Below are 57,671 nucleotides of genomic sequence, written 5' to 3' on the forward strand. Positions count from 1 at the left end.
ACTTTTACGGCAACTAAATTAAGGAAGTATCATAACATTTACATCACTTTTCTTTCTTTTTAATTTAGATTTTTAGGGTATAATTAAATGGGTGAAGGAATGTATGGCTGTATGGTCATAGTCATTGTCTATTGTCTATTGTCTATTGTCTATTGTCTATTGTCTATTGTCTATTGTCTATTGTCTATTGTCTATTGCGGCTAAAGACTGACCACTGCAAAATCAACTCCTCGGATGAAAATCCCTGATCACCTGCCTTAGGTAATCCCTGTCCATGTGGGTATATATTTCAGTAGTAGTAATGGACTCGTGACCAAGCATCTGCTGCACGGCACGCAGGTCAGCTCCGCCTTCTATCAAATGCGTTGCAAAGGAATGACGAAAGGTATGCGGGCTAATATTTTTCCTTACACCTATCCTGTTTGCCAGGTCTTTTATGACAATAAAAACCATCACCCTGGTGAGCTTTGCACCGCGGTTGTTTAAGAATACATGATCTTCAAATCCCTTTTTGATCTCAATATGACATCGTATATCGTTCACGTACATATTTATAAATTTTGTTGCTTCCCTGCCGATTGGCACCAGCCTTTCTTTCTCGCCTTTGCCCAGTATCTTAAGAAATCCAATATCAGAATAAATGTTGCTTAGCCGCAGCTCAATCAATTCGGTTACCCGCAGACCGGAGCTGTAGAGTGTTTCCAGCATAGCCCGGTTACGCGTCCCGGTGGGTGCAGACAGGTCAATGGCGTTGAGTAGTTTTTCAATTTCAGGATAACTTAACGTGTCAGGCAGTTTTCTGCCTAATTTTGGCGCTTCCACCAATGCAGTAGGGTCATCTTTGATAATATCTTCAATGAGCAGGAATTTATAAAATGCCTTTATACCTGATAATATCCTCGCCTGTGTATGTGGTGTAATTCCCAATTTGTTTACCGAAACAAGAAAATTCCTGATGTGTTCAGCAGTGACCCTGACCGGAGAAATATTTATCTTTCCTTTGCCGGTAGAAGGGTTGGATATCTCCAGATAATGCTGTAATTTTACAACGTCCCGGATATAGGCGTCAATCGTATTAAGCGACAGGGAGCGTTCTAATTGGAGGTAAGTTTTAAATTGCTTGATAAGTATGTCCCAGTCCATTTGTAATGCCTAAAATTTAAAATGCCTAAAATACACTAAATTCAAAATGTATCTTCTTAATTTCAAATAAAATTGAAATGAAAATACTAATTATAAATGGACCAAATCTGAATCTTTTAGGAAAAAGAGAAAAAGACATATATGGAACCGAATCTTTTGAGCATTATTTTCAAAAATTAAAAAAAGAATTTCCTGATATTGAACTCCAACATTTCCAGTCAAACGTTGAAGGTGAGCTTATTAACAAAATACAGGAATCCGGTTTTACATACGATGGTATTATTCTTAACGCAGGCGGTTATACCCATACCTCTGTTGCCCTAACAGACGCAGTAGCAGCCCTCAGCACACCGGTTATAGAATTGCATATTTCAAATATATTTACCCGCGAAGAATTCCGCCATAAAAGCCTGCTGAGTAAAAATTGTAAAGGAGTTATTTGCGGTTTAGGCTTGGTGGGGTATAGATTTGCTGTGGAATACTTTTTAATAGAACACCTTATAAGAAAAAATAAATGAGTATCCGTTTTTTTATCAAATTGTTCCAAGTACCAGTGCTTGATTGCATGGATGGATGCATGGATGCATGGATGCATGGATGCATGGATGCATGATTGCATGGATGCATGATTGTAAGGTAGAATAAACTATGGATGAAAAATTATTAAATAGAAACCGTAATATAAATGGAAATCAAATTATCAATAACACGTCATGCAACCATGCATCCATGCAATCATGGTCAAGTAATGTTTTTGGTACCCGCCTGCCATGTTAAAGCCGAGTGGGTGGCGGGCAGGTAAGAAAGCGGACAGTCATTTTAAAATATCACAATAAAGAAAGAAAGAAAGAAAGTATGATCACAATATATACAGATGGCGCTTCAAAAGGCAATCCGGGCCCGGGGGGATATGGCGTTGTGTTAAAACATAAAGAACACAGGAAAGAATTAACAGCCGGTTACAGGAAAACCACCAATAATCGGATGGAATTGCTTGCTGTGATCGCAGGGCTTGAGGCAATTAAAAAAGAACATCAGGATGTCACTATTTATACCGATTCAAAATATGTAGCGGATGCAGTTGAAAAAAAATGGGTCTGGAACTGGCTAAAAAAAGGATTTAAAAAGAAAAAAAATGAAGACCTTTGGAGACAATTTCTTGATGTTTATCAGAAACACAACGTAAAATTTCACTGGATAAAAGGGCATGCGGGATATGCTGAAAACGAGCGTTGTGACCGGTTGGCTGTTGAAAGTGCTGAAGGGAACAATTTATTGGTGGATGAGGGCTATGAAAATAGTTGAGAGCATAAATGCATGCTGTCAAACAATCATGCAATCATCCCGAGAGCTAAAACTCTTTAATTCTGAAACTACAGGAGAAAGCGCATTGTCTATTAGAAACTTCATCCAGCTTTCGTTAGTGGTAGTTCTTTTTCCCGTACTGTTTCAGCCGCAAAGTTTAATGCTTCTGCAATGTCCCCTTTTTCAAGGTCGGGATAGTACTCAGTATTTTTTCAGTGGTCATTCCTTGCGCAATCATAGTAATAATTGTCGCAACCGGTATCCTAAAGTTTCGAATACAGGGTTCCCCGTTCATTTGGTTCGGGTCTATTATTATTCTGTCAAACATTTTTGTATTTTTTTGGTCTGCAAGTTAAGAATTTTTCATCAATCTCTACACACGATAATTTTTGCTGGCTATTTCCCATAACGGTAAGTATAAAGTTAGTAGGGAGTTTTGAAAACGTATGTTTCTCCCCACTGCAAAGATAAGAAATGGGCACAACTGCCCCTGCGTACTCGTCTGCCCTATTAAATTTATACAATGTTGTAAGTAGTGGCGGGCTAACTCTACTGTCTGTTTTACCTGAATTTATTACTCTCTACGGAGCGGAATGTAGATTTAGTTTTTGCGGGAAGGGGAAGCGACCGGAATTTCTCTTTGCGGAAGGGCTTGCATTTGCTTTTGGCATTTTGGGCTGGGCGGTGGCATTGAGCGAATGCCAAATGTATATGCAAGCGAAGCATGGGCTGGTACTCTGATGACCCTTTTACTTAATCTATCGGGTCTCGTTGTGGTGCAATAGGGTCGCAATGCTCTGCAGTCGGGGTTATATGGCAATCTGCGGCAATGTGAATTTAATCTTTTTCCTATTCAGTTATATTTTGAACCAAGGGGTAATAATTTACGTATACATTTGCTGAAAATACCTCTAGGCAGTAGGCTTTATCAATCAAGAAGGGGATATAGTAATCCCTGTGGAATATGATGATGCCTTTTGGTTTCATAACGGAATAGCAAAGATAAGAAAGGGAGAAAAAGGGTTTTATATGGATAAAAATGGGAAATGGGTAAAAGACGAGAAAAAAAGAAAAAAAGATGAATACAGATAAGCATAAACGATTTGTTAAGCTGGCAATTTCAGTATTCCTAACTAGCATAATTGATCCTGTAGATTTCTGTAAAGCCCAACTAGGAGAATGGACTTGGATGCATGGAGACAGCACTCTTAACCAAGCCGGTGTATATGGCACCAAGGGTGTATCCAGCCCTTCTAATAAACCTGGTGCTCGTTACGGACCTTCTGCATGGACAGATCCCTCAGGCAATTTCTGGCTCTTTGGGGGTGTTATAAATGGACCAGATCCATTAAATGACCTTTGGAAATACGATATTACCACCAATGAATGGACCTGGATGGATGGGGATAACATTTCTGCACAACCCGGTATATATGGCACTCAAGGTATTCCTTCTTCAACTAATAAGCCGGGGGCAAGAGGGTGGGGATGTTTAACATGGGTGGATTTAATAGGTAATCTTTGGTTATTTGGGGGGTACGGTTATGATGCAGTAGGAACATTAGGTTCCCTAGGTGATCTTTGGAAATTCAATCCTTCAACTAATGAATGGACCTGGATGAAAGGACCCCAACTTGCTTCCCAGCCGGGCAACTACGGTACCCAGGGAATTCCCTCCACAACAAATACCCCCCCTGCACGAAGTGAAACTACAGCTTCGTGGGTAGATGATTTAGGTAACCTATGGCTTTTTGGGGGATATGTCTCTGGTACTGGTTATTTTAGCGATCTATGGAAATATAATCCATTAACTAATGAATGAGCTTGGATGAGCGGATATAGTATTGTTGATCAGCCGGGTGTTTATGGCATTCAAGGTGTTCCCTCTCCTGCTAATAAACCTGGTGCAAGAATGGTTTTTGCACATTGGAAAGATCTTTCCGGCAATTTTTGGCTTTTTGGAGGGGGTGGATATGATGAATTTGGAGCTATAGGTGGCCTCAACGATCTTTGGAAGTATGATCTTACTTCAAATGTATGGACATGGATAAATGGAAATAATTTTGTTAGCGGGTCGGGTATTTATGGTGCAAAATGCGTTGCATCAGTCTCCAATATTCCGAGAGTAAGAAATGAAACCCGAGCTTGTTGGACAGATGCCTGTGGGAATTTTTGGCTTTTTGGTGGATTTAGATTTGTTGGGATCAATTATAATGATCTATGGCATTATAATCATTTAACCAACGAATGGTTGTGGGTAAGTGGCGATAGCATATACAATCAACCTGGCGTTTATGGTACTCAAGGGGCTTCAAGTCCTTCCAATAAACCTGGAGCCAGAAGTGGAACAGTAAGCTGGATGGATAATTCTGGGAATCTATGGTTATTTGGTGGGTATGGTTCCCCTAATTTCTACAATGACTTATGGAAATACGTTCCCGATCCGAATTGTGCCGGTGCATCGCCGTTAGTTGCAGCAGCCAGCCCCGACACCAGTATTTGTTTAGGAGATAGTGTCCAGCTTAACGCAAGTGGAGGTATTAATTACAACTGGAACCCTTCAACAGGATTAAGTGATTCAACGGTTTCTAATCCTTTAGCAAGTCCAGACACTACTACTACTTATTTTGTTACAGTTTCAACTGATATCTGCTCCGCAATGGATTCTATTACTATTAATGTCTATTCGGATCCCATAATTAGCATTTCAGGAGATACCGGCATCTGTGAAGGAGACAACACGACCTTAACGGCAAGTGGAGGCACTGCTTATCTTTGGAATACCGGGGATACAACAGCTTCTATAACAGTTAATCCAACTGATACAACAAACTATAAGGTAACTGTTTTCAACGGGTCCTGTTTTGCAACAGATTCTATTATGGTGGCCGTTCAAACATCGTCGCTAAACATTGTAAATATTGAAATTTGCACCGGAGACAGTACATTTGCTGGTGGCAGCTACCAAACTACATCAGGAACCTATTTTGACACATTAAATGTTTCGGGTGAATGCGATAGTGTTTTGATCACTCAGCTAAACGTAAATTCACTGCCGCAAGTTGATGCGGGAACAAATATTACTATTAATGCTGATTCATGTGTTGCATTAAGTGCTTCTGCAGGTGTAATTTATATTTGGACTCCCCCAATAGGCCTTAGTTGTACAGATTGTCAGAATCCTCTTGGATGTCCGGGTCAAACCACTACCTATTATCTGACAATTATTGACGCTAACGGATGCATTGGTAATGATGATGTTACAATAACTGTTACTCCCAAGCAGGTTATTCCCTGCAGTGAGAAAATCTTTGTTCCTGATATTTTTTCACCAAACCATGATGGTCAAAACGATGTTTTACAAGTTATAGGAAAGGGCTTCAACGTAGTTATATTTATGATCTATAATCGATGGGGCGAACGAGTTTTTATAACAGAAAATAAAAGTTATGGATGGGATGGAACTTATAAAGGAGAAATGATGAGCCCTGCAGTATTTGTTTATTATTTGGAAGTAACCTGTACTGATACGGGTGAAAAATTTACTACGAAAGGAGATATTACATTGGTCCGATAATTCTAAAAAGTTGTTGAGAAAAAGTAAAATTGTTAATGATTGGCAAAGCAAGCTCTCGCAGCACATAAGAATTGAATCTCAAATGTTTCTGAGAAAACATTAATTGAATGATTTGAGGAATATTATTGCAGCAGTGTGCTTATGTGCGGCATGTGCTTGCGTGTGGAGGCTATTCCGTAAGGCGCGGGGGCAAAAAAACTAAATCGGGAAGTATCCACATCGTTGTCTACGAAGCGAAGAAGTCCTACCGTAGTCCTGTTCTGCCTTTCAGGGAGTTACGGTCTTGTCAATCGCTACTGAACTTTCAGGGTGCTGGTCAACCGTTTTATTAAAGTCCTTGTAACCTTACTTACTTTTCAGGCTGTTACCTACTTTTCCAGTCGTACTGAATTGTCCGTCTGGTTTTTATTTTACTACAAAACTTTCTGCCCGCCATTACTTACAACTACCATATAGGCACAGGTTTGTTGTCGTTATCTTGAAAAATTTGCAAGATTGAAACATTTTTTATGTTTTTATTTTCTACAGCCAAATATATTACATTTTTATAATGTTTGTTAATTAAATTAAATATTCATAACTTGTATTTTTTTGAATAAACTTTATTAATTTTGATACTTTTAATTACTCCCAAATCTACATGGAAGAAACTTTAACATACCAAAAAATTTATACCTTTGAGGATTTGAGTTGTTTACCAGACGAAAATTATGAGATCATTAATGGAAAAAGAGTAGATATTTCACCAACAGGATTTATACATGGAAAATTTGAATTTAACATTGCCCAGGTCTTAAAAGATCGTCTGGAGAATAAAGGATATGTTGCGGTTGGGGAAATTGGCATTGTTATTCGTAAAAAACCTTTTAGACTCAGAGCTGCTGATGTGGTATATATTAGTAAAAAAACTTCGCCACAGGAACCCGAAGGGATACTTCAAATAGCTCCTGATCTCATCATTGAGATCCTGTCTAAAGATGATACAACTGAGAAAATGAACAATAAAATCAAGGATTACCTTTCAATAGGCGTAGAAAGCATTGTAGTTGTTGACCCTGCTGCTGAATCGATATCAATATACCATCAAAAGAAAAAAGAAATAGAATCCTACAGTTTTGATGAAGAATTTGAACTTTACCAGGGAATAAAAATTATTATGAATCAAATTTTATAACTATGAAAACAAAAATTTTAACATCCGCAACTCTGTTCGTTACAGCGTTCCATGTTTATGGTTCATCCCTGATTTTTCAGGATAACGATAAATCATCAGAAGTAAGGTACATCAATGAAATCAAATGGCAGCCAGATGCTTCTTATCAAAAAACATTGAGAAATTCAGTAGCATGGCAGAACTTTCTGCAAAAAAATGGCCCGTGGCAGGTAATTTTCAACGAACAAAATGCAAAGCCGCACCGTGCTTTTGGGTCGCCAATCCAGGTTTCAGGCTCAGATGCTTCTGACAAAGCGCTGAATTTTATCAATAACGAACTTACTGATTTTAATATCCCTTTGAATGAACTGCAATTAGTAAATGCATTTGCCAGTGATCATTTCCAATATATCAATTTTACACAATATCACCAAGGACTACAGATATTAAACAGCCGCCTTACAATAAAGATGACCTTAGATAATAAGGTAATACTTTGGGGCGCTGATGTGTTTGACAATATCGCTATCAATATAAATCCTTCAATAACCGCTAGCGCTGCCAAAGCAAGCGCTGAACAGGATCTGCAAGCTACTGTCAAGAGCAGCCTGGTAAAACCAGACCTATTTATCTTACCTGTACCACAGGGTAAAAGTAATATTTTCAAATTGATTTATGAAGTAAATGTTGAAGCTGTAGATAATGACGGGCTGCCTGCCAAATTTTATACATTAGTTGATGCACACAATGGAGAAGTACTTTATAGAGAAAATCAAGTGAAGACGGAAAAGCCCCGCCAGTTGGCGGGGCAAAGCACAGAACATAAAGAGCAGAGTTTAAAGCAGAACGCTATGCCCCGCCAACTGGCGGGGCCATGCGCTATGCGCTATGCGCAAACTGCAAATACGGATGTTTATCTTACAAGTAATCTTTACGCAACAAACCCTAAGAATCCCGCTACTGTGGAACCGCTGACTTATCTTAAGATCGTTGCAGGTGCAACAAATTATTACACGGATACGGCAGGTTACGTTGGCATGCCTTTTACTTCTCCGACTTCTGCTGCGCTCAGCCTTGAAGGAAGCTGGTGTAAAGTTCAAACAAGCAATGTCGTCCCCTCCTTCACAACAACTTTAAACCCGGGGGTTAACAACCTTTCTTTTGATACCGATGCAAACATCACCGAAAGAACTGCCTATTATCATGTGAATATTATCCATGACCAAATGAAATCATATTTCCCGGCTTTTACCGGTTTAGACTGGCAAATGGAGACAAATGTTGATTTAACTTCGAGTAGTTGTAATGCTTTCTATAGCGGAACTTCTATAAATTTTTATGCTGCCGGAGGCGGCTGTAATTCCATAGGGCAGGTAGGTGATGTTGTTTATCACGAATATGGCCATGGCATAAACAGTTATTATTATTCATCCTTTGGCCAATCGTTTAATAATGGAGCAATGGGTGAAGGAAATGCCGATATCTGGGGTATGAGCATTACACTAAGTCCGATATTAGGGAGTGGTTTTTATACTGCTAATACTGATGGAATCAGGAGGTATGATATTAACCCGAAAGTTTATCCCCAGGATATTGTAGGTGAAGTGCATGCTGATGGTGAAATCATTGCAGGCGCGTGGTGGGACACCTACCTGAATTTAGGCGACATGAACCAGATGATGGCCCTTTTTTCGGAAACCTATAATGGGTTTGCTGCCACAGCCGCTAACGGCCAGGAAGGACAGGCATTTTATGATGTTTTGATCGATGCACTGCAGGCAGATGATGTGCCTGCCAATGGCGGAGACAATGATATTACCAACGGAACTCCAAACTGTACTGCAATAGGTGGTGCATTTGCCTTGCATGGAATTAGCTTATTAAGTAATGTCATACTAACTCATAATGAAGTACTAAGCTCCACTGCAGGCAATCCAGTCACTATTGATGCTGTAATAACCTTTGGTAATCCCTGGGCATTCAATGCGGCAAAAGTATTTTATAAAATTGACAATGATACTGCATGGAATTCATTATCTATGACAAATACTGGCGGCAATAATTATACGGTTGATATTCCTGCGCAGCCATGTGGAACGATCATAGCTTATTATTTGGCCATTGAAGGTATCTGTGGAAATGTCGCAACGATCATACCGGGTAAGGCAGCGAACCCTGATCCTAATATCCCGTTTTTTATCCTGGTTGGATATAACGTGGTTGCCACCGAAGATTTTGATTTTGCTACAATGGGCGTATGGACAACAGGAGTTGCGGGTGATAATGCAACAACAGGACTGTGGATCATTGATATACCTGTAGGATCAACATCGTCTTCCGGCAGCCTAGTCCAAACCGATGCGCAGCATACCCCTGGTGGTCAAAATTGTGCTGTAACCGGTAATGCCCCTTCCCCAACATCAGGCATAGGTACTAATGATATTGATGGCGGACATACCACATTAGAGACGCCTGTGCTGGATCTTTCTTCTTATAATGACCCTGTTGTGACCTATTACCGCTGGTACATCAACGACCCGCCAGGAGGTGCCAATCCGGCTAATGACTGGTGGGAAGTAAGGATATCAAACGATGGGGTTAATTGGTTTAACGTAGAGGGGACTAAAGTATCTGATGGAAGCTGGAGGCGGTTTGCTTTTAGGGTGAATGATTATATTACTCCTACATCAACTACACAAATCAGATTCATCGCTTCTGATAGCGCTAATAATACCAATTTGCCATTTAACGGTGGCAGCCTGGTAGAAGCTGCTTTAGATGATATTCAGATCTGGGAGGTAATGCCGATTAATCTGATCACTTTTTCTACAAATGCAACTTGTGGAAATTCGGATGGAACTGCTAATGTAGTTGTTAGCGGTGGTACTCCGGGTTATACTTATTCCTGGTCACCAACCGGTGGCACAAACGACACTGCTACGGGCTTAGCTGCGGGTATTTATACTGTAATAGTTACTGATGCAAACGGATGTGTTGACAGTATAAATGTGACCGTAAATAATGTAGGTGCGCCAAGTTTGATTACAACTAAAACAGATATAAGCTGCAACGGATTATGTGATGGTGATGCAACAGCTAATGTTTCAGGGGGTACTTCTCCTTATACTTATTCCTGGTCACCGGCAGGCGGCACAGATTCTACGGCATCTAATCTTTGTGCAGGTATCTTTACGGTAACAGTAACTGATGACAGCAATTGTATAGCCACCGTTAACGTTACGATTACCCAACCAGTAGCCATCAGCATTGGGCCGGAAGTTTCTACCGATCTTAGCTGTTTTGGCTCTAACGATGGAACCATTACAATAACAGCATCCGGTGGAACTGCTACATTAAATTATTCCATAGATAGCGGAGCTACCTTCACAAATACTACCGGTAATTTTACAAGCTTGACTACAGGAACATATAATGTAATGGTTCAGGATGCAAATAATTGTACACAACCCGGTAGTACCTTAACTATTACCGAACCAACAGCTATCACTGCACCCCCAATTTCATTCACAGACGATACCAATAGCAGTGGTGTTGGTACTGCAACAATTTTTGTAAGTGGCGGTACACCTTCTTATACTTACTCATGGGCACCTTTTGGAGGCACCGACTCTATTGCGACAGGATTAACAGCCGGGATTTATACTGTTACAGTGATTGATAATAATGGATGTATACTTCTGGATACTGTTATCGTTGACAACATTACGGGTATAAGTCAATCAACAACTACCGGGTATAATATCAGGCTTTATCCTAACCCCACTACCGGGAAGTTTATTTTACAATTTGGGAAGTATCCCAAAAATCTGGTTATTACTGTACTTAATCTATTAGGAGAGGTGATCACTAAGATAGAAAACGAAAACCCCACCTTCTATAATAAGTTTGAAATTGATCTTTCATCAGAAGCAAACGGGCTTTACTTTATAAAAATACAGACTGCTACCAGGATTATTACCAGGAAGATTATCCTTGATCGTTAACCCGTAACCAATGAATTAAAAAACTCCGCACATAAATTCCGGATAAAATTAAAAAATAAAAATAATATATCAAAAAATTTGGTCTAATAGACAAAAGTTGGTGCTTAAAAACTCCTGTAATTATTAACTATAAAAACATTACTAAACCTCCAAACTCTGCGCCATCTCCTCTTCAACAAAATTAATCCCCATACCTTCTAATTCATCTAACACCGGCTCATAAATTTCTTTTACGGTAGGAATCTGAACTCCTGTTAAGGCGATTTTTCCTGTTAAGATCAATTTGGCAGCAATACCAAGCGGCAAACCAACTGTTTTTGCCATTGCTGTTTGAACAGTATCGTCACCAATCGTTACCATGGAAGATATAAGTGTTTTTTTGTTTCCATTAAGCTCATATTCAAACTGGTGCTGCATTACGATCATATCTTTATCCTGTTGATCCATTTGCCATTTTTGTTCTAATAAATGTTGTAAAATCCTTGCCGGAGAAACATTGGATAACCCTATTTTCTTTTTGTCAAACAACCCTAACCATATTAGTTTCTTCATTTCTTCAGATCCCTCATCAATACGTAAATATTTGCACAACTTTTTTTCTACTGAAATATCGGTTGCATAGGCTAAAAAGGTATTAAGAAGGTCTCTGTAAGTCATTTGCTCAGAATTTTCCAACGTAATGCTGTCATCTGTCAGTCCAATCTGCACCAGTAATTTCCATGCATTACAAAAGCCAGGTCTCCGTAACGTACCCCTGAATATAGTTTGAATATCCTCTAAATCATACTTATCTCTGTATCTGAGAGAATCACGGTTTGGATAAGCTTCGAAATCTCCATAATTCAACACAGAGACCTTTTCAATGCGTGAAAATATCCTGTGGGTAGGAACATATTTATACATACCATTTTTTTTATATTTAACAGTTTGCTGACCTGCCAGCACAACATTTCTCGGGTTCCATGTAAATTTATAATGCCACGGATTATTATCAAATTCAGGGGCAATAAGTCCACCCGTAAAAGATTTAAAAAGTGTTAATACACCACCGTCTTCTTTGATCTTATCAATTACCTTTTTGGCAGACATATGATCAATTCCAGGGTCAACCCCCATTTCCATTAGTATGATATTACCATTTTTTTTAGCAACAGCATCAAGTTCCCTTATCTCTGTGGTTACATACGAAGCTGTAATCATATTTTTTCTAAATTCAACACAATCAGATGCTACAAGATGATGAAATCTTACAGGAAGCATGGAAATAACAATATCAGCATTTTGAATTTCATTTTTTCTTTGCACTTCATTTAATACATCAAAAGTGATAGCCGTGCCGCACTTCTGAAGTTTTCTCTTCGCTTTTTCTATTGTTCTGCTGGCTACAGTAATCCGCCAATCAAATTCCATTGATTTGTTTAGCAGGTATTGTATCAACGTAGAAGCAGATCGACCTGCTCCGAGTATAAGAATATTTTTCATTAGTAAATCCGAATTGTATTCGGATATTTTAATAGTTGAATTTATTAAGGGACAAAATTAAATAAATACATTAGCATTCATTCGTATATTAGCATTTTTTTATTAACATTATTAGCAACAAAATATTCGTATCCAATCAATGATAAACATGGCAACAAAATTAGAATTTAAAACAGAATTAAGAGTTTTTGAAAATGGATCTGACCTGGGAAAGCAGGAATATGACCTTTTACAGGAAGCCAGGAAAGCTACCGATAGAGCTTATGCGCCTTACTCAAAGTTGAATGTTGGTGCAGCAATCTTATTGGATGATGATACGATCGTAACAGGAACGAACCAGGAAAATGCTGCCTATCCCTCCGGGCTTTGTGCGGAAAGGGTTGCGATCTTTGCTGCCAGCGCTAATTATCCTGATAAAGTGATTAAGATGGTTGCTGTTGCTGCAAAGAAACACCCCTCTCCCGGGGGGAAATCAGAATCTGCTCAATTTTTACCTGCTGCTCCTTGCGGAGCCTGCAGGCAAGTGTTGTTAGAATATGAGATCAAACAAGGTACTTCGATCAAGATCATTATAGGTGGTGAGAAAGGCAAGATATACATTTCAGAATCTGTAAAAATGCTTTTGCCATTTCATTTCACCTTGTGAAAATGGGAGACAATTATATTTCCGTTAAAAAAACAGCAAGGTATTTTACCCTTGGAAAGCTTACTGACAAAACAGAAAACATCTGGTTTGTATGTCATGGCTACGGACAACTGGCAAATTATTTTATTCAAAACTTCCAGGTGTTGGATAACGAAAAGAATTATGTAATTGCTCCTGAAGGACTACACAGGTTTTATAAAAGTGGCATGTTGGGGAGAGTTGGAGCAACATGGATGACAAGCGAAGACCGGCTGAACGACATCAAAGATTATGTCAATTACCTCAATCAACTCTATTTTGAATTGCTTCAGGATATCAACACAGAAAAGATAACTATAAATATTCTGGGATTCTCTCAGGGAGCTGCCACCGTTTGCCGCTGGATTGCAGATAGAAAGATAAGGTTTGACAAGTTTATCCTCTGGGCAGGTATATTCCCTCCAGACCTTGATTTTAAAATAAACAGAGACATTTTACAAAAAGCAAAAATTCACCTTGTCTATGGTGACCAGGATGAGTTCTTTAAGAAAGAAACACTCGACATCTATCTCTCGGAATTAAAGAAAAACAATATTACTGCTGAAATCATCAGATTTAAAGGAGGGCATGAGATTACCGATCAAGCCCTGAAGAAGATTTTTTGAAAATAAAAAATTATAAGTCTTTATGACTACCGTCACAATAAGGCTTATTCCCTGAATGCTTGCAACCACACCAGGCAACTTTCTTAGCTTCTGTAATTTCTACCCTAATCGGCCTGATATCGGTCTCTGAATGGGAACCATCGCAAAAGGGTTGGTTATTGCTTCTGCCGCACTGGCACCAGGCATAACTTCCCGGTTCCATGTCCATAACATAGGGGCTTTGTTGAGCTATTTTGGGGTTTTCCATGATTGAAATATTTTATAAGTTAATCTGATTTACTATGATGTTTATTGTTTAATTATTTTTGTATATGTAATTGTATTACCATTATTTATTCGAAGATAATAAAATCCTTCATCTAAAAATGACAGATCAATTTTCTTATCAATATAAGAGTATTGATTTTTTAAAACCATCCTCCCTGATAAGTCAAATATTGCAAAAAATAGTTCCTCGTTATCTTTATTTATTATCAAATATTCTCTTACAGGATTAGGAAAAACAGAAATATCATAGAGGTTACTATTTTCACTTATACCTGATGGATTCCTGGTAAACTTATAGATCGTACCATTTGCCGGGCTACCATTTGTAGTTGAATTCGCAGAATTAACTATGACAGGATTATTGGGGTCACCACTCAAATAAATAAATTCCGGAGAAACATTATTTTTTAAACCCACAGCAGGCCCTGTTGCGCCGCCAAATGAAACAGAAGAAATTGAATTAGCTCCAATATGAATTTCAATATCATTGGTGCCTTCAAAGAGCCATAACTGTACATTGACAGAATCATCTGCGGTACAAACCGAATCGTATTCATTAAAAAATCCTGCATTTTTCCATTCTATTTTTAAAATTTGGCTGCCGGGAGTGCCTGATAATTGATAGGAGATGGGTGAAGCAGATAAAGTGTTTTGTATTTCAGTTACCGAATTTTGCCTTGTTGATTTCTGAACAATAATTTGATCAAAGGGATTATTTAAGCTTTTTAATGCTATATTATCAATAGAAGCTATATTTGACTTAGCTGAATTATAAGATAATACTTTAGAAAGGGCTGCTGTACAACCTGTTGGATTAGTAACTTCAATCTGGTAATATAAGCTATCACTCGGAGGAGGTGCAAGGTCTGTATAAGTACTAACGAAACTTGATATAGAGTCAATCAAAATCAAATTTGAAGGAGAAGCACCCCTCCAAATTCTAACATAATTATATGAAAATCCTTCGTAATTATCCCATATCAAATTTACACTTGGAGGAGGGATGCCATAATTTAATACTAAATGAATGGTTTTATGCGCAATGCTTTTTGCAGATACATTGCCGCATTGATAAATGGTAGAGATTTTGTACCTGTCAGATTTTATAAAAGGATTAGATGTAATATCAATAAATATACTCAAACTATCATTAAGTACATTTCCAACTGAGTCATAAATACCGGATACGCCCGATTCCTTATAAATAATGTATGATGCGGCACCGGTAATTGTTTTCTCCCAAACGATTAAATTTTTAACTGTAGCATTATCAAAAGTTACCAAACAAATTTCAGGTACATTTTGGCTAACAATAATATTTCTATCAGTAAGGTTGGCAGAAAAGACATCAATGATGAAGTTGTTTAAAGAATCAAACATTATCCATCCATCCCCCACATTCAATGAATTAAATAGCTGGTCAAAGTAATCAAAATTAAATCCAATCGGGATATTATATACTGGGTTATCCCAAATAACAGTATCATTCAGTGAAGTTGAACCGGTCAGGTCTGAATAAGCTCCGCTTGTTTTACTGAAGGTATAGGATTGAGCATTACAATAAATTGAAAAGCTCAAATAACTCAAAAAAATCAAAAATTGGATGATTGTCTTTTTCATTTTCAATAAATTTAAACTCTTTACAAGTGTAATTAGTGGTTTGTTCACTCATTAGCATATTTATCTACAAACGGAAATTCAAGGGGCAGCGTCATTTTAACCCTTTTTGGCTCCTCATTTTCTTTGCCTGGTATCCAGAGAGGCATCAATTTTATCACTCTTCTAACTTCTTCATCACAACCATAGCCTATACCCTGTAGGATTTGAATATTTGATAAACTCCCATTTTTTTCAATGATAAACGCAACAAAAACATTCCCTTTTACCTTATTCTCTAATGCCTTAGCCGGGTACTGAATATTATTTTTAATGAACTTATACATTTTTTTCATGCCCCCGGGAAAATCCGGGGGGTGCTCTACTTTGGTGTAAACAGTAGTATCCTTCCACGCCAAAACGCCAACGGGGTAAGCATGATCATTTGCACAAAATATTATTGCTATGAATAGAAACAGATTTTTAATCATGATCTTTGTATATAATTAATTTTGCCTATTCTCAATCTTGTTACTCGTGGATTATATAATATACAGTTTAACACGCTATTCTAAAATATAGCCTTCTTTAGCTATAACGCAATCTATAAAATTTTAATTACTTTAACAAACAAATTGAAATCTTACTTTAATCTTCAATTCCCCAACACTCCTTCTTCAATGCCAAAAACTTTTGACAGCACTTTTTGTGACTTGCCGTTTGTGATAATGATCAAATGGTCATACAATTCAACTTTCACATCCCCTTCAGGATTTTTTAGCAGCTTCCTTTTATCACCCGCTTCTTTACTCAAACCAATCAGTATGCAATTATACTTTTTCTTCAATTCTAAGAAAACATCTCTATAATTATGATCTATAAAAGGATTTTTAGAAATAACCTTATACTGCTTAATATCATAATCATCGTCATCTACAGGATAGCTCATAATATCTTCGCTATAGTTAGCAACGTCCGGTTCAAAAATAAAGCTGGCAACCAGCCTGGAGGAAATCTCATTTTTTGATACAATATAGGTTACACCTGCGCCATAAAAAGTATCCTTCAGGTCTGCATTATCCAGCATTACCACAAAATTGCTGACATAGAAATGCTTTTTAAGGTTCAGGACATAAACCAATTTTTCAGTATCATTATCCAGATTGATAAAAACAGAAGAGGCATGGTGAATATTTGCCTTTTTTAGCTGTTCTATACTACTAAAGTTTGCATACAGCACATAAACATACTTTTGCTCAAAATCTTTATGTATCAGGTCAATATCACTTTTGTTATTTGTAACGATTGCCACTTTATTACCAACAGCAACGAGCTGATCAGCTACCACCTTTCCAAACTCATTCCATCCAATAATGACGGCATGATTTGCAAATTTTGTGCCGTTGTATCCTAATTTTTGATTTTCCTGCATAGTCCTGAAAAAAATAGTTAACTGGCTGATAAGATAACCATATAACCCAACGCTAACGATCACAAAAACAGACCCAATCACCCTCCCTACATGTGAAACAGGCACCTTATCCCCGTAACCCACCGTTGTTAATGTTACGATAGCGTACCAGATCGCATCTGGAAAATTATTGATATTGGAATCTTCATACTTTATCTCAAAATGTATAAGAATTTTGCAAACAATGATGAAAAACAATAAAACAATGATTACAGAAAACGCTATTCTGATTCCTTTGTACTTTTTCACGATTGATAAACCATAAATGTTCAGTATATGATTTCATTATAACACAGATATATTAGTCATTGTCATTTTAGTCATTTCAAATTTCAGGCATTTGTCTGCTACCCACTATCTACTTCCTGTTTATTCTTCCCTCCTGCTGCTGCTGCAACTTTCTGAATCGTCAGCCCCTGCACCAATATAGCAAAAACAACCACAATGAAAGTCAATGAAACTATCAGATCTTTGGTATCAAATTCTTTATCTGCCAATTGAATTACACCCAGACTTGGTAAAGCCAAAGCAAGCGCCACTGATATACCTCCTCTTAAACCACCCCATGTTAATATTTTTATGGTACCTTTTTCAAATTTTTTACCCAGAGACATAATCCCTATCGGAATACTTACACCAACCAACCTTGCAAACAACACTATTGCAATAGCTAAAACTCCGGCAAATATGTATTCTCCTGTAAATTTAATTACCAGCATTTCCAAACCTATTAATATAAAGAGAATGGCATTTAAAGATTCATCAATCAAATCCCAAAATCTATATACATAATCTCCAACTGCTTCAGACATTTTCTCGCTTCTGCCCTTGTTTCCTAACGATATACCCAATACAACCATAGCTAAAGGACCAGACACATGCAGGAATGTTGCAACTATAGTCCCACCCATCACAAATGAGAGGGTGACTAACACCTCCAATTGAACAAACTCATTAGGTATCCATTCAAGTGTTTTATAGCCAAAATATCCTAAAATAAGTCCGAGCACTACTCCTCCTACCGCTTCCTGCGTGAAGAGCATTGAAATATATTTGACCCCGAAGGTATCTGGTCCATATTGCCAGGGACCAAAATGAAGATGCTCAAAACTTCCTGGTGTAGATTGTGCAATGTGCAGAATTGTAAGGAATACTACTACTCCTATTCCATCGTTGAATAAAGATTCTCCATTGATCCTCATCTGCAGGTTTTCAGAAATATTGGTTTTTTTAAGCAGTGCAAGAACTGCAATCGGGTCAGTGGGAGATATTAATGCACCGAATAACAAACAATGAATATATTTGACAGGTAAATGCACGAAATCTAAAACAAAATACATCAATGTACCGACAATAAATGTAGAGATCAACACTCCACCAAATGCTAATAACAATATTGACCATTTTTCCTCAGCAAGTTTTTTGAGGTTAATATGCAGGGCGCCTGCAAAAAGCAGAAAGGGCAGCATTATGTCGAGCATTATTACCGTAAAATCAAAATTCTTCATAATTTCTTCAGAGCCTTCCCTTAATTGTGGAAAGCCGTAGCCCGCAATGAAAACTGCCATTGAACTCAAAAGCGCCAATACCATTAACCCAATTGTAGCCTCCAATTTCAGTATAGTGCGATTAATTGATGTAAACAATGTCGCAATGACTATGAGTAAGGTTATAATTTCATATGTATCCATAATTATATTTAAGAATTACGAATTCGTACCTCGTCATTCGTACTTCGTATTTCAAAATGATTTAATTTGTGGTCAAAAGTATGTGTTTTTTTATTAATGACAAAAATTTTAAATATTTTTTGTATTATTTTATGTTTAAACCCTTTTTTGGGTGGAATAAATTTTGTAAGATGATATTTATATCGTTATCCTGAATTCAAACATTTTGTAATAAAAAAAAGAGGCGCATCTCAATGCGCCTCCATGAAGGTTTCTCAACTTAAAAGTTGAGTTACAAAGTTGAGTTACAGGGTAAACTTCACTTGCAAGGTATATTTCACTGCCACTGCTTTCCCTCTTTGTTCACCCGGGTTCCATCGCGGCATCAGCTTAATAACCCTGAGAGCTTCCTTATCCAGCTCTTTGTTGATGCCTTTTACCACCTTAATATCCCTGATGCTGCCGTCTATATCCACCACAAAGCTGATATAAACCGTTCCTGCAATCCCTTTTTCTTTGGCAGATTTGGGATATATGATGTTGCTTTTGATAAACTCCATCAATTTAGTCACCCCTCCCGGAAATTCAGGCATCTTTTCAACGATAAGAAATACCTTTTCTGTCTCTTCCTCTTTTAACTCCTCTGTGGCAGCTCCTATCATATCTGCTTTTGGCACTGGCTTTCCCTGAATGTTCCTGGAAGAAAATGAATTATTACTATCCTGTCTATAACTATACTTTTTCACTTTAGCTGCACCAGTTGCCCCAACTCCCCCTCTACCAACCGCATAATTTGACACGCCCTCGGGCAATGGCAAAGGCTGTTTCACGGTGGTAATTAAGCCATCTGCATTTCTTCTTTCAGAATCAATGGCTACAAACGAGGTATAGGCAGTCAGCAGGTTATATTTCAATCCTATGTTCGTAACCTCTTTGATGCGCTCATCATTCCGGCTTAATTTATTGTAGTCATCAAGCAAGGTAATACGGTGCCGGGCCCATAAGTATCGCAGCGCTGAATTGCCTTTATCCGGTTTGATCTTAGCTGCGTCTATGGTCTTTGAATACTTTTTATTTCCAGAGATACCATTCAGCGTGATCTTTCCCTTGTTATTTCCCCTCCATTTTCCAAATACAATAACGGGTCGTTCTGCTAACAGATCGGGTATGCTGTATGGTTCAACGTCATACACGTCAAGACCGCCAAAATCAAGCTTTGCATTTGTCAGCACAGGAAATTGAATATACTTCCTGAACTTATCAGCTTTTTCCTCTGCCTTATCCGGCTTTGTTACCACAAAATGTTCGCCCATGCCAACCCTTGCCATCCCTTCTATGATATACCTGTTAACGCTCGAACCTATGCCAAATGTAAAGAAATTAGCTGTGGATAAATTCTTTCGAATCAGGTCAAAAGCCTCTTTTTCTACCCTAACATAACCGTCAGTTAAGATCACAACTGTTCTTGAATATTCTTCTGTGCCTTTGAGGTTTATTGCCCGGTTAAGTGCCGGCAGCAATTCTGTGCCTCCCCCACCCCGCTGCTTTTCGATAAATTGAATAGCTTTGGTAATATTTGCTGATGTGGCAGGCAATGATTGCTCAGCCAATGTAGATGAAGTGCCTGCAAAAAGCAGCACATTGAACTTGTCATAAGCACGTAATTTGCTTATCAGGTCCCGTAATATTTTTTTGGAAATATCAAGCGGGAAACCACGCATAGAACCGGATACATCTACTACAAAAACGTACTCCCTGGGAGGTATCTGGTCTGTAGTCACACGTTTCGGAGGTTGAAGCATCATCAGGAAAAAATTCTCCTTGCCTTCGTACAACAGCAGTCCTGATTCTATCTGGTTACCTGCTAACCTGTAGCGAAGTATGAAATCTTTATTTCCTGCATGTTTTTCAGATTCCTTCAATGTTATAATCGAAGAAACAGCTCCGTCAAAATTGATATTGACATCATGCGATATGCATGTAACTTGCTGAACCGGCAAACCTGCATTAATATTAGTTTTAATATCAAAAGTATAATCAGGTTTGACGCCTTCTTCCAAATAAGGATTTGCAACCCAAAGATCGCTTGAAGCAGATGCCGTAGCTACCGATTGATTGGAATACCTTGGACCTACCACTGTCGGATAGACGAATTCATAGATACCATCTTCAGGTATCAATAATTCAGTGTAGGAAAGTTCAACCGTGATCGTATCACCGGGCAGGATGTTGGCAACGTTCATCTGGAATACATTCGGACGCTGCTGCTCCAGTAAAGAAGCCGTTCTACCCTGCTGCCTGGCCTGCTCATAATCCTTGCGGGCTTTTTCCCGCTTTTCTATCTTTGCAATAAGCGTTCTTTTTCCTACTATCATCTTCATACCGTAAACCGCTGCCCTGGTGGAAGCAGGAAAAATGTAGATCGCCTCCAGCGTTTTGGTTCCTTCATTCTTATAAACCTGTTTGATCTTTACATCAGCGATTACCCCTGCTATATTCACTTCTGCAGAGGTATGGCTGAGCGGCATCTGATCTGTTGAAGGATCATCACTTTTAATAAAAAAGTACGGAGATAAGGTTTTATCATCTCCATTTTTGGTATTCATCAGAGTCCCACTGCCCGTGGGGCTCTGATTACTCATCAAGTGTGAGCCCAACTTGGAGTCGGACTCCCACGAGAAATACCCATTAGAATAATTTTCTCCGCATGCTGATAATGATAACAGCATTAAAAACGTTATACATGTTACTCTGAAAGAATTTTTCAGTGTAATTCCGGTTGAATACCACCTTGTATTGAACCGGGAGTTTTGTTGTGTTTTCATGATTTCTAAAATTTAATGTTAATTTTGGTTTTTACCCTGTGGAATTTGTTTGCATTCCACAGTGTTCGACTATTAGATGCGGGGAGGGAATAAATTCCACAAATATTTTTTAAAAAAATTACAATGAAATAAAAACAAAATTCTATTTTTGCTTCATCAAACCCCGCACCCAGAGTACTCGGGGTGCGGGGCAAACTAAATCATAGTCCCGACAATGTGTCGGGATGAAACTTGACACTTGCGGAAGCGTTATTGTCAATAAAATAAATAGTCCATAAATTATGATAACCAAAACAAAAACGGAAGTAAAGATTCCATTAAAAGAATGGAATGCATTGCAGGTGAATCCTTTTTTTGCGGAGATGTTTGAATTGCTTGAAGACATAAGTGATTTAGAAAAGGCAAAAACAGAAAAAGGGAAAGATGTAACGCTCACACAATATCTGAAAAACCGTGGCATACAACATAATCATTAAACCTGCTGCACAACACGACCTGGATAAACTGCCTGTCAAAGAAGTGGTTCGGATTGCACTACGAATTCAGACACTTGAAGATAATCCCCGCCCTTTTGGCATTCAAAAGTTATCCGTAGATGAGGGCTATAGAATACGAAGCGGAAATTACAGGATCCTTTTTGAGATAGATGATAAAGAAAAATTGATATTTATTTATCGCATCAAGCATCGTAAAGATGTTTATCGTTAATTTCGCCACTGTGCGGAATTTGCACTCCCGCACTCATACCTACTTAGAAGGATAATTTTGTAAACAAAATTTATATTTTTGCATTATAATATGGATAAGGATTTTGTAAAAGAAAATATAGGATTGCTTAAAGATTTGCTAAAGGGACTGTTTACCCTTTTTATCTTAATTGGTTCTGTGGTGGAGCTGTACTGGTAAAAAAAACTTTTTTGACGGATAAATTTGAATATAATATCATCGTAATTTGTTTTATTACAGATATTACCTAAAAATCTAAATTAAAAAAAAACAACTTAAATTGTAATCATTATTAACATCATGCATCAAATTATCAGTTACTGGATGCTGGTTACTGGGTGCTGGTTGACCCTATTATTATTAATTTTTGCAACATATTGTCTTAATGCAGCTCTTTATTCACAATAGGACGTACTTTTCCTCTTTTTAATTTAGATTTTTAGGTTCAATATTAAAATATAATTCCATTGCGTTTCCTCATATCAAAACACAAAAAGCAGGATACAGACAGCGAACTGATTGAAAAATACAGGGATTCGCATGATAATTCCTATGTAGGAGCGCTTTTCCAACGTTATTCCCACCTTGTTTTTGGCGTTTGCATGAAGTACCTCAAAGATGAAGCTGCAAGCCAGGATGCTGTGATGCAGGTATTTGAAAAACTATTAACTGACCTGATCAAACATGAGGTAACCAATTTTAAAAGCTGGGTGCACAGTGTAGCTAAAAATCATTGCTTAATGCAACTACGTAAAGAGCGGATTGAATTAAGCAAAAAAGAGGAATATAAAATAACTGAGTCAGACGATATGGAAATTACATCATATTTACATCTAAACAATGAACATCTTTTGCCGGCAGAAGACAAAGAACAACAAATAATTAATTTACACGCTGCTATCGGGCAATTAAGTGAGCAGCAAAAGATCTGTATTGAAATGTTTTATTTACAGGAAAAATGCTATAATGAAATAGAAGTTCTGACAGGCTATAGTTTCAAACAAGTAAAAAGTTTTGTTCAGAACGGTAAACGTAATCTGAAGAAATGCCTGAAAGAAGAAATGCATAAAAAGCATAAAATGAAACTTCTATGATTAAGTTATTATCACAAAAGACAATGAAAATGTGTTTACGTGTTCACGTTTTCTTATGTTTAAGAGCATAGACTTGAAAACGTGAACACATAAACACGATTAATATTATGTCAGACAAATTAAATAAAATATTAAAGGAGGGTTTGACGCCAGACAAGCTGTTTTCTGCGACTGGTTGTCTTTCTTTAGAAACGTTGCAAAAGTATTTGGAAGACCAGCTAATAACAAACCAAATGCATGCCGTTGAGAAACATCTTCTGGGTTGCGAATTATGTTCAGATGCCCTGGATGGATTATCAATAATGCCTGATGGTTCTAAAACTAAAAAAAATATAGCAGATATCAACAAAGAAATTCGTGCTAAAACCACTGCCGGCAAAGCAAAGATCATCTATTTTGATTTTAAGAGAATTGCAGCCGCGGCAGCTATATTAATATTATTGACAGGGACTTTTTATATTTTAGTTAACAATTATTTCCCATTTAACGAAAAAGAGCTGTTGACAGACCTGCAGGAAGAAACTGATGAAAAGCCCCCCTCCCATGGAGCTGGCTCGATGTCCACAGGACATCGCCCTCTCCCAAAAGAAGGGAAAGAAGAAGGTGGGAAAGAAAAAATGGAGGAGAACAAGCCAACCAAAAAAACTCCTGCAAAAGAGAAAAGAGATGGGAAAGTTCTTCCAGAATACTCGGGAGAGGATTTAGGAGGGGCTGTAAAGGATGATAGGCTAAGATCAGAAATGTCCCTGGCAGAAACTGCAACTATTGAAACCGCTGATGACAAAGCATTTTCAAAGATCAAAAAAACTAAAAAGCAGGCTGGAGCAGGTAAAAATAATGAAGAATTAATTTCATTCAAAAGTAGCGCTAATGAAAATGATATTAAAAATAATGAAGGTGCCGGAGGGGAAAATAGAAATGAAATTGCTTTTGCAGAAGATCTGGCAGGAAAAGTTGAGAGAGATGGAAATAAGCAAGGCATAGCGCCTCAAGCAGATAATAAGGACAAAGACGCAGCACAAAATGAGCCTGTTTTAGACCAGATTGCTCTTGTACGAAAAAGTGACATGAATGAGTTTAAAGCTGCACCTAAGTCGAAAGTAAAAGTGAATGAAAAAACGAGCAAAAAATCAGGACGGTCTATGGGATATAATGCTAATATGCCTGTTGAGGAAGTAGAAACCGAACAAATTTTCTTACTTGTTGAGAAACAACCTGAATTTCCGGGTGGTATAGAGAAAATGCTGGAATTTATTGCAAAAAACTTAAAATATCCCGAATCAGCAAAAGAAGCAAACATAAAGGGAAAAGTTTTTGTTAGCTTTGTTATTGATAAGTTTGGTTTTATTAAAGACGTCAAAGTGGTGAAAAGCGTTGCCAGAGAGCTTGACGAAGAAGCTGTGAGAGTCATTAAGCTTTTGCCGCAGTGGATACCTGGCGAACGGAGAGGGAAAAAGGTTGCCGTAAAATTAGTCCATCCTATTGTATTTGAATTGTAAAATGATTCTTAAAAATTGATTCAAGAACTCTACAAAACCGCAATCGCCATCCACGGTGGAGCAGGCACCATACTTCCTGCTCAGATGACCGATGAGAAAGAGAAAGCAACTAAAAAAGCCCTTGAAGATGCTTTAAGTGCAGGTATCAAAATACTGAAAAGTGGGGGCAGCGCTATAGATGCTGCGGTAGCTGCTGTAATAAGCATGGAAGACAACCCCTTGTTCAATGCAGGGAAAGGCTCTGTGTTTACCAATGAAGGCAAGCATGAAATGGACGCTTCCATCATGTGTGGTAAAACCCTGGAGGCAGGGGCAGTGGCTGCAGTGAGAAATATTAAGAATCCCATATCACTGGCAAAAGTTGTGATGCAACATTCTGACCACATAATACTAAGCGGTAAAGGAGCAAAAGATTTTGCACGAAAAATGAATGTAGAATTTGAACCTGATCAATATTTCTTTACACAAAACCGCCATGAACAGTGGATGAAAATACGTGATACCGGTAATTATCAATTAGACCATAGCGCTCCTGTCAGTCCACAAAATAAATTCGGTACGGTGGGGGCTGTCGTGTCGGACCAACATGGAAACCTTGCAGCCGCTACCTCTACTGGCGGCATGACCAACAAAAGATACGGCAGAATTGGTGACAGCCCTATCATTGGTGCAGGCACGTATGCCAATAACCAAACCTGTGCTGTTTCATGCACCGGTTATGGCGAATATTTCATCCGGGCTGTTACTGCCTATGATGTTTCCTGCCTTATGGAATACAAAGGAATGTCATTAAGAGAGGCCTGTGAAACAGTGATCAATGAAAAGCTTGTAAAATTAGGCGGTGAAGGCGGATTGATAGCTGTTGATAGAAATGGTAACTTAGAGCTTTTATTTAATTCTGCAGGAATGTACCGGGCGTGGAAAAGAAATGGGAAACCAACGCAGACAGCTATTTATCAAAGTTGATTAACTTGATGCTGATACCGGATATATATTGCTATATTATTCTATTGTCTTATTGCTCCCATTGTCAACTGATACCCCTGGGTACCCGGGAGGATCAACTTAATACTCCAACAATTGCTTCAGAAGTACCCTATCACCCACAATCAACTTCAAAATATAAACTCCGGAAGAATAACCCAGATCTTTTGCACTGAAACTATACCGGTACTTTCCGCTGATCTGTTCCTCGTCAACTAACATCTCTATCTTTTTGCCCAGGATATTATATACCTCTAATGAGACATTGGCTTTTTCATTTAAGAAATAAGTGACCTCTGTCTGACTGGTATATGGATTTGGATAAACCTTTAATTGAATCCCGCCAAAGGCGGGAGAAGATTGTAAATTGATACCGGTCGGTATAAGCCGGTTGGATACATTTGACCGGGCAGAATTGTAAACGAGTACCTTTTTTTGATCTGGCGTTCCTAACGCTCCGAGCGTTAGGAACGTTGGTGAACACTCTGTAGGATGCACTGCTGCAACCTGGTAAAACAGTTCTGGAGTAACCGGAGGATTAAGGTCGGTCCAGGAATGGTTGTTACTGGCAATAGCATAAATTGAATCAAGCGATGGTGAAGCTAGTGTTCCCCTGTAAATGTAATAAGTTCCAAAATTAAACCCTTCATAATGATCCCAGATAAGATTGATCACTCCGCCTAAGCCGAGGTTCATGGTCAGGTGCATGGTTTTGTGCAACTGGCTCAACGCTGATTCGTTGCCGCAGGAATCTACTGCTGTAATTTTATATCTCCAAGACCTTTGCTTAGGATCGGCTAAAATATCAAGAAAAGTGCTCACAGAATCATACGGCACGCTTGCAAGAAGGAAATAAACATTGGCTGCGGAGCCTTCTTTGTAAATGTTGTAAAAAGACGGATCCGGGTTTTTCTCCCAAACGATGAGATTCTTTCCCGTTGCACTATCAACCGTAACGATACAAATCGCTTGAGATAAGGGAAGTTTTTGGGAAATAGAGAAACTCTCAGAACCAATACAGCCATTAGAATCTGTAATTATGACATTATATGATGTATCTGTCAGGTTATTTATATCCTGGGTTGTAAGTCCATTTGACCATAGGTAGGTATAAGGCAAGGCGCCTCCTGTTACATTTATATCTATCGCCCCTCCTGAAGGGCTGCCACAGCTTGTGTTGGTTTGTAAATTCATAGTAATGACCGGCCCTCCAAGATTATTGATAATGACAGGGCTTATACTCATACATCCATTTGCATCCATAACGTTCACTGCATACACACCGGCCGCCAGGCCTGTTTCAAATGAATTAGTGCCTCCTGTAGACCAGAAGTAAGTATATGTCCCTGTTCCACCGGTAACATTTACAGAAGCAATACCGTCAGCGTTGCCGCAGGAAGCATCCACTGTGTTTACGGTTAAGGTGATGGGGTCAGGTTCAAAAATCGTGAAGCTTGCTGTTGAAACACAACCGGACAGGTTGCCTGTAACGGTTACTTCGTAGATACCTCCGATGAGATTTGTGAGAATTTGTGAAGCGCTGCCGTTTGACCATACATAAGAATTTCCATCCGTAGTGTCTCCTGTTGCGCTGATGCTGATCGCTCCATCTGCAGCGCCATTGCAGGTAACGTCTGTTATTGAATCGCTAATTACAGGCGCTCCCACATCACTGACCGTTGCAGTGCCATAAGCGATACAGCCATTGGTATCGGTTACTGTGATAAAATGGAGCCCTGCTGCTAATGACGAATCTGTTTCCGTAGTATCTCCGCTTGACCATACGTAATTGTAAGGAGGCGTTCCGCCTGAAACAGTAGCAGTGGCAGTGGCAGTGGCAGTACCGCAGATTGCAGTTGTTGTAGTTATTGTTATGGTGATGGTATCAGGCTCAGAGATCGTTATCGTACCTGATACTGTGTTTGCAACAGCATCGGTGATAATAATGCTATAGTTACCGGCACAAAGAGAAGTAGCAGTAGCAGTGACAGTAGCAGTATCAGTTTGCCCGGTGCTCCAAAAGAAATTATAGGGCGCTGTACCTCCTGATGGAGTTACGGTAGCAGCGCCTTCACAAACGCCATTACAGGAAATATCTGTGATAGTTACAGTAATTGAGACCGGGGAAGGTTCTGAAATGGTAACGTTATCAATTGCAATACAGCTGTTTGAGTCTGTTACGGTTACTGTGTAAGTTCCTGCAAGCAGACTAAAGGCAATATCCTGTGTTGTATCTCCTGTTGACCATAGGTAAGAATAAGGCGGGCTGCCTCCTGAAACTGATAAATTCGCTGAGCCATCATTGCAACCATTGCAAGTCGCATCTATTCCCAAAATGGAAATAGTTAAAGCAGGTGGTTCAACTATTGTTATGGCGTCATATACTGTTGCCGGTAAAGTATCGGAATCCGTAACACTTATAATGTATGTGCCCGCCGGTATTCCTGTAAGATCCTGTATGGTTGAATCATTTGACCATAAATAAAAATAAGGCGCCACTCCCCCGGTCACGGTCAGGTCTGCAGCGCCATCGCTGCCTCCATAGCAGGTTACATCTGTTCCTGTGACGGTTATTGTTAAAGGAAGTGAAATAAGGCTGATGGTAACCGTATCATAAGCTGTACATGAATTATTATCCCAAACCATCAAAATAAGGGTTGAATCAGTACAAAGCCCGGTTTCTGTTTGATTGCCTGAAGAACCGTTCCACCAGAAATTGTATGGTGAAGCGCCACCGGAAGGATTGGCAGTGGCAGTACCATTACAGATGCCTGAATCTTGTGTGCTGCTTATGGTGGTTGTAAGTAGAGCGGGTTCAGTAAGTATTATGCTGTCTGTTACAGTGCATCCGTTGGAATCTGTTACAGTTACAGTATGAGTGTCTGCCGGCAAGTTGAAGTTAGTAGCTAACAGTGGTGTTGCTCCACCTGACCAACCATAAGTATAGGGTGATGTACCTCCTGATGGCATAACCTGGGCTGTTCCGTTAGAGCCACCAAAGCAGGAGATGTTTGTGCCAATAATACTATCTTCTAACAGAGGTGGCTGGGTAATCGTAAAAATCTCAATTATCTGTGCGGAACACGGATTATTACACAGATTACACAGATTTAAAAAGATTACACAGATTAAGAGTATTGTTTTTTTCATTTTTAAAATGTTTTAAACAATGATTTAGAATATTCAGGGCATCTCTAAAAACTACATATTTTTTAAAACACACCCCTTGCCCCTCTTGATAGAGGGGAATGTATGGTGTAGTTTTTAGAGATGCCCTTCAGCGATTTATGCCCAATACCTCTACAGTAGAACAAAAGCTTATAATTCTTCTCTGCAATGCATTGTACTTTGAATGTGCATCTTCCTTGTTTTTCTCTAAAAGCCTGTATAATTTCATATTATATGAAACGTTAGGATCATCTTCCGATTTTCCCGGAATTCCAATACCATTAAATTTAAGTCTTGATGAATACATTAGTACTAAAAGAGCCTCTACTGTATCGTATCTTTCTTCTGACAAATCCCTTAGGCCCACTGAAACCAATTCCCATCCCGGGAGTTTTTCGTATTTCCTTATTTTTCTATTTTGTAACTTCATTACGAAATTTAAGTAAAAAGTAAAAAGTAAAAAGTAAAAATATTGTAGCACGAAATTTATTTCGTGGTAAAATTATATATCCCGCGATATAAATATCGCGCTACGGTTAGTTTGATATTGCTGAACTGAATTCAATTAACTTTCTCTCTAATTCTTCCGGGTTAATTGCAGGATATTTTATAAAGCGCTCCTTTATCTGAATAAAAAAATTCATTAGCTTTTCTGTATCAACAGAATGCTTAACAAAATTCTTTGCATCTTTAATATCCTGTTCACTTCCTCTTTCTACCTTTGCCATCACCTGGCTGTACAGGTCATAATGTTTAAAATCCACTTTCCCGATCTTTTCTATAAAGATACTTCTTTCTTTCCAGTTTGGCAACTCCGGAATAAAGTTATCGGGCGCTGCCAACTCTATATTTATATTCAACTCCTCCTTTAAATCCCTTATCTTATTATACACTTCTGAATGATCCGGTACCGGCTTTATATCCACGTCTAATGTCATTTCCCTATAACACAATAAAACAGCAGTTGCTCCACCTGTAAAGTATATAATGACCGGCTGGGTTAAGTTATTCCCCAACTCATCCATCAGTATTTTTATTTTTCCAATGTCAGAATTATCCCTCATCATTTTGAGCAAACAATTTTGCTATGATCTCTTTTTTCATGGTTTTATATTTCCAGGTACGTTGAGACGCCCAAATTGGGCGCCTTTACGTTCCGGATTTTTTGGGTTTTTATCGTCCGTATCCCAGTTTGCCGGATTGTTTTTTATGTATTGTCTTATTCTGTTTAATTCCCGTGAATTCCTTATGACATGATCGTTAAACAGGCGCTGCCATTGAAAATCCGGTGTCATTTTGCGGATATTAACCGTGACGGCAGATTTAATTCCGCCCATGATTGACGAAAGATTATTCCGTTGCGGTCCGAATTTGTTTTTGTACGTACGGCTGAACCCCTGTCGTATGTATTGTTCCGGTGGTAACAGGTACGGTTGCGATGGGGATGGGGATTGTAGAGACACGGTGCACCGTGTCTCTACAATTTCACCATCCCTACCAATTGAATCACCCCTACCAATTGCACCATCAATGCCATTGGGATCGGATTTGTTATTACCAGGATTATCAATTCGATGGATAATGACAATGATCCCGTGAAAATGATTTGGCATGATCTGAAATGCATCCAATTGGATGTTTTTTCTGATTTCAGGGGTCTTAAACCATTCGGTTTTTACCATTTCGCCTGCATTGGACAATATCATTTTTCCATTTTCTATTCTACCCAGAACACATTCACGGTTTTGCACACAACCTGTTACAAAATAAAATCCGGGGTTTGCATAATCCCACCCTTTTAAACGTGTGGATTCAATTCGGTATTTGTCTTTGAATTTTTCCATTATCGCCATTTTCTGAAAAAAACGAATTGTCAAATAGTCAAATAATCAGTCCTTAACACACCTAACACTAAAGCCGAACGCCTTATTATTGTTATCGCGGAACACGCGCGCCTCCGCGTAATTCAAGTTCCGGATCCACGCAAGCGTACCGCTATTCTCGGTAGAACTCCACAAGATGCCGTCGTTACCGGCACCGACGAACGAACCAGACCAGGAGTAACCACCCGGAAGGGCAGTAAACCCGCTGCTGTTGGTGGCGCCTGCGTTGGGAGTTGTCCAGTTGGTGGTGCCGGTTTGTTTGAGGTTGCCGCCTTCGTCTGTTCCAAGCCATCCGGTTGTAGTAACGTCATAAGGAAATGCGCCCGGGTTGGTGCCAACATTTTTTTCCAATAAGGTCCATTCATAATGAGAAGGTACGTGCCAACCCGTAGGGCAAACGCCTTGTACAGGTGGTGTACACTTCACATTGTCGTCAGGTGGCGGGGCTGTTCCATTGCAGGTAAGTGAACCGTCCATCATTTCATCCCATTCGTATAAGCCGCCAAAAGGGCAAGTTGGATCATTAACCCCACTTAAATTCTGACAATATTTTTGAGTGCCGACAGGGGCTTGTCCTCCTGATGCCACCGGAACATAAGTGCCTACATTAAGGTTTTCAGCCATCCAGCATTGTGTGCCTATTAATACCGTATTATACCAATTGCCGTCAGCATCCTGAACAGAATCGGTACCACATACAAATGCAGGATTAACAGTTACTGCCAGGCAGCTTGCAGAGCTTGTTCCGCAACTGTTGGTTGCTGTAACGCATACATCGCCAGATGTGGTGTCAAAGTCAACTGTTATGCTGTCTGTTCCCTGCCCGGATGCTATTGTTGCTCCAGGGGGCACTGTCCATGTATAAGATGCAACTCCCGGAACTGTATCAATGGAATAGCTTACTCCTGGTTGCCCGGTATTTACATTTGTTGAACCGTTGATAGTATCTGGAGTAGCGGGTAGAGGGCAGTCCTGAATGCAACGCACACTAAAGCCGGACGGCTTATTATCGTCCTTGCGGGTCACCTGAGCGTTAATATAGTGCAGGTAGCGGATCCAGGCAATGGTAGCGCCACTCCCGGCAGCCGTCCACCAGTAACCGTAGATACCGACATTGAAGAACGTGCCAGCCCAGGAGCCGCCACCCGGAAGGGCGGTGAAATTGCTGCTGTTGCAGCTTCCAGTACAGGTATTCGGGGTAGTCCAATTTGTAGTTCCTGCTTGTTTAAGCATGCCGCCTGTATTTGTTCCGCGCCATCCTGTTAAACTGCAACTTGGGTCAGTGCCTGCTTCTACGGTGTTTTCCATAGTACACCACTCGGCATCGGTGGGCAGGTGCCAGCCGGTAGGGCAAACGCCCTGCACATTACCGGAAAAAGCGGGAGTTGGTGATGTTGTGTTGCTTGCCCCATTTAAGTATTGAACCGCCTCACCCCACTCGTATAATCCACCAAGTGGGCAGGTAGTATCATTAACCCCGGCAAGATTCTGACAATATTTTTGAATAACGGCATTATTGGTTTGTCCTCCGGTTACTACCGCAACATAAGTTCCTACATTAAGATTTTCAGCCATCCAGCATTGTGTGCCGATTAATACCGTATTATACCAATTACCATCTGCATCCTGAACGGAATCGGTTCCACAGCAAAAACCCGGAATTATTATAAACTTTTTAATGCCGGAATAAACAGGCTGACAGGTTCCTTCAATGACCTGGGCACGGTACCAGGTGGTGGTGTCAACAATTACCTGTTCGGTATCGGATGTTGCTCCCGGGATACTGTCCCAGGTAATTGAATCGGTGGATTGCTGCCATTGGATGCTGCCTCTGTAGCTGTTTAGGATTAAAAGAGCAGTGTCACCGGTGCATACGGTTGTTTGAGCAGAACACAGATTAAAACACAGATTAAGAAGGATTACCACCGAGAAAACGGGGCAGGCACAGATAAAGAGCAGTGTTTTTTTCATTATTTATAGGGTTTAAATATCTGTTTATTTATATATATCACCTCTAAAATCGATAACATTTATGAATATAGTATCTGCAGGTTCACAATTTTGACAATTTCGATCGGGATGGCACATGATAATTTTTATCCTTCAAGATTTTCTCAATATCTTTTTGTTCATTATCTGAAACGGAAGGAATATGATAATATCCTTCTATTTCAGTTACTTTTATTTTATTTTTTGGTAACAGATATAAAAAATCTTTAATAATCTTAAATATAGAATCTTCAACTTCTAATTCAAGTAATTTCATTTTAGCGTTTTGTTTCATGATTTATTTAAAATTTGCAGTAAAATTACACAATTTATGTAAAGGACACCGCTAAGAAATTCAAAGTAAAGTAACAACATTATTAAATGCAAGGAAAAAGCAAAAAATTTAGAATTTTAGCGTTTTCATGATAGACTAATTAAATTAATTTCTTTTATTTCAACAAAATCCTTACGGTTAAATGTTGCTACTTGAGAAATCTGGTTACCTAACCCAATGCTTGCAATTTCAAAATCATGAATTTTCAAACCAACAGGTTCGTACTTTGATAATAATTCTTCAAAAATCGAAAAGCTACTTAATGTTGGGAACAAAACATTCATAGAACTCTTAATATCATTAACAACACTTAACGCATCCTTAATTTGAATAGGGAACTTACCTCGAGTTACAACAGCTAAAAATTCAGAGATATTTTTTGAAGTCGTAAATTGCTCATATTTTGTATCAAGAAGGAAATTTTGTGATTTTGTAAAAAACTTCGAGTCCTCATCAATAGCATAAACGAAAATATTTGTATCTATAACTATTTTACTCATAGGCTTTTTCTCTAATATTAATATTATCAAATTGACCTTTCAGTTTAAAAGTTTTCATAATTGGCTTTTTTGAATTTTTTGATTTTATTTTATTTGATGATAAAGGTTTATTCTTTATCCCGAGTACTCGGGATTGTTTTGTTTTCTTTTCAGGCCGCATCAATATAATTAATGCATCATAATCAGTACCTTTAGGCAATGGCTTCAAAGGTATGAGCTTGCCATTATTACATTTAGCAGATATTGTTATAGTTTCCATAATAATAAGTGGTGATAATACTTTATTTTTAACTACTGTCTAGTTGTCTATGATTATATACAAGTGTTTTATTTATATTTTCAATGTTTGGTCAGCATAATATGAGATCCCTTTTGTCTTTTTATTATCCATCCTTTTCGCTGGAACTTTTTTACAGCATCTGTCCCGGAACAAAGTTTTAACCTGTCACTCATACTTCAACAGCAATTCTTTTGCGGAAATATTTTTTTGCTCTTGTTGCAGGGGGGGTGTTTTTTCATTCATCACTTCCAACCATAATTCAATGGCTTCTTTGATGTTTTCTTCCGCTTCGGCAAGTGTCTTTCCCTGCGACAAACAGCCCGGTAATGCAGGAACCTCTGCTACATAATAGCCGGTTTCGTCTTTTTCTATAAGCACATCTAATTTCATATTATTTTGTTTTGTGTCAAAAGTAGTGATTTAAAGTTAATTGTTAATTTTCCGAGTGTCTTATCAATTTTGTTTTTGTGAATAGTTGCAATTTTATAATTTGTCATAAATCGCATCGCTTTTAGCATATCCCTTCAAAAATTCCTGCATTGCGAATTGTACCCATTCTTCTTCTTCGGAATTTTTTTTAATATGCCTTTGTATTTTATCTTTTCTGAAATATTGTAAATAATGATATAATTGTTCAAGTGCCGGTTCGGGCAACATGTCAATTTCTTTTGTTATTTTTTCTTTAATGCTCATAGGGTATGTTTAAAAATAAATATAAATACCATCATTAATAGCTTTTCATTATTTTTTGGATTGTGACTTTTTTTTGTTGAAAAAATCAGAAAATCCAAACGGAAAAGCCATAGAAGTGATAATGATCAGCAGCATTATTGCTAATAAATAAATCGCAATTGTTCCAAGTGTTTCCATAATTATATTTTCTCCCCAATTGTATTTACGGCAAAACTTCTCTCTTTCACATTATACACATTTCCTTTAGCCAAAACGTGTACGGTAAGGTTTTCAATAGAGATGGGCTTTCCCTGCTCTATTTCGGTGATGTTGCTATGGCGGATATCATGGCCGTCAACGATTATAACCAATCCTGATCCAATAGCTTCCATTTTAGAACCACCTGTAATTAACACACCGGTATTTTCTCCCAAACCGATCCCTATACAAGATGGATTGCTCACAACTGCCTGGGCCAGCCGGCCAAATCTTCCTCTTTTTACAAAATGAGAATCGATTATCACATCCTGCATAAAAGCCAGACCGGTAGTGATTTTCACCTGTCCTTTTAAAAGCGCCTCTGAACTGCTTCCCTGGTAGATCATGGTGTTAGACATAGCCATAGCGCCTGCACTGGTTCCTGCGATCACAAAATTTTCATTCCTGTATCTTTGTTGTAAGATCTCAAGAAATTCTGTCCCACCCAAGATCGTGCTTAACCTCAATTGATTACCTCCTGTAAACATCACACCATCTGCTTTTGATATCCGTTCCACATATTCAGGTATTTGTACATCTTCTCTGCTCCTGATATGCAAAACACCAACATTGCTGCAACCCAGATTACCAAATCCTTCTATGTACTTTTCACCTATTTCTTCTGGTATTGAAGATGCAGTAGTAATAATTTCAATATGGGAATCTACCCCTTTTATTTCAGTTACTATCCGGTTTAATATCTCCGGTTGGAAAAAATTCAGCGATAATTGCTGCAGTAAAACCGGTTCTTCTTCCGTGCCTTTATCCTCGCTGCCTCCTATGGCTATTAATTTACCTTTGGGATTATCCATTTCAATGTTAAATTTTTATTGCAAATGTAAGTAAAATTATGAAATTTGTAAATTTGGAAATATAAAGTATGGAGTGGGGAGCCTGGGACAGGGAGCAGGGAGTAATCACCATCCACTATTCTCCTCGCTCAAATGTTGAGGTGATCTTGCGGTGTATTTAATGAACTGTATGTGTATTTTCAAATGAGCGTCTGTACACACCCCAGTTACCCCGCTGTCAGCGGGGTAACATCTCCTCTTTTTAGAGGGGATTTAAAACTTTCTTTTTAGAGACGGAATTAAAACCCTGTTTTTAGTGGGGGATTAAAACTGTAATATATTCCGCTATTCGTATATTTGCATCGGGATAAAATTAATTAATGGTAACGAGATGAAAATATTAGAGATCAAAGCTATGCGCGGACCGAACTATTGGTCGGTAAGGAGGCACAAGCTAATAGTAATGCGGCTTGACCTTGAGGATATGGATCACCGTCCTACCAATAAGATCAGGGGATTTTATGGGCGGCTTAAGAAAATGCTGCCGGGTTTGTATGAACACCGGTGTTCCCCGGGTAAACCTGGCGGTTTTTTTCAAAGAGTAAAGAAGGGTACCTGGATGGGACATGTGATTGAACATATTTCGCTTGAAATACAATCGCTTGCCGGCATGGAATGTGGATTTGGAAGGACAAGGTCAACAGGTGAGCCGGGTATCTACAACGTTGTATTTTCTTATATGGAAGAAAAAGTAGGACGGTATGCTGCAAAAGCTTCTGTGAGCATTGCAGAAGCGCTTACAGAAGGAACAGAATATGATCTTGAAGGTGATATCCAGGCTATGCGCGAGATACGTGAAGATGAACGATTAGGGCCCAGCACCGGTTCAATCGTCCAGGAAGCTATCAGCAGAGGTATCCCTTACATACGAATGAACAATCAATCTTTTGTTCAATTAGGCTATGGTATTAATCAGAGACGTATCCGGGCAACGATCACAAGCCAGACCAGTGATATTGCTGTTGAAATTGCCTGTGATAAGGAAGAAACAAAAGACCTTCTCCAAAAAGCAAATATACCAGTTGCAAAAGGCGCGATAATAACTACGCAACGGGAGCTTAAAAAAGCGGTTAAACATCTTGGCTATCCTTTGGTAACCAAGCCTGTGGACGGACACCAGGGAAAAGGAGCTACGATCAATATTACCAATTGGGATGAGGCAGTAAAAGGTTTTGTAGCTGCCGGGGATTATTCAATAAAAGTGGTCATAGAAAAATTTGTTACGGGGTTTGATTTCAGGTTATTGGTTATTAATTATAAGTTCGTAGCAGCTGCATTGCGGACTCCGGCTCACGTAGAAGGTGATGGAAAGTCGTCCATTCAACAATTGATTGATAAAGTAAATAAGGACCCGCGAAGGGGGTATGGGCATGAAAATGTACTCACAGAGATCAGGGTGGATGAGATGACAAAAAATATTTTGAATATAGCCGGGCGTAAACTCGATTCTGTTTTACCCAAAGGTGAGCAGTTTTATTTAAAAACTACTGCCAACCTCAGTACGGGTGGAACGGCAACAGATGTTAGCGATACGGTACATCCCTACAATATTTTTATGGCTGAGCGCATAGCAAGGATTATTGGGTTGGATATTTGCGGTATTGATATTATGGCGCCTGATCTTACTATGCCCGTCAATGAAAACGGGGGGGCTATTTTAGAGGTAAACGCTGCACCGGGTTTCAGGATGCATCTTGCTCCTACCGAGGGTTTGCCGAGAAATGTTGCTGAGCCGGTGATTGATATGCTTTACCCCCAGAACAATACCGCTACCATCCCGATCATTACAGTCACAGGTACCAATGGTAAAACAACCACTGTCAGGTTGATCGCCCATATATTAAAAACGGTAGATTACAAAGTAGGGTTTACTACAACAGATGGTATTTACATACAAAACAGGATGCTTGAAGTTGGTGATTGTACCGGGCCGCGAAGCGCTGAATTTGTACTGAAAGATCCTACCGTAAATTTTGCTGTGCTGGAATGTGCAAGAGGCGGCATACTAAGAGCCGGGTTAGGTTTCCTTCGTTGCGATGCAGCCGTGGTGACCAATATTGCAGGTGCGGACCACCTGGGATTGAAAGACATCCATACAGCAGAAGAAATGGCAAGGGTTAAATCTGTTGTACCTGAAACTGTATTTCGAAACGGATATGCAATTCTAAATGCCGATGACGACCTGGTATTTGGTATGAAAAAAAATCTCGATTGCAAAATAGCCTTATTCAGTATGGATGAAAAAAACCCGCGCATTAAAAAACATTGTAATGATGGCGGGTTGGCAACAATTGTTGAAAACGGATACATTACGATTTGCAAAGGTAACTGGAAGATAAGAGTGGATAAAGTGGTAAATATTCCGTTGACCTTCTCGGGTAAAGCGATCTTTAATATACAAAATATACTTCCTGCTGTGCTTGCCGGTTTTGTCCGCAATATTAAAATAGAAGATATACGGGTTGCTTTGCAAACTTTTATACCTTCTCCCGCACAAACTCCGGGGAGGATGAATTTTTTCCAGTTCAAAGAATTTGAAGTACTGGTTGATTTTGCACATAATACTGAAGGATTTAAGGCCCTTGGAAAATTTCTTGAAAAAGTAGAGACCAGCCCCAAAATAGGGATCATCGCAGGGGTTGGAGACCGCAGAGATGAAGACCTTATAGAGCTTGGAGCATTGTCTGCACGGATGTATGATGAAATCATCATTCGCTGTGACAAAAATTTAAGAGGAAGACCGGTTCAGGAACTCATTGACTTACTTGTTGAAGGAATTCACTCACAGGATAATGACAAACCGTGGAAAGCTATTCCGAATGAGCTGGAAGCCATTGCATACGCGCTCAAAAACGCCCCAAAAGGGTCATTAAATATTATTTGCAGCGATACGATTCCCGAAGCCCTTGACTTAGTTAAAAAACTTAAGGAAGAGGAGGATAAGTTTGTGCTTACGAAGGCGGATATTTCGTAGCTGAATATCGCTGACGGCTTTATCGGTAATTACTAACCTCATCGCTTTTTCGCTTTTCCGTAAACAGTTTCCTGCGCTTGCTTGAGCGTATAATATTTTAACCTGCCTGCTTTGTGATCGGCTAATGTTTTATCAAGTTCCTGTTTTTGGGCATGGGTTAAAATAGTTTCATCGTGCGAATAAATCTTTAGCATTTTATAAACCACTTCTAACACATTCTCTTCTGCGCTATCAATGTATTGATGAACTTTTTTTCTATTTGACAGATAGCGTTATATACACTGCGAAATGGTCGCTGTAGCCGCCTAAATATTTTTGGCCTGCGAATGTTCTGAGTGGGTAACCTTCATAAAATTCACTATTATGTTGTTTCAACCATTCCGGTGCAAAGATCGTGGCTGAATTTATTTTATAATGTATGTTTTTATTGTTTACCAAAGGAGTGGAAAGAATAATTTGGTCTAACATACTCCAATCGCCTCTATAACAATAACTTCCCTGGTTTTCTTTCTCTAATGAATACCATGGATTATACAATTCTCCTGTTTTTAAGTTTGAAAAACCTTCCTTTGCTTTTAATACTTTATAAATACTCTTATTGGAAGGTTCGTCATTAAAATCTCCCATAATTATAATTTTACTGTTATTATTTATTCCAAATATCAAATTAACCACATCTCGCACCTTTGACGCTACATATTCTCTTTTATATTCTGCTTTTACTCCACCCGAACGTGATGGCCAATGATTCAAAATAAAAATAATAGTATCCGTTTCAGCTAATACTCCTATTACCAATAAGAAATCCCTGGTTTTATAATCAGGTTCATTGTGGAAATCAATTGTATAAGTTTTATAGGTTATTGGTTTGTAAATATCTTCTTTATAAACAAAAGCAACATCAATTCCCCGCTTATCGGGTGAATCCTGGTGAATAATTGAATAATTATATTGCTGTAATTTCTTTGTATTGAATAAGTCCTCCACTACTTTGAGGTTTTCTACTTCAGAGAGACCGATAATTTCAGGACCATCCCCATCACCTAACTGTGAGATAACTTCTGAAAGTTTATTGAGCTTATCGTTGTATTTTTTTAAATCCCATTGTTTTTTACCCGAGGGCAGGAATTCATCGTCTCCCCATTGTAGCGAATCATCGAAAGTATCAAATAAATTTTCAACATTGTACGATGCAATAGTGTAATTTTGTGCTGTAGTATTTTGCCTGCATGAGCAGGTAATTATTACAAAACTGAAAAGGATAATTTTATTTAGCATTGTCTATATTTATTTTGATAGTATAATATACACCGGGAAATGATCGCTATAACCGCTTAAATATTTTTTGCCCCAAAATGTTCCGAGCGGGTAACCATCATAATATTGACTGTTATGTTGTTTTAACCATTCCGGTGCAAAGATCGTGGCTGAATTTATTTTATAATGTATGTTTTTATTGTTTACCAAAGCAGTGGAAATAATAATTTGGTCTAACATATTCCAATCGCCTCTATAACAATAACTTCCCTGGTTTTCTTTCTCTAATGAATACCATGGATTATACAATTCTCCTGTTTTTAAGTTTGAAAAACCTTCCTTTGCTTTTAATACTTTATAAATACTCTTATTGGAAGGTTCGTCATTAAAATCTCCCATAATTATAATTTTACTGTTATTATTTATTCCAAATATCAAATTAACCACATCTCGCACCTTTGACGCTACATATTCTCTTTTATATTCTGCTTTTACTCCACCCGAACGTGATGGCCAATGATTCAAAATAAAAATAATAGTATCCGTTTCAGCTAATACTCCTATTACCAATAAGAAATCCCTGGTTTTATAATCAGGTTCATTGTGGAAATCAATTGTATAAGTTTTATAGGTTATTGGTTTGTAAATATCTTCTTTATAAACAAAAGCAACATCAATTCCCCGCTTATCGGGTGAATCCTGGTGAATAATTGAATAATTATATTGCTGTAATTTCTTTGTATTGAATAAGTCCTCCACTACTTTGAGGTTTTCTACTTCAGAGAGACCGATAATTTCAGGACCATCCTCATCACCCAACTGTGATATCACTTCTGAAAGTTTTTCAAGCTTATCGTTGTATTTTTTTAAATTCCATTGCCTTTTGCTTAAAGGCAGAAATTCGTCATCTCCCCATTGTAGCGGATCATCGAAAGTATCAAATAAATTTTCAACATTGTATGATGCAATAGTGTAATTTTGTGCTGTAGTATTTTGCCTGGATGAGCAGGTAATTATTACAAAACTGAAAAAGATAAATAGATGGAAAATGGAAGGTGGAAGGTGGAAGATGGAAGATGTTTGATGGAAGATGGAAGATGTCACCCCTAACGGGTGCCCACCCGGAAGGGTGGGAAGATGTAGATTTCCCTCTATTTCCTTATTACCTTTTTCCCTTTTTCCCTTTTTCATAATATAATTTCTTAGTGTATCTTTGTGCCTTTGTGGCAATATTTTTTACAAATATATGAAAAAATCTGAAATAAAAATTACCATCGTATTGGATAAGGACAATGTCCCCGAATCGATAAGCTGGAAAGCTACCGATGCAGGTAATCAACCGCAGTTTGCCAAAGCGCTTAACATTGCCCTATGGGACAAACAAACTAAAAGCACCATAAAAATAGACCTGTGGACAAAAGATATGCCGGTTGACGAAATGAAAAGATTTTATGTTGATACGATCGGGGCGATGGCTGATAGTATTGAAACAGCTACGAATGATGAAAAAATGGTGAAGGATATGAAGGAGCTTTGTGGAAAGTTAGCGAAGCGTATTTTGGAGGAGAAGAGGAAAGGTAACAACTAATGATTTCTGTTTCACTTATATTTTATTAAAAAAATCTGCATACTCATTAATAATTTTTTCTTTAGAATATAATGTACGGATCTTTTTTAAGTTGGATTGAATTTTTGTTTGCTCATTTTTATTCTTATTGATCGTTAAATATACCTTCGTTATATCATCTTTATCCATGAAATAATAAGCATCATTTCCCAGAACAGCACGGTTGAACTGATTGTTATGTGCACAAATTAAAGCACTGCAGGCCATTGCTTCTAAAAGCGATGGATTTGTGCCACCGGTAGAATGGCCATGAAAATAAAGGTTTGAATAGAACCTAAGGTTGTTTAAAATATTCTGGTCAAAGATCGTGCCCACCCACTTTATGTTTTTATTGACAAATTTTTTCTTTAAAAAGTTTCCATATTTTGTTTTATAGTTACCGATTACCAGGAAATCGCGCTGAATTGAAGTATTAGTAGCCGCTTCCAGGATCATTTCAATATTATTATCCGGCACTAACCGGGCGATTAACATATCATATTTATACGGTTGTAATCTATATTGTTTTAATACCGACCCCTCCTTTGTTGGAACAGGTTCATCAGATCCTGCAAAAGGAGTTGCTCCATAAGGAATGTATTTAGCTTCTATATGATATTGCTTTTTCAAATAATTTTGAATACCCACTGAATCAGCGATATGATAATGGCTGTGATGAACAGCTAAGGATTCAGCAAATTTTAGAAACTTTCTTACTAATGGATTATACCGGACATTTTTCCACTCCAGCCCATCCATATTGGTAACAACGGTCGTGCTTTTTTTCGGCAGAAGCCACCACCATACAGCGTTGCTGGTATAGCCAAGCTGTAATATCAGGTCAAATTTTCTTTTTCTGCTATCCAGGATACAGTTAAAGTCATAGATAAATTGCCCGAATTTGCCAATTAAAAATTCCGGATCATATTTATGAATTATATTAACTTTATTCCATAATTTGTTTTGCCAGGAATGATCATGGGGGTTATATACATAGACCTGGTGGCCTTTTTCAGCCAATCCTTTTGACAGGTATTGGGCAAACTGTTCAAAGCCACCGTATTGGTTGGGGATGCCGCGGGTGCCGAGGATTGCGATTTTCATTAGAAAATTTTAGCTTTAATATTTTTTTCGTACATTAGCAAATTGATTTTGAAAAAAAATAATATACAGCTATGAGATTTGTTGATGTAAAAAATGATGTTGCTTTTAGAAAAATTTTTGGCAGCGAAAATAAAAAAGAAATACTTATATCATTTCTTAATGCTGTGTTAAAATTAAAAAATGAACGAAAAATAAAAAACATAGACATTTTAAACCCTTTTCAAGCGCCAAAGATAAAAGGATTTAAGGAAACAATAATTGATATAAGAGCAAAAGATCGAAGAGGAGTTTCTTTTATTATAGAAATGCAAGTAGCTGAAAAATTAGGTTTTGATAAAAGGGTTCAATTTTACATCTCCAAAGAATATTCCTCCCAAATAATAAAAGGTGATCTGTACCCGAAATTAAACCAGGTTGTTTTTATCGGTATTCTTGATTTTAATTATTTCTCAGGCAACAATTATCTTACCCAACATTTAATATTAAATACTGATACGTTAAAGCAAGAATTAAAAGACCTGGAATTTAATTTTATTGAATTACCCAAATTTAACAAAAAAGAAAAAGAGCTTAGTGGTCTGATAGATAAATGGGTATATTTTGTAAAAAATGCAGAAAATCTTGAAATAAGACCAGATAATATAAAAGATAAAGGACTGGAAGATGCTTATGAACTAGCAGAAATGTTTAATTGGTCTGGTGAAGAATTAAGATTATATGATTATATGTCTATGAGAAAACAAGATCACAGAGGTGAATGGGAATTGTTTGTTGAAAGAGGAATTAAAAAAGGCGTTGAAAAAGCTGAAAAAAAGGCTGAAAAAGCCGCTGGGCAAAGAGAAGTTGAAATAGTCAAAGAATTTTACAAAAATGGAGTTGCTATTAAAATAATAGCTAATTCTACAGGACTTTCTGTAGAGAAAATAAAGAGTATCCTGAAAATAAAATAAGTTTAAATTTTTTCTAATAGTATTTTATATTCCTTCGCAATATCATCCCATGAATATTCTTTTTTTATTGTTTGTAGTGCATTTTTTTTAATTTTCAGATATAATCCCTTATTCTTAAATAAATAATTTATTTTTTTAGATAGAGAAATTTTATCCTCACTTTTAAATAAAATTCCATTTTCATTATCTATAATTATTTCTCTGTTAACTGTTAAATCTGATACGATAGCGGGTAATCCATAACTCATCCCCATTAATAAAACAGCACTTTGGTAACTAATTTTATGGGGAATAATTAAAGCATCAGCAGTTTTGAATAACAATTCTCTCCTATTATCAGGGATATATTGTATTATTTTAATAACTCTATTTTCTGTTTTATGCAGATCAATTATTTTTTGATAGACATTAAAATCGTCTTTCCAGGGTCTTCCCGCAATAATAAGTATTATGTTTTCATCAATATATGGTAATGCATTTAACAAGACATCCAAGCCCTTTACTTTTTTTATTTGTCCGAAAAAAAGAATATATTTTGATTTTTTAGATAGATTTAATGCTTTTAAGCCCTCTTGTTTAGTTATTTTCGGATTTACTAAATCTAAGTAACCCCCTTGTTTTATCATGTGAACTTTCTTCAATATTTTGGGTTTAAGTATTTTAGATAATTCGTTATAAGCAAATTGATTATGCGCTACGATAGTATCTGAATATTTGTTATAGATTAATTTTTTAATAATTCCAACATCTTCATTGGCAAGATCAGAAATATCATGTGCTATAGAGATAATTTTAACTTTATAAATTTTGGAAATCAAAAAAGGAATAATATCTTTTAGTGATGTTGAAAAATTATGAATAATTGCCTTTGTTACCCTTTCTTTTCTGCAAATTTTAAATGCCTTTCTATAACCTGAAATAAAGTTAAACAGCTTTTTTAGTTTACTGTGGATGTTAGTGTTGAAGAGGTAAAAGATCTTTATTTTATCATTTTCTTCTGCATAATTTGTGAACAAATAGGTTTCAACACCTAATTCAGACATTGATTTTAAGAGGGATAAGTCATAATAATCCATTCCCGCTTTTCTACCAACAGGGTCTATTATGGCTATTTTTATGCTCATTTCAATGGCACCAGTTCTTTAAGTTCCTGTTTAAAAGCTTTGCTAATTTATTTATATCTTCCCTGTAAAAAAATTTTAAATAAGTTTTTGTAGCATTATTTAGTTGGGCTTTTTTACCTTTGTGGAATAATAAAACTTTGGCTTGAGAGATAAGAAATTTGGGCATAATAGATTTTAAAGCTTTTCTTAGTTTCCTGATATTATAAAAATACTGTATTATATCATTCTTCGGTATTTCAAAAACATTTTGTTTTTCTTCAAAATTAGAGCGAAAATTCGGATTAACCCCCAGAAAAGTAAAAAGTGAAGTTAAAACCTTTTCTGTATCTTTTTTTAAATCTTCCTGAAAAAAAACTTTTACATTTTCCAGTCCGAAAGTATCAAGATACCTTTTAACCTGTTCATAATAAAATCCTAATTCTATATATTGTTGATGATATATTGGTAATTTTTCATGCCTGACTCGCTGAAAAACTATTTCTTCAAAAGTCAAATGTACCAGTCCAAGTCTGTAGTCCATAAGATAATGTGAAAATCCTCTATCTATTGGATCACGAAGGATGATGATAATTTTTGCATTAGAAACTAATTGATGTATCTTTTGGGGCACTTTTGGATAAAAAAGGTAAGAAACACTTGCTTCACCAATTGCTTTTTCATTCTTTACATTATTAAACAAAATTTCGTATTCTTCTAATGTTTTAAAGCCTTTCTTATTATAATAATGAAATAGATTTTGTTCACTTATCTCCTCAAAAGAAAAATAGTTAGGCTCTTTTTCCCGACTCATATAAATTTCCGGATGTTGATTTAAGTGATGGTATAAAAATGTGGTTGCAGCTTTCGGAGCTCCAACAATAAAAAAGTTAGGTAACATAATTTTAACAGCTCACGTCTTTTAAAAAGTGGACTTTATTATTTATCAGTTGAGCCAAAAATGATTATAAAGGTCAAATTAAAGAAAAAAAATCTGTTTTTAATGATCTTATAATGCTCAATACCAGCTTGAGACAAAAGTTTTTTAATATCTTTTAAAGACAAAAGAAACATATAATCACCAGCAAACCTTTCTTTACCAATTAAATAAAGAAATTTATCAAAGTATTTTTTTGGTAAATAATGTAAGAGAGGGATTCTGGTATGAACCTCTATTGGGAAATATCTATTAGGTGTTGTAATAAAAGCTGTTTTGGCAACTCTTTTTATTTCCTTTAAAAATAATAATTGCCTTTCTTTATCTCCTACATGTTCTATTACAGCATTTGACCAGCAAATATTAAATTGTTTATCTGAAAAAGGGAATTTCTTACCATCATACTTAACTGCTTTTACTTTCGGATATCTTACCAAAATTTTATTAGGTGTATTAACTCCTAAGGCAGTGATATTTTCAGGATAGGGATAATGCTTTTCTATAAAATTATCTGCCTCGTTCCATTCATTTTCACTAAACCCCACATCCAATATTTTTGATTCTTTGATTGGTTTAAGTTCAGTTAAAAAAAAATCCCATTTTTTTCTACGATTATAAGTGGATATTTTATAAGCTATTGACATTGCTTTATTTTTTCCTTTCTTGATCATAGTTTTTAAATCTTTCTATATCAAATAAACTTAAAACTAATCCGCTAAATAAAAGTGGAATCCCCGCAGAAATGGGCGAAACTGCTGAATTAGCCAAAAAAGAAGTTAAAAAGATACCGAGAATTGCTGAAAAAGTCAATAAACAGGTATAGCCCAATTTAGGATTCTTTATCTTAAACTTCCTAAATACCATAAACAGTTTAACCAATAAAAATGTAGAAAAAAGGAAATAACAGATCAATCCCCAATATCCCAACTGATATCCCAATCCGCCAATAAAACTTTCGGTTACTTTTTCATCAAGCCCTGAGCCATATAAAAAAGCTAATTGTCCGGAAGAGCCCAATCCATTCCCAAATGGGTTTGCTGCAAGCCCACTTAACCCAGCGGCTAAGCCAGTTAGGTGCCTTATGGCATTGGGACTGTCGGGGCTAAAAAGAGCAACCTGGGCAAAAAGCACTAATAAAAGTAATGCAGAAATGATTGCTCCGATAAACTTTGTCCGTGTTACCAATAAAACAATTATACCTAATACAACTATTAATTGTCCGCCCCTTCCAAGTGTGAGGATCAAGCCCAATGTTAGCATCATCAAAACTAATGGTTGTATAAAAAAAAGGTTCTTACTGTTGCCCAAAATCCCTCTAATATAAAAAAGTGTTAAAACAGGAAAAGCTAGAAACCTGGAAAGTGAAGTAGCTTCTCCAATAGTACCAACCATTCTTCTATATTGATCTGATAATAGATAGGTATGCCAAATTACCGGCAATCCTTTATACTTTGCTAATATAAAATCAGACCCCTCATATTTAAGCTCTGAATAGCGAATACTTCCGATTATTTCCCATATTTCGCTATTAAATATAAATCGCTCTATGAAACCAAATGAAACCACTAATATTGCAATTAATATCATCCATCTCAAAAGAAACTCAACATTTTTGTAAGTAAACAAACTTAACCTTCCAATGAAATAAAAAGCAACTATCATAAAGCCCTCTCTAAAAGATACAACCCTGCTAAAAAAACCGGAAGAAGAGGTGATAAAAAAAATGCCATAAACTAAAATAAATAAAAGCGCCATCAGGTCCACTAACTTCCAATTAATTTTTCTAAAATTCTTAATAAACAATATTGCTAACAGGCAAAAAACAAAAATCTCTTTAGTGGCAACAAATGCTTTTATAGTGCTGCCACTAACAAAATGTGAAAAAGGCATGCTTAGCAAGGGTTGAAAGGGTAATATGATAATTAAGGTGAGAAGAGCCCATTTTAAATGCTTAAAACCCAGGAAGGTAGCAACACATATCACAATGCTCAGGTAAAAAAAAACAAAATAGTCCTTCCCATTTATATCTAATAGAATAGCTATTGATAAAGGTAAGAGTGCTATTAAAAAGGCACCAACTATAAAAACAATATAATTTAAGTATTTTTGCATAATTCAATTTTATAAAATTGACAAAAAAATTACAAACAATGATGATAATCTTACAAAAATGGTTAAAGAAAAAATTTACAGGCATTTCCTGGAAGAATAAATATATTAAATTAATTTTTCACTGTATAGATATTCCGGATTGGATAACACGTCAGGTAAATAGTCTTGGTAATATACCTAAATATTCTATACGTGTGCGATCTAATGGCGTTCAGGGTCAATTTGGTGGCAAAATATTTGCCAATAGTGGTAAATTAATAACTCAATTGCTGAGCAAACATACAAATCTTAAACCACAAAGCAAAATATTAGAGATAGGATGTGGATGTGGCAGGATTGCATTTGGTTTAGCAAATATTCTTGAAAATGGAAATTATATTGGTATGGACGTAGATAAATTAGTTATTGCTGAATGTAAAAAAAATTCAATATTCAAAAAGAAAGATTTTGTTTTTCAACATATGGATGTACATAATTACGTCTATAATACTAAAGGTGAGATTTCTGCTGATTCGTTTCAATTTTCTTACCCGGATAAAAATGCAGATATAATTATTCTAATATCAGTATTCACGCATATGTTACCTGAAGATGTCGCCCATTACATCAATGAAATTAGCCGTATGCTTCACCCTGGCGGCTACTGTTTTTTTTCAACCTTTCTGATGGATTATGGTCATCAAGGTAGAATGTTAGACTTTCCTTATAACCATTCTTATTACAGACTTCACCAGGAAATTAACCCCGAAAAAGCAGTTGGATATTACCAAAACTTTTTATCAGATAGTTTTACTAAAGCAGGAATATCTTTACTGAAAGACCCTATATTGGGTAGATGGAGACCTGCAACAACAAATGATTCTTCAGATGGCTTTAGCCAAGATATAATGATTTTTATAAAAGATATTTACTGATGTATAAAAAGATTGACAAGTGTAGGATTTGCGGAAATGAAAATTTGGTTTCACTCCTTCATCTAGGAGAACAGGCATTAACCGGTGTGTTTCCTAAAAACAAGGATGAAAGGATTACCTCTGGTCCTTTGGAATTGGTGAAGTGCCATTCCGAAAACCAGGATAGTACTGTATGTCATTTGGTTCAGCTTCATCATTCTTATGATAGTACTGAAATGTACGGACTCAATTATGGCTACCGTTCAGGGCTGAATCAGTCAATGGTCCGGCATCTGAAAGACATTGTCCAATACGTGCAGTCATTTATTGCATTGAATGAAGGAGATTTAGTCATTGATATTGGCAGCAACGACAGCACGCTTTTGCAGTTCTATCCATCCGATAAAAAACTGCATTTAACGGGTATTGATCCTACCGGTGTTAAATTCAAAGAGTACTATCCATCGCACATCCGGCTTATACCTGAGTTTTTTTCTGCTGATATAGTGAGGAAACATCATCCCGGAGAAAAAGCAAAAGTAGTTACATCTATTGCAATGATTTATGATCTGGAAGATCCCATATCCTTTGTTAAGCAAGTTCATGAAGTAATAGCGGACGATGGCATCTGGGTGTTCGAACAAAGTTACCTGCCTTCTATGATGGAGGCCAATGCTTACGATACGATTTGTCACGAACATATAGAGTATTATGCTTTGTCACAGATACAATGGCTAATGGATAAAGCTGGATTAAGGATTATTGATGTTGAGCTTAACGATGTAAATGGCGGCAGTTTCATAGTAGTTGTTACAAAAAATCAATCTTCATATGTTTCCAGTAAAACTGTAGAAAAGGTCTTTAAAAGAGAAAAGCAGTTGAGATTAGACACATTAAAACCCTATGAAAATTTTGCGGAAAGAGTCTTTGCTCATAAGGATGAGTTGCGCAGGTTGTTATCCGATATTAAAAATAAGGGTGAAAAGGTTTTTGGATATGGTGCTTCGACAAAAGGGAATGTAGTACTACAGTATTGTGGACTGACACCAAATGATATTCCTTATATTGCTGATGTAAACGAAGATAAATTTGGTGCATATACTCCATTTACACAAATCCCTATTATTTCCGAACAGGAAGCTAAATCAATGAATCCGGATTATTTTCTCGTGCTGCCCTGGCATTTCAGAAAAGGTATACTCGAAAGAGAGAAGGCATATTTGGAATCGGGTGGCAAGTTCATTTTTCCTTTACCTGAGATTGAGATTGTTAGGCAATGAAAAAAGCAGTTATTGTAGGCCATACTGGTCAGGATGGAACTTATCTATGCCAACTTCTTGAAAAGAAGGGTTACAATATTTTTGTATGTATTGGAATATTTTATAATCATGAATCTCCTTTGCGCGAGTCAAAATATGTTTCTAAAAAAATTGTTGAAACGGCCATAGCGATAAAGAATAATGCAAAAGGCGAATTGAAGCTCGGGGATTTAGATTCACGGATTGACTGGGGTTATGCTCCTGATTATGTGGATGCTGTATTCGGCATCATGCAATTAACAGAACCTGATGATTTTATCATTTCCAGTGGCAATACTCATAGTGTTAAGGACTTTGTGGAGGGGGTATTTCAATATCTTGGGATGGATTGGCAAGAGCATGTTAAAATTGATTCTAACCTCATCACCAAAAAGCAGAAACGAAATCTTTTCGGCAATAATCAGAAAATAAAAGCTATAACAGGTTGGTATCCTTCCATAAGTTTTGGTGGGATGATAAAAATCTTAGTGGACAAAGAACTGAAAAAACATGCCTCAAAATAGTCCTTCCCATTAAAACTCATTGTCTATTTTTTTATGCAGAGAAGATTTGCAAACTTTTCTTTTGAAGATATGAATCTTTCTAATAATTCAGTAATATCAAAATGCTTAACTTGTTTTTTTTGTTCATCAACACAAAATACTTTAAACCCTGTTTTGTGCAATAAATTTATATAATCCTCGGGTTCAATATCTGTTTGTTGTAAACCAATTGGCCAGAATTCAGTGATCATTTTAATTTTCTCATACTTCTTTAAAATTGAACTCATCCCCTGAATTGCTCCATATTCTGCTCCTTGAATATCCATTTTAATGAAATTGATTTCTATATTTTTATCTTTAAAATAATCATCTAAGCGAATACTTTCAATTTCAATAGATTTGCGTCTCTCCAAAGGTTTATATATTCTATGATCTCCATAATTGTCTTCAGATAAATATAATTTAATCTTTCCTGTATAATTAGAGACAGCTTTATTAATAAGAATAACATTATGATATCCGTTAACCTTAACATTTTTAACAAGCAACTGAAAATTATCAGGATCCGGTTCAAAAGCGAAAACTACTCCCCCCTCTCCCACACATCTTGCAAAAATCAGCGTATAATATCCAATATTTGCCCCAAGATCTATCACAATATCATTTTTATTTATCTGGGTTTTTACAAACTCAGTCGTAAATGGTTCATGACTTCCTCTGATTGACAAGTTAAGGGAGTCTTTATAATCCAAATACATTTTATGACCATGAATTTGAACAAAATCTGATTTTAACTTAGAAGTAATATATTTTTTTAAAATCCTGAAAAGATAAAATCTCCCAAGTTCGAACCTAGAAAAAATTTTATAGAAAATGTTGTACACAAATATTAATGCCCTTTTCATTTAAAAAAATATTATTTAAGAATCCGCAATAAATATTCAAACATCAGAAAACCTTATATCTAAACTAAGTATCTAATTTTAAAAAAAGGAAAATAAAAAATATAAAACTTAAATTTACTCCTGATATATATTATACACAACAAATGCAATACAATCAAACTTATAGTGGTGGCAATAGCAGCACCAACATATCCATATAATTGAATTAAGAAATAATTTAAAAATATATTTAAAATTGCAGCGGATAAAACAAAATATACTACAATATTTTGTTTATTAGTCATATACAATAATTGACCAACAGGTCCGGATATAGCATGTATAAATTGACCAAAAGCTAAAATCATTAAAGTAGCTACCCCGGCTTTGAATTCTTCACCAAATATACCCAATATAATTCCCGGAAATATAAAATACGCTGCTACAACAGGAAAGGAGCTCCAGAAAATCAGTTTTGTTGATTGCTGAGCTATTCGTTGAAGACCCTTCATATCATTTTTACCATAATATTCCGCAAACTTTGGTGCAGCTATACTGCTAATGGCTAACAAAGTGATACTTGTAAATTTTGCAATCCTTAATGCTACGTTATAAATCCCTACCTCTGCTTCAGTTCTAAAAATTCCTAACATAATGGTATCAATTGATCCCATTAATAATACTGATGAAGCCGCTAAGAACATTGGAAAAGATACACTCAACAATGAACGTGTTTTTATAGAATTTTCAAACTGTAAAGAATTAAAATTTCGTTTTTTTAACCATAATATAAAGCTAATAACAGCAACTATAATAGTACTTAATAAGTAGGCAATTACCGGTAAAGTTTCGTTATGATAATAAAAAAACAAACCTAAAAAAACAGGGGTAGCAAACAAATAAATACCTACATTTTGAAGAAATGTATATTCTCTTATTTTTTTTAGCCCTCTTAAACTTTCAGCGTTAATAAATATCAGAACTGAAGGTAAAATTGCAAAAGAGGCTATTTCAAAAGCATGCTTCAAGTTGGGTTTATGAAAAATATAGCTGGCAATATAAGCAGACCCATAATACATTATTATAGTAAGCAGCAAACTTAAAGGAATTGCCACTTTTAATGCTTTCAGATATACATCCTTTACTTTATTGTGCTCTTTTTGTGCAGTAAATTCTGCTATAAATCTTAACAATGCATTATCAAGTCCCAGTTTACCGATTACTGCAAACATTAAGATGAGCGACAAAGAGAGCGAAAATAGCCCCATTGCATCGGCACCTAATTTGCGGGTAATTAATAAAATGAAAGTATAACTAACAATAATCCCCAGTATCCTAAATATAAGGTATATTGAACTGCCGCTAAGCAATTCTTTGAGATCAACATCTTTATTTATTAGTAACTTTATCTTATGTATCATTAATTCCTCATCAAATAAAATGACGCCATTTCTTTATTAGGATATTTTTTACACATGGGGCATTTCTCCACAAGCAGGTCATAATAATTAGTCTTCAGATAATCAAGCGCTGCAATGATCCTGTATTCTTTACAAATATGCCTGCAAGCATAATCAGCATCTTCTTTTTTGTTTTGCTTAATACCATTAATAACCATCAGGGTAGAAAAGCCACTCCCAATCTCAATGATCTTCCCTGGTTTGTAATGCCTGATCATATTATACAAATACTCCGCATCTCCTGTTCTGAATTTACTATTCTTATAATACCTGTTTTACGGATTATGTAGAGCAATATAGCGCTCAGAAAATTAAACGGACTAAATATCAAATCTGCAATCGGGCCTAAAAGATCTTTAATTTTTTCTTTTAAATAACCGCTTAATAAAATTTTCCCCCTTATCCATCCCATCCTCATAATACCCGTAATGGCGCCCATACCCGTACCCATAACCATAACCGTAACGATACCCATATCCATACCCTATTCCAACCGGCTTAATATCATTAATAATAATGCTCAAATTGTTAATTCTGCCGCTGTCATACAGGTCATTGATCTTTGACAGCAGGTTTTTGTTTGTATAATTATGCCTTACGATATAAATATTTACATCTACATATTTCATCAATACAAAATAGTCTGATACCAGCCCGATTGGCGGGGTATCCAAAACAATGTAATCATAGCGGCTTTTTAGTTGTTTCATTAGTTCATCCATGGGTGGTATTCCAAGCAGCTCGGCAGGATTGGGGGGGATGGGGCCGGAGGTAATGATATCCAGGTTTTCTACCTTGCTGGATTGGGTCATATCTGCAACAGAGCATTTGCCTATCAGATAAGTGGTCAGACCAATCTTATTATCAATATTAAAATCATCATGTATTTTGGGTTTGCGCAGGTCAGTACCGAATAATAAGATTTTTTTACCGGAAAATGCTAAAATAGAAGCAAGGTTAATGGCACAAAACGTTTTGCCTTCTTCACTGATAGATGAAATGATAGCTATAACCTTTTTGTCCTTGCCGGCAGCGAGGTACTGAAGATTTATTCTCAAAGATCTGAATGATTCTGCTATGGCTGACTTGGGATTCTCTATTACTATTCCTGCCCTGCCTGTAGCGCTATGCCCTACAGCGCCCAATATAGGGATTTTGGTATTGTCTTCCAGGTCTTTTTTATCTATTATCTTATCATTTAAAATATCTTTTAATATGATATATATGGTTGGGAAAATAAAGGCAGAAACCAATGCAACCGTAAAAAATAACGGTATACTGGGTGATACAGGGCCTTTTCCTGCCACCCGGGCATTATCTACAATCCTGTTGTCAGGTGTATTGGAAGCTTTGGCGATACCTGCTTCAGCTCGCTTTTCAAGCAGGTAAGTATAAATATTATCATTCAGGTTAAATTGCCGTTGTATATTTACCAATCGCCTTTCTGTATTTGGCAGCCTATTGATACTATTTTCAATAACTGCAATTCTATCATCTATATCGCTGACAGAGATTTTTGTGGAATTTATCAGGTTATTAATATTTTCAACCAGCGATCTTTTGGTACTTTCAATTTTCAGGCCCAACACTTTTAAGTACGGATTTTTTTCTTTAGCGCTGTATGATAAAGCGTTTTTTTCAGCATTGAATTTTGACAGTTCGCCTATAAGATTATTCAAAAGCGGGTCATCAATGCCAACAGCCGAAGGGGCAACAATTTGATAAATATCATTGTCATTTTCAAGATAATCCAGGATGTATTCGTAGTACTTAGTCTTTAGAATAAAAATACCTCTTTGTGATTCTAATTCTTCAAGCTTATCAAAAGCATTGGTTGCTGCATAGCTTAGATCCATTATCTTATTGGTAGCCCTGAAAAGTTCCAGCTCTTTTTCTGTTCGCTGCAGCGATTCTATTATTCCTGTTAGTTGATCATCAATAAAATTGATGGTATTAATGGCAATTTGATTTTTTTCATCCAGACCGCTCCCAATATATACTTCTGCCAATTTATTTATGAAGTCAATTTCTTTTTCAACCACAGGCCCTTCTACAGTTAGCTCAAGTATAGATGCATTCCTGTTGATAGACTCAATCGTGATCTTATTACGGTAGTCTTCCACCACCTTATCCAGATCGTTAATTACAAAATAAAATTTATCACTTTTTTTATAATGCGCGTTGGTTACTTGTTGAGGATAGATGGTAAAAGCAAGGTTTTCACTTTTAAATGGTTGATAAAAATTAAAAGTTTTATTAATATTCACCTCTTCATCTTTTTTTCTGAATACCTTATTATCAACCCGATCATATACGAGGATATCGTCCTGTTTGGCTTTTATTTGATATTTTCCATTAGACAGGGATTTTAAATAAAAACGGACATCAATAAGCTGGCTGCTTGTGGAATCAAGCTCAACTCTGAATGGAAAATCCTTATATCTTTGTACGGATCGTATACGGCCTTCGCTAAAATAGGAAACATCAAAATCAAGCTTTGAAATGGCGTTATTGATCATATTATAAGACCTCAAAACACCTATTTCGTTCTCCAGGTTTGTACGCCTGCTGAATAATTCCAGCTCCTCCATAAGATTTTCAGCTCCCAGCGATGTATTGGACTCATCGCGGATCAAAACTGTAGCGCTTACCTTATAGATGCGTTCCGAATACCTGATGATAATAAAAGCTGTTGATAATGCCACTAAAATTGCTATCACAAAATAGTGCCAGTGCCTGTAAAACTTGAAAAACAGCGCTTTGATATCTATGGTTTCTTCCTGTTCCTGGTATTTGTTGTTTTGGTTATCCATTCTTAATAAATTTAAAATGACTAAATATCCCGAGTGCTCTGGATGAATTTTAGCTCATTTTGGGCATTTCTTTAATTCAGTATGTCTTTTTTAAACTTTTTTGCTTCTTCAATGAAAAAACTTTTCCATACTTCATGTTGTATTTCTTTTATCATTTTCGGATAATCTTTTACTTCTTTAGCTTTTAAAAATTGTGTACCAAGCTGCAAAGGGCCTATGTGAAAATCAAATTTGGCTTTCGCCATTGCAATTAATTCAGTGATGGAATATCCTTTTTCAGTACAAAGATAATAGAGGTCAATATAGTCACGGGCTTTGCTTCTTTGATAAATGGTAAAAAGCTTATTAACGGCAATATCAAGAATGCTGTCGATCTCAATCCCGTATTCACGCCTGCCTCGCTCAATACGAGGGAAAGGGAAATATGTAAATTCGATTCTTAACACTTCTTCATTAAAGTGTACGAAAAATATATTTCTATTCAGGCTTTGCTGGAAGTCTATTTTTTTAATACCTAGTTGCTTTTTTAGACCATTTAAAAAAACATTCAGTTCTGAAACATCAAATTGGTTTTCAGAAAAAAAATCAAGGTCTTCAGAATAACGGTGATTCAAATAAAATGCTGCTAATGCTGTACCTCCTGTTAAATAGAAGTTATTTTTCAGAAAGTCATTCTCCTTGATTTTTTGTAAAAACACAGTACATGTTTCACTAAGAATCTTTGTTTCCATATAAGAGCAAAGCCATAAATTTCCGTCTGACAGGATCAAGGGAAAGCTTATCCCAATATTTTCTCAGTTCCTTTTCATTTATCTTTTCTTCATCCAACCCGTAGTTTATCAACTGCTCCAACTTCCAGATGGTGTATTTTTCCGAGTCTTTTTTGAGTTCCGTTAAATCTGTTGACCAATTGTACATAATGATATAAGGGCATCTCTAAAAACTACACCATACATTCCCCTCTATCAAGAGGGGCAAGGGGTGTGTTTTAAAAAATATGTAGTTTTTAGAGACGCCCATAATATTGAAAATAAACAAATTTACAAATATTTTATATAAATAAAAAACTCTCTTAATCTTAGAAAGGTCTAAAAAGATTTAATATAAGCACCAAAGTGGTTATCCCCGATAAAATCAGCGAAGCCGTTGGCACGCTCAATCTTGCTTGTTTCGTTCTCAAGGGCTCTACATAAATCACATCACCCGGTAATAAAAAATAAAGATTCGACCTGATCATCTCCGAGTCTGTCAGATCAATATTAAACAACATTGCCCCCTGCGCAGTCTGCCTGATCAGCATCACATTGGTTCTGTTGCCAAAATCTGTTATATCTCCTGCCAAACCAAGCGCTTCAAGGATAGTAACTCCATCATTATATATGTTATACATCCCCGGTTTTTTCACCTCACCCAACACAGTGAGCTTAAAGTTTACTAATTTTACAATTACAGTAGCTTTACTCAAATGTTCGTCAACTTTGGCCTGTATCAATGATGCAGCTTCTTCTATACTGTAGTCTATAACCTTGAGCGGTCCTATTATCGGCAGATAAATGTATCCTGAATCATTCACTGAATAGCCATTCAGGTATAATGCTGCCGGATTATACTGGTTAAAGGCAGTATTTGATTCAATATTAAAAAAACTGGTAGTGTTTGGGTCTAAACCTAAAATTTTAACGGATAAAACGTCATTAGGTTGGATCTTATAGAGGTACTTTTTATGAGCAATAAGCTCACCGGGTTTGATCCTATGGCT

Annotated in this window: 53 protein-coding genes and 2 pseudogenes (1 of these 55 running past the window's edge); 20 read left to right on the forward strand and 35 right to left on the reverse strand. The window is 36.9% G+C overall.

Translation table 11 applies throughout. From position 1 onward, the window contains the following. Positions 1-222 precede the first annotated feature (222 nt). Entirely contained in the window at positions 223-1,143 is a 921-nt protein-coding gene (gene xerD / locus FVQ77_04765; GenBank protein ID MBW8049645.1) for a site-specific tyrosine recombinase XerD, read from the reverse strand. A gap of 77 nt (positions 1,144-1,220) precedes the next feature. On the opposite strand from xerD, the gene aroQ reads away from it, so the two are divergent. Beyond that, positions 1,221-1,661, forward strand: a complete 441-nt coding sequence (aroQ, locus tag FVQ77_04770; GenBank protein ID MBW8049646.1) for a type II 3-dehydroquinate dehydratase — start codon at positions 1,221-1,223, stop codon at positions 1,659-1,661. A gap of 337 nt (positions 1,662-1,998) precedes the next feature. Beyond that, positions 1,999-2,448 carry a ribonuclease HI gene (gene rnhA, locus FVQ77_04775; GenBank protein MBW8049647.1) on the forward strand — a complete coding sequence of 150 codons (450 nt, stop codon included), beginning with the start codon at positions 1,999-2,001 and terminating at the stop codon, positions 2,446-2,448. A gap of 101 nt (positions 2,449-2,549) precedes the next feature. Here the strand turns inward: rnhA and FVQ77_04780 are convergent. Then, positions 2,550-2,776 (reverse strand): annotated as a pseudogene (locus FVQ77_04780) (DUF433 domain-containing protein). Between the two features lie 599 nt (positions 2,777-3,375). On the opposite strand from FVQ77_04780, the gene FVQ77_04785 reads away from it, so the two are divergent. The 5 genes from FVQ77_04785 to FVQ77_04805 all read left to right on the forward strand — a co-directional run bounded on the left by FVQ77_04785 (position 3,376) and on the right by FVQ77_04805 (position 11,182). Continuing rightward, positions 3,376-3,540, forward strand: a complete 165-nt coding sequence (locus FVQ77_04785; protein ID MBW8049648.1) for a WG repeat-containing protein — start codon at positions 3,376-3,378, stop codon at positions 3,538-3,540. Beyond that, a complete protein-coding gene (locus FVQ77_04790) occupies positions 3,527-4,270 on the forward strand; it encodes a hypothetical protein (protein ID MBW8049649.1) in 744 nt (247 codons plus the stop codon). The genes FVQ77_04785 and FVQ77_04790 overlap by 14 nt, the downstream gene beginning before the upstream one ends. 6 nt (positions 4,271-4,276) lie before the next feature. Further along, complete coding sequence (locus tag FVQ77_04795; protein ID MBW8049650.1) at positions 4,277-6,025, forward strand: T9SS type B sorting domain-containing protein; 1,749 nt, start codon at positions 4,277-4,279, stop codon at positions 6,023-6,025. A 640-nt stretch (positions 6,026-6,665) separates the two neighbouring features. Next, the gene (locus FVQ77_04800; GenBank protein MBW8049651.1) at positions 6,666-7,199 is read left to right on the forward strand and encodes a Uma2 family endonuclease; all 534 of its coding nucleotides are present in this window, start codon (positions 6,666-6,668) and stop codon (positions 7,197-7,199) included. 2 nt (positions 7,200-7,201) lie between these two features. Then, a complete protein-coding gene (locus FVQ77_04805) occupies positions 7,202-11,182 on the forward strand; it encodes a T9SS type A sorting domain-containing protein (protein ID MBW8049652.1) in 3,981 nt (1,326 codons plus the stop codon). 141 nt (positions 11,183-11,323) lie between these two features. Here FVQ77_04805 and FVQ77_04810 read toward each other — a convergent pair whose 3' ends face one another. After that, entirely contained in the window at positions 11,324-12,664 is a 1,341-nt protein-coding gene (locus tag FVQ77_04810; protein MBW8049653.1) for a saccharopine dehydrogenase, read from the reverse strand. 148 nt (positions 12,665-12,812) lie between these two features. Here FVQ77_04810 and FVQ77_04815 point away from each other — a divergent pair, with 148 nt between their 5' ends. Together FVQ77_04815 and FVQ77_04820 are read left to right on the forward strand one after the other, a co-directional pair. Next, positions 12,813-13,310, forward strand: a complete 498-nt coding sequence (locus tag FVQ77_04815; GenBank protein MBW8049654.1) for a cytidine deaminase — start codon at positions 12,813-12,815, stop codon at positions 13,308-13,310. A 2-nt stretch (positions 13,311-13,312) separates the two neighbouring features. Beyond that, entirely contained in the window at positions 13,313-13,954 is a 642-nt protein-coding gene (locus tag FVQ77_04820) for a phospholipase (GenBank protein ID MBW8049655.1), read from the forward strand. A gap of 10 nt (positions 13,955-13,964) precedes the next feature. Here the strand turns inward: FVQ77_04820 and FVQ77_04825 are convergent, their stop codons facing one another. The 6 genes from FVQ77_04825 to FVQ77_04850 form a co-directional block, all read right to left on the reverse strand. Further along, the gene (locus FVQ77_04825; protein MBW8049656.1) at positions 13,965-14,201 is read right to left on the reverse strand and encodes a CDGSH iron-sulfur domain-containing protein; all 237 of its coding nucleotides are present in this window, start codon (positions 14,199-14,201) and stop codon (positions 13,965-13,967) included. A gap of 41 nt (positions 14,202-14,242) precedes the next feature. Then, positions 14,243-15,841 carry a T9SS type A sorting domain-containing protein gene (locus FVQ77_04830; GenBank protein MBW8049657.1) on the reverse strand — a complete coding sequence of 533 codons (1,599 nt, stop codon included), beginning with the start codon at positions 15,839-15,841 and terminating at the stop codon, positions 14,243-14,245. A 44-nt stretch (positions 15,842-15,885) separates the two neighbouring features. Beyond that, positions 15,886-16,308 carry an energy transducer TonB gene (locus FVQ77_04835; protein ID MBW8049658.1) on the reverse strand — a complete coding sequence of 141 codons (423 nt, stop codon included), beginning with the start codon at positions 16,306-16,308 and terminating at the stop codon, positions 15,886-15,888. Positions 16,309-16,472: 164 nt separating this feature from the next. Beyond that, positions 16,473-17,249 carry a TrkA family potassium uptake protein gene (locus tag FVQ77_04840; GenBank protein ID MBW8049659.1) on the reverse strand — a complete coding sequence of 259 codons (777 nt, stop codon included), beginning with the start codon at positions 17,247-17,249 and terminating at the stop codon, positions 16,473-16,475. A gap of 386 nt (positions 17,250-17,635) precedes the next feature. After that, on the reverse strand, positions 17,636-18,979 hold the full coding sequence (locus FVQ77_04845) for a sodium:proton antiporter (protein ID MBW8049660.1): 1,344 nt from the start codon (positions 18,977-18,979) through the stop codon (positions 17,636-17,638). A 284-nt stretch (positions 18,980-19,263) separates the two neighbouring features. Then, positions 19,264-21,783, reverse strand: a complete 2,520-nt coding sequence (locus FVQ77_04850) for a TonB family protein (GenBank protein ID MBW8049661.1) — start codon at positions 21,781-21,783, stop codon at positions 19,264-19,266. A 281-nt stretch (positions 21,784-22,064) separates the two neighbouring features. Here FVQ77_04850 and FVQ77_04855 point away from each other — a divergent pair, with 281 nt between their 5' ends. The 5 genes from FVQ77_04855 to FVQ77_04875 all read left to right on the forward strand — a co-directional run bounded on the left by FVQ77_04855 (position 22,065) and on the right by FVQ77_04875 (position 26,068). Then, positions 22,065-22,259 carry a hypothetical protein gene (locus FVQ77_04855; protein MBW8049662.1) on the forward strand — a complete coding sequence of 65 codons (195 nt, stop codon included), beginning with the start codon at positions 22,065-22,067 and terminating at the stop codon, positions 22,257-22,259. Beyond that, entirely contained in the window at positions 22,237-22,491 is a 255-nt protein-coding gene (locus FVQ77_04860; GenBank protein MBW8049663.1) for a type II toxin-antitoxin system RelE/ParE family toxin, read from the forward strand. The genes FVQ77_04855 and FVQ77_04860 overlap by 23 nt, the downstream gene beginning before the upstream one ends. A 620-nt stretch (positions 22,492-23,111) precedes the next feature. After that, positions 23,112-23,603, forward strand: coding sequence for a sigma-70 family RNA polymerase sigma factor (locus FVQ77_04865; protein MBW8049664.1), 492 nt, complete (start codon positions 23,112-23,114; stop codon positions 23,601-23,603). A gap of 107 nt (positions 23,604-23,710) precedes the next feature. Then, positions 23,711-25,102, forward strand: coding sequence for an energy transducer TonB (locus tag FVQ77_04870; GenBank protein MBW8049665.1), 1,392 nt, complete (start codon positions 23,711-23,713; stop codon positions 25,100-25,102). A gap of 84 nt (positions 25,103-25,186) precedes the next feature. After that, positions 25,187-26,068 carry an isoaspartyl peptidase/L-asparaginase gene (locus FVQ77_04875; GenBank protein ID MBW8049666.1) on the forward strand — a complete coding sequence of 294 codons (882 nt, stop codon included), beginning with the start codon at positions 25,187-25,189 and terminating at the stop codon, positions 26,066-26,068. Positions 26,069-26,167: 99 nt separating this feature from the next. On the opposite strand, the gene FVQ77_04880 is transcribed toward FVQ77_04875, so the two are convergent. From FVQ77_04880 to FVQ77_04935, 12 genes are all read right to left on the reverse strand, one after another. Further along, positions 26,168-29,236 carry a T9SS type A sorting domain-containing protein gene (locus FVQ77_04880; protein ID MBW8049667.1) on the reverse strand — a complete coding sequence of 1,023 codons (3,069 nt, stop codon included), beginning with the start codon at positions 29,234-29,236 and terminating at the stop codon, positions 26,168-26,170. A gap of 127 nt (positions 29,237-29,363) precedes the next feature. Beyond that, a complete protein-coding gene (locus FVQ77_04885) occupies positions 29,364-29,684 on the reverse strand; it encodes a hypothetical protein (GenBank protein ID MBW8049668.1) in 321 nt (106 codons plus the stop codon). 106 nt (positions 29,685-29,790) lie between these two features. Then, a complete protein-coding gene (locus FVQ77_04890; GenBank protein ID MBW8049669.1) occupies positions 29,791-30,321 on the reverse strand; it encodes a hypothetical protein in 531 nt (176 codons plus the stop codon). Between the two features lie 33 nt (positions 30,322-30,354). Then, a complete protein-coding gene (locus tag FVQ77_04895) occupies positions 30,355-31,098 on the reverse strand; it encodes a transposase (GenBank protein ID MBW8049670.1) in 744 nt (247 codons plus the stop codon). A 45-nt stretch (positions 31,099-31,143) separates the two neighbouring features. Next, the gene (locus FVQ77_04900; protein MBW8049671.1) at positions 31,144-33,108 is read right to left on the reverse strand and encodes a hypothetical protein; all 1,965 of its coding nucleotides are present in this window, start codon (positions 33,106-33,108) and stop codon (positions 31,144-31,146) included. Between the two features lie 82 nt (positions 33,109-33,190). Beyond that, on the reverse strand, positions 33,191-33,421 hold the full coding sequence (locus tag FVQ77_04905) for a hypothetical protein (GenBank protein MBW8049672.1): 231 nt from the start codon (positions 33,419-33,421) through the stop codon (positions 33,191-33,193). Positions 33,422-33,546: 125 nt separating this feature from the next. Then, the gene (locus FVQ77_04910) at positions 33,547-33,960 is read right to left on the reverse strand and encodes a type II toxin-antitoxin system VapC family toxin (protein ID MBW8049673.1); all 414 of its coding nucleotides are present in this window, start codon (positions 33,958-33,960) and stop codon (positions 33,547-33,549) included. Continuing rightward, positions 33,953-34,219 (reverse strand): hypothetical protein, encoded by a 267-nt coding sequence (locus FVQ77_04915; GenBank protein ID MBW8049674.1) that lies wholly within the window; start codon positions 34,217-34,219, stop codon positions 33,953-33,955. Before FVQ77_04915 ends, FVQ77_04910 begins: the two co-directional genes overlap by 8 nt. A gap of 80 nt (positions 34,220-34,299) precedes the next feature. After that, positions 34,300-34,413, reverse strand: a complete 114-nt coding sequence (locus FVQ77_04920) for a type II toxin-antitoxin system HicA family toxin (protein ID MBW8049675.1) — start codon at positions 34,411-34,413, stop codon at positions 34,300-34,302. After that, positions 34,406-34,630: a type II toxin-antitoxin system HicB family antitoxin gene (locus FVQ77_04925; protein ID MBW8049676.1), complete on the reverse strand. Its 225-nt coding sequence runs from the start codon at positions 34,628-34,630 to the stop codon at positions 34,406-34,408. The genes FVQ77_04920 and FVQ77_04925 overlap by 8 nt, the downstream gene beginning before the upstream one ends. 93 nt (positions 34,631-34,723) lie before the next feature. Further along, entirely contained in the window at positions 34,724-34,933 is a 210-nt protein-coding gene (locus tag FVQ77_04930) for a hypothetical protein (GenBank protein MBW8049677.1), read from the reverse strand. Between the two features lie 179 nt (positions 34,934-35,112). Next, the gene (locus FVQ77_04935; protein ID MBW8049678.1) at positions 35,113-35,982 is read right to left on the reverse strand and encodes a cyanophycinase; all 870 of its coding nucleotides are present in this window, start codon (positions 35,980-35,982) and stop codon (positions 35,113-35,115) included. Between the two features lie 370 nt (positions 35,983-36,352). Here FVQ77_04935 and cphA point away from each other — a divergent pair, with 370 nt between their 5' ends. Beyond that, positions 36,353-38,995 (forward strand): cyanophycin synthetase, encoded by a 2,643-nt coding sequence (cphA, locus tag FVQ77_04940; protein MBW8049679.1) that lies wholly within the window; start codon positions 36,353-36,355, stop codon positions 38,993-38,995. Between the two features lie 255 nt (positions 38,996-39,250). On the opposite strand, the gene FVQ77_04945 is transcribed toward cphA, so the two are convergent. Continuing rightward, positions 39,251-40,273 (reverse strand): endonuclease/exonuclease/phosphatase family protein, encoded by a 1,023-nt coding sequence (locus tag FVQ77_04945; GenBank protein ID MBW8049680.1) that lies wholly within the window; start codon positions 40,271-40,273, stop codon positions 39,251-39,253. 9 nt (positions 40,274-40,282) lie between these two features. Continuing rightward, positions 40,283-41,443: an endonuclease/exonuclease/phosphatase family protein gene (locus tag FVQ77_04950; GenBank protein ID MBW8049681.1), complete on the reverse strand. Its 1,161-nt coding sequence runs from the start codon at positions 41,441-41,443 to the stop codon at positions 40,283-40,285. A gap of 55 nt (positions 41,444-41,498) precedes the next feature. Between FVQ77_04950 and gldC the strand changes: the two genes are divergently transcribed. After that, on the forward strand, positions 41,499-41,840 hold the full coding sequence (gene gldC / locus FVQ77_04955; GenBank protein MBW8049682.1) for a gliding motility protein GldC: 342 nt from the start codon (positions 41,499-41,501) through the stop codon (positions 41,838-41,840). A gap of 15 nt (positions 41,841-41,855) precedes the next feature. Here gldC and FVQ77_04960 read toward each other — a convergent pair whose 3' ends face one another. Beyond that, a complete protein-coding gene (locus FVQ77_04960; protein MBW8049683.1) occupies positions 41,856-42,962 on the reverse strand; it encodes a glycosyltransferase family 1 protein in 1,107 nt (368 codons plus the stop codon). Positions 42,963-43,033: 71 nt separating this feature from the next. Between FVQ77_04960 and FVQ77_04965 the strand changes: the two genes are divergently transcribed. Then, on the forward strand, positions 43,034-43,912 hold the full coding sequence (locus tag FVQ77_04965; protein ID MBW8049684.1) for an Rpn family recombination-promoting nuclease/putative transposase: 879 nt from the start codon (positions 43,034-43,036) through the stop codon (positions 43,910-43,912). Positions 43,913-43,914: 2 nt separating this feature from the next. On the opposite strand, the gene FVQ77_04970 is transcribed toward FVQ77_04965, so the two are convergent. Genes FVQ77_04970 through FVQ77_04985 form a run of 4 tightly spaced genes read right to left on the reverse strand, consistent with a single transcriptional unit; the run spans position 43,915 to position 48,061 of the window. Continuing rightward, positions 43,915-45,036, reverse strand: coding sequence for a glycosyltransferase family 4 protein (locus FVQ77_04970; protein MBW8049685.1), 1,122 nt, complete (start codon positions 45,034-45,036; stop codon positions 43,915-43,917). A 1-nt stretch (position 45,037) separates the two neighbouring features. Then, positions 45,038-45,913, reverse strand: coding sequence for a sulfotransferase domain-containing protein (locus FVQ77_04975; protein ID MBW8049686.1), 876 nt, complete (start codon positions 45,911-45,913; stop codon positions 45,038-45,040). 38 nt (positions 45,914-45,951) lie between these two features. Next, positions 45,952-46,593 carry a class I SAM-dependent methyltransferase gene (locus FVQ77_04980; GenBank protein MBW8049687.1) on the reverse strand — a complete coding sequence of 214 codons (642 nt, stop codon included), beginning with the start codon at positions 46,591-46,593 and terminating at the stop codon, positions 45,952-45,954. 4 nt (positions 46,594-46,597) lie between these two features. Continuing rightward, on the reverse strand, positions 46,598-48,061 hold the full coding sequence (locus FVQ77_04985; GenBank protein ID MBW8049688.1) for a hypothetical protein: 1,464 nt from the start codon (positions 48,059-48,061) through the stop codon (positions 46,598-46,600). A gap of 17 nt (positions 48,062-48,078) precedes the next feature. On the opposite strand from FVQ77_04985, the gene FVQ77_04990 reads away from it, so the two are divergent. From FVQ77_04990 to FVQ77_05000, 3 genes are read left to right on the forward strand one after another with little or no spacing between them, the layout of a single operon-like run. Then, positions 48,079-48,975 (forward strand): class I SAM-dependent methyltransferase, encoded by an 897-nt coding sequence (locus FVQ77_04990; GenBank protein MBW8049689.1) that lies wholly within the window; start codon positions 48,079-48,081, stop codon positions 48,973-48,975. Then, the gene (locus tag FVQ77_04995; GenBank protein ID MBW8049690.1) at positions 48,975-50,234 is read left to right on the forward strand and encodes a class I SAM-dependent methyltransferase; all 1,260 of its coding nucleotides are present in this window, start codon (positions 48,975-48,977) and stop codon (positions 50,232-50,234) included. The genes FVQ77_04990 and FVQ77_04995 overlap by 1 nt, the downstream gene beginning before the upstream one ends. Continuing rightward, entirely contained in the window at positions 50,231-50,776 is a 546-nt protein-coding gene (locus FVQ77_05000; protein MBW8049691.1) for an NAD-dependent epimerase/dehydratase, read from the forward strand. The genes FVQ77_04995 and FVQ77_05000 overlap by 4 nt, the downstream gene beginning before the upstream one ends. A gap of 23 nt (positions 50,777-50,799) precedes the next feature. On the opposite strand, the gene FVQ77_05005 is transcribed toward FVQ77_05000, so the two are convergent. From FVQ77_05005 to FVQ77_05035, 7 genes and pseudogenes are all read right to left on the reverse strand, one after another. Further along, positions 50,800-51,660, reverse strand: a complete 861-nt coding sequence (locus FVQ77_05005) for an FkbM family methyltransferase (protein MBW8049692.1) — start codon at positions 51,658-51,660, stop codon at positions 50,800-50,802. Between the two features lie 59 nt (positions 51,661-51,719). After that, positions 51,720-53,060, reverse strand: a complete 1,341-nt coding sequence (locus FVQ77_05010) for a flippase (protein ID MBW8049693.1) — start codon at positions 53,058-53,060, stop codon at positions 51,720-51,722. Between the two features lie 125 nt (positions 53,061-53,185). Further along, a pseudogene (locus FVQ77_05015) lies at positions 53,186-53,368 on the reverse strand (class I SAM-dependent methyltransferase). A gap of 87 nt (positions 53,369-53,455) precedes the next feature. Then, on the reverse strand, positions 53,456-55,912 hold the full coding sequence (locus FVQ77_05020) for a polysaccharide biosynthesis tyrosine autokinase (GenBank protein MBW8049694.1): 2,457 nt from the start codon (positions 55,910-55,912) through the stop codon (positions 53,456-53,458). Between the two features lie 71 nt (positions 55,913-55,983). Beyond that, positions 55,984-56,643: a nucleotidyl transferase AbiEii/AbiGii toxin family protein gene (locus FVQ77_05025; GenBank protein ID MBW8049695.1), complete on the reverse strand. Its 660-nt coding sequence runs from the start codon at positions 56,641-56,643 to the stop codon at positions 55,984-55,986. Beyond that, complete coding sequence (locus tag FVQ77_05030; protein MBW8049696.1) at positions 56,624-56,830, reverse strand: hypothetical protein; 207 nt, start codon at positions 56,828-56,830, stop codon at positions 56,624-56,626. The genes FVQ77_05025 and FVQ77_05030 overlap by 20 nt, the downstream gene beginning before the upstream one ends. A 160-nt stretch (positions 56,831-56,990) precedes the next feature. Continuing rightward, positions 56,991-57,671 carry the 3' portion of a polysaccharide export protein gene (locus FVQ77_05035; protein ID MBW8049697.1) on the reverse strand. 90 nt of this gene lie beyond the right edge of the window, so the window shows 681 of its 771 coding nt (coding positions 91-771); the start codon falls outside the window, past its right edge; its stop codon occupies positions 56,991-56,993.

Source organism: Cytophagales bacterium (genome assembly GCA_019456305.1).
Lineage (GTDB): Bacteria > Bacteroidota > Bacteroidia > Cytophagales > VRUD01 > VRUD01.

What these genes read in the sequence shown, in the direction of transcription:
- FVQ77_04960 (MBW8049683.1), bottom strand. Translation starts at nt 42,962, where the DNA reads ATGAAAATCGCAATCCTCGGCACCCGCGGCATCCCCAACCAATACGGT.
- FVQ77_04915 (MBW8049674.1), bottom strand. Translation starts at nt 34,219, where the DNA reads ATGGAAACTATAACAATATCTGCTAAATGTAATAATGGCAAGCTCATA.
- FVQ77_04920 (MBW8049675.1), bottom strand. Translation starts at nt 34,413, where the DNA reads ATGAGTGACAGGTTAAAACTTTGTTCCGGGACAGATGCTGTAAAAAAG.
- gldC (MBW8049682.1), top strand. Translation starts at nt 41,499, where the DNA reads ATGAAAAAATCTGAAATAAAAATTACCATCGTATTGGATAAGGACAAT.
- FVQ77_04805 (MBW8049652.1), top strand. Translation starts at nt 7,202, where the DNA reads ATGAAAACAAAAATTTTAACATCCGCAACTCTGTTCGTTACAGCGTTC.
- FVQ77_04875 (MBW8049666.1), top strand. Translation starts at nt 25,187, where the DNA reads ATGACCGATGAGAAAGAGAAAGCAACTAAAAAAGCCCTTGAAGATGCT.
- FVQ77_04830 (MBW8049657.1), bottom strand. Translation starts at nt 15,841, where the DNA reads ATGAAAAAGACAATCATCCAATTTTTGATTTTTTTGAGTTATTTGAGC.
- FVQ77_05000 (MBW8049691.1), top strand. Translation starts at nt 50,231, where the DNA reads ATGAAAAAAGCAGTTATTGTAGGCCATACTGGTCAGGATGGAACTTAT.
- FVQ77_04850 (MBW8049661.1), bottom strand. Translation starts at nt 21,783, where the DNA reads ATGAAAACACAACAAAACTCCCGGTTCAATACAAGGTGGTATTCAACC.
- FVQ77_05005 (MBW8049692.1), bottom strand. Translation starts at nt 51,660, where the DNA reads ATGAAAAGGGCATTAATATTTGTGTACAACATTTTCTATAAAATTTTT.
- aroQ (MBW8049646.1), top strand. Translation starts at nt 1,221, where the DNA reads ATGAAAATACTAATTATAAATGGACCAAATCTGAATCTTTTAGGAAAA.
- FVQ77_04810 (MBW8049653.1), bottom strand. Translation starts at nt 12,664, where the DNA reads ATGAAAAATATTCTTATACTCGGAGCAGGTCGATCTGCTTCTACGTTG.
- FVQ77_04840 (MBW8049659.1), bottom strand. Translation starts at nt 17,249, where the DNA reads ATGCAGGAAAATCAAAAATTAGGATACAACGGCACAAAATTTGCAAAT.
- FVQ77_04975 (MBW8049686.1), bottom strand. Translation starts at nt 45,913, where the DNA reads ATGTTACCTAACTTTTTTATTGTTGGAGCTCCGAAAGCTGCAACCACA.
- FVQ77_04950 (MBW8049681.1), bottom strand. Translation starts at nt 41,443, where the DNA reads ATGAAAAAGGGAAAAAGGGAAAAAGGTAATAAGGAAATAGAGGGAAAT.
- FVQ77_05030 (MBW8049696.1), bottom strand. Translation starts at nt 56,830, where the DNA reads ATGTACAATTGGTCAACAGATTTAACGGAACTCAAAAAAGACTCGGAA.
- FVQ77_04825 (MBW8049656.1), bottom strand. Translation starts at nt 14,201, where the DNA reads ATGGAAAACCCCAAAATAGCTCAACAAAGCCCCTATGTTATGGACATG.
- FVQ77_04845 (MBW8049660.1), bottom strand. Translation starts at nt 18,979, where the DNA reads ATGGATACATATGAAATTATAACCTTACTCATAGTCATTGCGACATTG.
- FVQ77_04900 (MBW8049671.1), bottom strand. Translation starts at nt 33,108, where the DNA reads ATGAAAAAAACACTGCTCTTTATCTGTGCCTGCCCCGTTTTCTCGGTG.
- FVQ77_04865 (MBW8049664.1), top strand. Translation starts at nt 23,112, where the DNA reads ATGAAGTACCTCAAAGATGAAGCTGCAAGCCAGGATGCTGTGATGCAG.
- FVQ77_05010 (MBW8049693.1), bottom strand. Translation starts at nt 53,060, where the DNA reads ATGATACATAAGATAAAGTTACTAATAAATAAAGATGTTGATCTCAAA.
- FVQ77_04815 (MBW8049654.1), top strand. Translation starts at nt 12,813, where the DNA reads ATGGCAACAAAATTAGAATTTAAAACAGAATTAAGAGTTTTTGAAAAT.
- FVQ77_04880 (MBW8049667.1), bottom strand. Translation starts at nt 29,236, where the DNA reads ATGAAAAAAACAATACTCTTAATCTGTGTAATCTTTTTAAATCTGTGT.
- FVQ77_04910 (MBW8049673.1), bottom strand. Translation starts at nt 33,960, where the DNA reads ATGAGTAAAATAGTTATAGATACAAATATTTTCGTTTATGCTATTGAT.
- FVQ77_04905 (MBW8049672.1), bottom strand. Translation starts at nt 33,421, where the DNA reads ATGAAACAAAACGCTAAAATGAAATTACTTGAATTAGAAGTTGAAGAT.
- FVQ77_04935 (MBW8049678.1), bottom strand. Translation starts at nt 35,982, where the DNA reads ATGGATAATCCCAAAGGTAAATTAATAGCCATAGGAGGCAGCGAGGAT.
- xerD (MBW8049645.1), bottom strand. Translation starts at nt 1,143, where the DNA reads ATGGACTGGGACATACTTATCAAGCAATTTAAAACTTACCTCCAATTA.
- FVQ77_04800 (MBW8049651.1), top strand. Translation starts at nt 6,666, where the DNA reads ATGGAAGAAACTTTAACATACCAAAAAATTTATACCTTTGAGGATTTG.
- FVQ77_05020 (MBW8049694.1), bottom strand. Translation starts at nt 55,912, where the DNA reads ATGGATAACCAAAACAACAAATACCAGGAACAGGAAGAAACCATAGAT.
- FVQ77_04795 (MBW8049650.1), top strand. Translation starts at nt 4,277, where the DNA reads ATGAGCGGATATAGTATTGTTGATCAGCCGGGTGTTTATGGCATTCAA.
- rnhA (MBW8049647.1), top strand. Translation starts at nt 1,999, where the DNA reads ATGATCACAATATATACAGATGGCGCTTCAAAAGGCAATCCGGGCCCG.
- FVQ77_04980 (MBW8049687.1), bottom strand. Translation starts at nt 46,593, where the DNA reads ATGTCAATAGCTTATAAAATATCCACTTATAATCGTAGAAAAAAATGG.
- FVQ77_04885 (MBW8049668.1), bottom strand. Translation starts at nt 29,684, where the DNA reads ATGAAGTTACAAAATAGAAAAATAAGGAAATACGAAAAACTCCCGGGA.
- FVQ77_04890 (MBW8049669.1), bottom strand. Translation starts at nt 30,321, where the DNA reads ATGATGAGGGATAATTCTGACATTGGAAAAATAAAAATACTGATGGAT.
- FVQ77_04895 (MBW8049670.1), bottom strand. Translation starts at nt 31,098, where the DNA reads ATGGAAAAATTCAAAGACAAATACCGAATTGAATCCACACGTTTAAAA.
- FVQ77_05025 (MBW8049695.1), bottom strand. Translation starts at nt 56,643, where the DNA reads ATGGAAACAAAGATTCTTAGTGAAACATGTACTGTGTTTTTACAAAAA.
- cphA (MBW8049679.1), top strand. Translation starts at nt 36,353, where the DNA reads ATGAAAATATTAGAGATCAAAGCTATGCGCGGACCGAACTATTGGTCG.
- FVQ77_04945 (MBW8049680.1), bottom strand. Translation starts at nt 40,273, where the DNA reads ATGCTAAATAAAATTATCCTTTTCAGTTTTGTAATAATTACCTGCTCA.
- FVQ77_04965 (MBW8049684.1), top strand. Translation starts at nt 43,034, where the DNA reads ATGAGATTTGTTGATGTAAAAAATGATGTTGCTTTTAGAAAAATTTTT.
- FVQ77_04970 (MBW8049685.1), bottom strand. Translation starts at nt 45,036, where the DNA reads ATGAGCATAAAAATAGCCATAATAGACCCTGTTGGTAGAAAAGCGGGA.
- FVQ77_04985 (MBW8049688.1), bottom strand. Translation starts at nt 48,061, where the DNA reads ATGCAAAAATACTTAAATTATATTGTTTTTATAGTTGGTGCCTTTTTA.
- FVQ77_04870 (MBW8049665.1), top strand. Translation starts at nt 23,711, where the DNA reads ATGTCAGACAAATTAAATAAAATATTAAAGGAGGGTTTGACGCCAGAC.
- FVQ77_04995 (MBW8049690.1), top strand. Translation starts at nt 48,975, where the DNA reads ATGTATAAAAAGATTGACAAGTGTAGGATTTGCGGAAATGAAAATTTG.
- FVQ77_04835 (MBW8049658.1), bottom strand. Translation starts at nt 16,308, where the DNA reads ATGATTAAAAATCTGTTTCTATTCATAGCAATAATATTTTGTGCAAAT.
- FVQ77_04925 (MBW8049676.1), bottom strand. Translation starts at nt 34,630, where the DNA reads ATGAAATTAGATGTGCTTATAGAAAAAGACGAAACCGGCTATTATGTA.
- FVQ77_04820 (MBW8049655.1), top strand. Translation starts at nt 13,313, where the DNA reads ATGGGAGACAATTATATTTCCGTTAAAAAAACAGCAAGGTATTTTACC.
- FVQ77_04855 (MBW8049662.1), top strand. Translation starts at nt 22,065, where the DNA reads ATGATAACCAAAACAAAAACGGAAGTAAAGATTCCATTAAAAGAATGG.
- FVQ77_04930 (MBW8049677.1), bottom strand. Translation starts at nt 34,933, where the DNA reads ATGAGCATTAAAGAAAAAATAACAAAAGAAATTGACATGTTGCCCGAA.
- FVQ77_04790 (MBW8049649.1), top strand. Translation starts at nt 3,527, where the DNA reads ATGAATACAGATAAGCATAAACGATTTGTTAAGCTGGCAATTTCAGTA.